The following is a 57,671-nucleotide window of genomic DNA, read 5'->3' as shown; positions in this document are numbered from 1 at the left end:
CGAGGGCCGCCATCGCCGTCGACGAGAGGATCGCCGCTGCAGCGCGCCGGCTCGTCGAGTTCCCGGAAAGCGGAAGGCCCGGCCGCGTCGCGGGCACGCGCGAACTCGTGATCTCCGGCACGCCCTATATCGCGGCCTACGCGGTGACCGAGAGCACGATCCGCATCCTGCGTGTCCTTCACGGCGCGCAAATCTGGCCAGAGGATTTCACCGGGAGCTGATACCGGATCCCCGTCTTTGCAGCGCCGGCGCGCCGTGAAGGGAGCCCGGCCGCAGCGTCGAGCCAGGCCGTCTTTCTCTCAATGACCGCCCATCATACCGGCAGTCGGGCCGCGTCAAGGACGCGCGGTGCCCCCAATTTTGACGCCGCTGCGCGACGACAAAATCGGCTCCCCCACGCGCCGGCGCTGCCGGTCGCTGCGCGATCCCTGACCCGTCCCTCCAACGCCCGGCCGGCTGCCTCCGTCATCAAGACAAAGGAGGTTCACATGACACAGCTTCTCGACATTCACGCCGAAATCACCGAGCTGCGCGCCGAGCTTGCGCACTGCATCCTCACCCGCAAGGAGCGGCGGGACGGGCTCCGGCGCCTCGAAGAACTGCTCGCGGAAGCCGAGCGTCGGGGTCGCGAAGCGGAGGGGGCGTAAGCCCCTTTTTTTGTCAGCGACGGCGTCCCCGGCTGCTTATCCTCGCATGGCGTCCGGGAGAAGGCGCTGGAAGCGGTCTTCGCAAATACGGCGAAGGGCCTGTGGTCAGGCGCCGCGCGGGGGTGGCAGGCGCCCGATCCGTTTCAGGTGATCGTGAAGAATGCGATCGATCACGCGCAGCGGATGGGTCCGCTCTTCAGCTGCGATCTGCCGGACGACGAGGTCGATGGCGTCGGGAAGACGCAGCGCATAAGGGCGTGACGACGAGCGCTCGCCATAGGCATCGAAGGGGTTGCGCGAGATCTCCGGCTTCACCTTTGCCCTGGGCAACGGCCTCGATGCAGCGACGGTCGCCGGCTCTCCCTGGCTGGCGCCGGCTGTCGAGGCCGGCGCGTGCACGTGGTCTTCGTATTCCGGCGTCACGATAACCGGCTTGGAGGCCGGCTCGGCGGTTCCCACGGGGACGAGGCGCTGCGCGCGAAACGCGTCGCGAGGGAGGGCAGGGCGATCAGGGTGCGGGTCTTTTACCGGATCGCTCATGCCGCACTGTCGTCCTGCGTGACGCCCTGGCTAGCGGCGAGCAATTCGCGCACGACCTGATCGGCATTGTAGCGCGCCTTGCGGATCGACTCGTCCTTGTCGCTCATCTGGTAGAGCGTGCCATGTCCGCTCGTCATGGTGCGATAGGTGATGCGGCGGTAGAGCGCGTTGGCGCAGACGGGGACGTTCTCGGCATTGAGATAGGCGAGGACCTCGCGCAGCGGGCGGGTGTTGCGGTCGAGGCTGTCATACTCGTTGAAGAGGACGCGGTGCTGGCTCATCGGCAGCTTCGCCTCGTCGGCGTGCTGCTGGAGATTGCGGATGGTCCGAACGACCTGCGAAGCATCGAAGGTGTGGACCTTGCAGGGCAGAACGACGAGGTCGGCGCGGAGCGCTGATTGAACCAGTACGCTGCCGTAGTAGCCGGGGGTGTCCACGACGACGACGTCATAGCTGTCGAGACGCTCGATCGCCTGCGTCAATGCCTTCTCGTCGGGCGCACGCACCAGATCGACCCCTTCCGGGCTCAGACCGCGCGCGACCGACGAGGCGTGCCATTGATAGGAGGACCCCTGCGGGTCGGCGTCGACGATGGCGGTGGAGTAGCCATGCCTGGCGAATTCGCCGGCGAGGATGATGGCGACGGTGGTCTTGCCGCTGCCGCCTTTGGGGTTGGCGATGGCGAAGATGCTGGGCATGCGTCCCTCGGGTCGATGCGGCAGTGCCGCAATGGCTCACTCCGTTAATGACAACATACAATAAAATAGACAAACGACAACGCTGCAATGATGTCTTGTCGCTCTGTTGGATTCCGTCATTCTGGTGATGCGGCAATAACCGGAGACAGCAATGCGGCCTTGCCGAGGCGGGGCAATGCGGGATTACCGCATTCCATCACCCAGACAATAACGTATTCGCGAAATGCGGCATTGTCTCAAATAGATAGAACGGCAATGGGTGAATGCGTTATGCCCTGGCCTGCCCTGCAGAGCGCTTTGCGGCGTCGAGTGATCCACAAGGGGGGCGCTTCGCGCCATGCGGCCGGTGGATTCATACGGACTGCTCCTGCGGGCGTTGCCGCCCTTTATGCGCAGACTTCTAACATTCAGTGTATTAGATATTGATTGACAAGATACCGGTTTGTGGGCCAAACCCGGGGAGGCTGCTGAACGCAGCCATTGCGCTGACGCGCGCATGCTGCCGATCCTGGTCGGATCGGCAGGAGTTCGGCTCTCGGGTTGCACCCGTGAGCCGGTTCGCCGTGAAGGGAAGGGGAAGCTGGCCTTGGCCCATTCCGCCGCAATGCCAAGACGCAAGCCCCGGCTCCGGACGGAGTTGTCCGATGCGGATGAGGCGCGCCTCATCGAGGCGGTCGCGCTGTTCGGGCTGCCGAAGGCCGAGGTGGTGCGGCGGCTGATCCGGGCTTCGATCCAGGCGGGACCGGCGCTCTCGGCCGAGAACACCAAGGCGGTCGTCGCGCTCGCCAGCCAGGTCCGCATGGTCGGCCGCAACCTGTCGCAGGTTCTGAAGGCGATCCATCGCGGCCAGGCCGTGCGCATCGAGGACACCGAGCCAGTCTGGCGTGGGCTTCACGAGGTGGTCGCCGCGATCAATGACGAGCTCACCGAGATGACGGTGGCCTATGGCTCAAAGCTGCGGCGCGAGGCGAAGCTCGCACTGCCGGAGGAGATCAAATCATGAGCCGCACCGCGCAGATCGAGTGGTGGCTGGAGCAGGTGGAAGCCGCGCGCCGCACGCTCGATGCAGGGCGCGATGAGCGGCGCCGGCCGCGTCGGTCGGGCGCACTCGACGATGAGCTCCGGCCGAAGGCTGCGCGGGCAGCGCCCGCGCCGGGCGCGACGCCGGCGCATGTGATCATTCGCGGCGCGACGCTATCGGGCGGACTGGACGAGGAGCGGCGTCGCAGGCTGCCGGCGCCGTCCGGCGGCGGAGCAGGGCGACAGGCTGCTTCCCCGAGGTCCGGCTCGGCCGCTACACCCATCGAGGGCGGTCTTTCCGGCGGGGGTGGCGGGCAGGGCGGCGGCGGATCGCTCGCCCGCGCCCGGCAGCTCGCGTCGGGCTATCAGCCCGCCGTGGTCAAGGTGCTGTCCTATGCGACCGGCGTCACCCGGGCGACGAAGACTGCCCAGTACGCCCAGCGCGAGGATGTCCCGGTCGAAACCCATGACGGCCGGATCCTGTCGGATCACGAAGCCGTCGCCGATGAGATCAAGGACTGGTCGAAGGATTTCGATAAGCGCAAGCCCAGCCATGATGTCGTCACCGTCCGCCTCAAGCTTCATGGTGTGCCTGACACGGCCGAGGGGCGTGAGAGCTACGCGAAGGCCATCGCCGCCGGATTCGAAGGTCATCGTCATGCCTCCCGTATCGACCGGCTGCCGTCCGGCGAGCTCGATGCCCATATCGTCACCGCCGCGGCGGGAGGACCGAAGGAGCGTTTCCGTGTTCGCGTTGAGCGGATCGGCACGGCGGAGAACGGCTTCGACCAGAAGCGGTTCGATTACCGATCCGAGGCGGTGATGAAGGCGCGCATCCATGCCGCCGCGGGTATTCCGGAGCATGCCATCTCCCTCGGTCCGGGAAAGCCACAGCATGGACGCGAGGGTGTGACCTGGCAGTTGAACAGGTTGGTCGAGCGCCGGGGGCCGCTGGTCGACGATAGCGGCAGGGCCATCGGCGACGTCGCCGCCGCCCGCAATGCCGCCAAGGAGTGGGGCCGGTCGCTGCGTTCGCAGTCGCCCCGCGACACGATGCACCTGATGCTGTCGTCGAAGGCGGGCCCCGACCCGGAGGCGCTGCGTCGTGCCGCTCGGGCCTTCCTGCACGATCGGTTCGCGGACCATCGCTTCCTGTTCGGCGTGCATGTCGACCGGGAGAGCGACGGGCACATCCACATCCATGCCGTCATCACGATGAAGAACGAATCCGGGCAGAAGATCCACCCGGGGCCGAGCGAGTTCCGCGGCTGGCGCGAGAGCTACGCGCAGCATGCGCAGGCGGAGGGCCTCAAGATCGTCGCGACCTCGGCGATGGAGCGGGCGTCGGCGCAAAGCTACGGCGCGCGCGACAAGGCGATTGTCGATGTCGCCGAGCGTCCGCGTCCGGCACGCGAAGCGCGGGATCGCGCCTATGCCGGGGACCCGGCCAACCAACGTCTCATCGACAACGCCCGGCAGCGGATCGCCGCGGCGCGGACCAATCCGATCAGGCTGCCCACCTCCGAGCCCGAGCGGCGTGTGGTCAATGAGAGCCTCAATGCCTGGAGCATGGTGGCGCGCGAGCAGCCCGACAATACTGTGGCGAAGCACATGCTCGAGCGGCTGACGATGGCGGAGACGGTCGGCACTATTCTTCACACCATCGGAAAGCGGGTGGATCATCTCACCAAGGAGGACCAGCACATGGCGATCACGTCGGAGCAGATGGCGAAGGATCTTCGCCTCATGAACGAGGCGGTGTCGCGCACCGGCGACCTCCTCGATGGCGAGACGAAGCAGCAGTTCCGGGAGACGTCGGCGCGTTATCTCGAGACGCTGGCCAATCGCGTCGACCTGCAGCGCGCCCAGGAAAGTGGTGCACGGCAGCTCTCGCGATCCGAGGTCGAGGCGATCGCCGGGCCCAATGCGGATCGGCTGATCGCCCACGCCCAGCAGGTTCGCATAAAAGAAGATCGAGAAGCGGCCTCGGCCGAAAGGCTGGCCGATCGCGCGATCGAAGCCGAGCGGCGCCAGGAAGGCCGGGGCGGGCTCGACCCGCAGTCGCAGCGCGAGCTGACGGCCGAGAGGGCAATCGTCCGAGGCTCACAACAAGCCGCAGCCCGCGAGGCGCGCGAGGCCGCCGCTGCCGTTGAAGCCGCGCGTGTTCTCGCCGAGCATCCCGCGCAGCCTTTGCCGCAGACGCTGATCCAGACGGACGCGCTGGCGCAGCTACGGGCCGAGCAAGAGAAGATCGTGCGGGAGATCGAGGCGGAGCGTGCCGAGGCCCAATCCATCAAAGGGCAGCGGACTACCTGAACATCACACACTCTGCTTTTGATTAGCGGAGTAATTTGCTGCGAAGCGCCATCGCAATTGCGTGAGGCTTATTGACCGCGCCGAGCTTCTCGCGGGCGGAGACAATGTGTTTGGTCACGGTTGACCGCGAAATCCCGAGGATGACGGAAATCTCCCAGTCGGTCTTGCCCTCGGATGCCCACAGGAGGCAGTCGAACTCTCTTGGCGTAACCTTGCCAATGAGACGCTTTCGGCTCTCCTTGTAGTGCAGGAGATTGCCGACAGCGTAGTTTGCGACGAAGCTCAAGGCGGCGCGGCCTTCTGCACCAATGTCGGCATGGCACCCGCCGAATGAAACGGCAGCGACGCGCCCGTCAAGCATCGTCACGGGGACGACATATCCGACCCGGAGGCCAAATTCAGATGCCTCCCCTTGGATCAGCGCGACATCCTTTGGAAAATCGCAGGAGGTGTATGCCTCTTGCCAATCAAAAGGGTTTCGATCGTGCTGCAGCCGATGAACGATGGGATCGCGAAAGACGTAGCCTCGGTCGTTGTAGCGTCCAGCCCATTCCAAGGGAAACCGCTGGAACAGGATCCGCGACTTGATCTCCTCTGGTGACACGCGGGCAGAGGGTACTACCCCACCGAATAGCGTGCTGAACCCATAGTCGGACGCAATCTCCATCAAGCACTGCTCGACTTGGCCCGCTTCGGTCGAGCGTTCGACACGTTCAATGAACTGCCAGGTCTGGTCGCGTGCCTCGTTCAATTGCCATTGCCCTCTGCAGATAGAACTGAAATCTGCGTTGGTGGTGTTCGATCGATGCCATCTCGGCCCAACGCGCCGCGCCGCTGTCTGGTCATGGCGTCTGTCCGCTTGGACGGTGTCCCGAGACTTGCAGGTGTCGATCAGTTCTCGTTGTCCAGACGAGCAGCATCCTTCGCGGTAAGAGGCTGGAACGTGGGACGGTGCCGTTTGAAGCGTGACCGCACGGGTGAGCCGTGCATGACTAAGAACCGACTATCCCGACTCAGACTTTGACCCGTGTTAAAGAACGCCGTCCAAGAAGCGCCCGGCAACAAGGTCTGTGGCTTGGGGGCGCGCCACGCGCCGCGCACTGCCAGCGGTTCGCCGCCATATTGTCTGACGAGATGGCGCGCTTCGCGCTTCCGGCCTCTCGATAGTTGAAGCGCACTGGAACGCCCCCGATCCTGACGGGCCGAAGATCGCCTGTCGATCTGCGCAAGCGGGATCGGGCATGGCGCGTGTAGAACGCCATGCCCGATCGTCGTCCCATTGATGTCCGAAAAGCCCGGACGGAAATCGGTGTTCAGCGTCTTCTGGCTATTCCCGTGCCAGACTGATGCGGCCATCAAGCTCGTATCGAGCAGGCGGGAGCTTGCGGCCTCAGGCCGCCTCAGCCCTCTCTGGCACGGCCAGGCCGAGCCAGTCCTTGTAGAAGGTGTCGATGTCGGGCTCGAAGTCGCGGATCACCGGATACCAGGGCGTCGGCGCCTCGACGTCATGGAGCGTGCCGCATTCCGGGCAATAATATTCGCGCAGCACCTGCCAGGTCGAGGTCTGCGCCATCAGGCGCGGATAGATTTCCTCGAGCTTCTGCTGCGTATCGCGAACATGGACCTTCGCGAAGAGCTTCCAGTTCTGGCGCCAGTCGCAGAAATCATGCCCGCATTCGGAGCGGATTTTCCATTGCTTGTTGTCCTTGCGCTGCACGATGAAGAGCTTTGGTCCGAGCGGCAGCACGATCCTGTCGTCCCACGGCACGCGATCCTGCAGGATCTCCATGTAGGTGACGAAGCGCTCGGGATCCTTGAGGAACCAGGGTGAAGTCGTGGCGCGTCTCGACGATCGCGAGTTTGCCGCAACGTCGGCGTTGGAGCGTGGGTCGAAACGTCGCCGCCCAGGCCGAGCGAGGATGTTTGCCGGTTGCTTAGTGGGATCAGACTCCCGAATGGAGAATTGTGCAGATATCACGACACCCGCCAGAGCAATCACGTATGGCAGGAGCGCAGTTCCAGCGTGCGCCTCAAACCTTATCCGCCAATTGATGGAGTGGCTCAGCAGCGTTGCGTTGATCAGAACCGCTACCCAAGGTCATCGACGTCGCTAAATGACCGCTCGGCGCTGGAACAAGTCCCCTTGATGCAGACGACTGTGATTATCATGTGTGAGCTTGAGAAGCAGTTCGCACGATAGACAACAGTACCGTTGCTGTCCGACAGCGTTTCGACCTTCGCGGTCGGACAGCCGGCCTTAAGCAAGACAGACTGGAAGTCGCCATCTTTCGCGATCCCGTCGGTCGGGATTCCAATAGACACCGTAATGGCGAGGATAATAGCTCCAACGAATTGTCCCAGGGGCCGCCGGAAGTTCAGTACCTCAATCATCTCAGGAACGATTGGTTTCGAATTTCCGTGATCCTGAATCGGCCATCGATGCGCGTGACGATGCTCCCGAGCGGTTCGCAGGTTCTGATCGTCTTGTTCATCGCCCGATTTGCCACCTTTGAGACAGTGGCCACCTGATAAACTTGTGCTGCCGGTGAAGTAATCCATGATCTGCCCTTAATCCAGAGAGGTGCGGCGCGGCCGGAGTGCGTTGGCCATGACGCTGACAGATGACAGCGCCATGGCCATGGCCGGTCAGCTTCGTGATGCGAATGATTGCCTGCCGCACGCCCGGACCGCCGGGGGAGCCGCCACCTTGATCCGAACGGCGATGGCGAGAGGTCCGTCCGCTTTTCCGTCGATCGCTACGAAGATCGCCGTCGCACCCTGCACCCGTAGCCGCTCGACTTCGACGGCCAAGGCCGACAGCTCGACTTCCGCTTCCGCCATGATGCGATGACTGCCAGGGGCGAGCTTCCTGCCTTCGACCGACCCGCCGACGCCCTTGCCGACCGAACTGCCGAAATCCCGCGCTTCGCCGAACCGGTTGCCGCGTTCCTTTGGCGCATCCACGATCGCGGAGGCAAGTCGATGGTTTGTCGCCGAGGTCGGTTGTTCTCGGATACCCGTCGTGGAGGGCAGATGATTGGCATGTTGCTGCATGACACTCTCCCCATTCACGCGTCGTAACTGACGAACGACATCATGCCGGTCGCCATGTGGTAGAGATGGTGGCAGTGGAGCGGCCAGCGGCCGGGGTTGTCCGCGTCGAATGCCACGGTCACGCGCGCCATCGGCGGCAGCAGGACGGTGTCGCGCAGCGCGCCGCCAAACGTCTTGCCGTTGATGCCGACCACCTGGAATGCGTGCCCGTGCAGGTGCATCGGGTGGGCCATCATGGACATGTTCGCCAATGCGACCTCAACGCGCTCTCCCCGCTTGATCTGCAGCGCGTCGCCCCCTCCGATACCCCAGCTATAGTCCGCCATGTTGCCGGTGAGGGTGAGCGCGAAGCGGCGGTCGGCGGCGCGCTGCGCCAGCGGTTCGATTGCGCGCAGCCTCTGCTCGAGGTCGAGCCCGAGCACCGGTCCCTTGGCCTGTCCGAGCACGGGAATCTTGGCGATGGCTGCGCCGGCGGATGCGAGGATGATCCCCGCTCGTTCTGCGCTGCCCTCGCGAAGGGCGAGGATTGGGTACGAACCGCCCGCCATCGGCAGGGCCAGCCGGATATCCAGTCGCTGGCCCATGGAAATCGGGAAGGACCGGCCGGCGATCGGCTGGACCGCTTGACCGTCGACTGCGATCAGTTCCCCATCCAGCCTTCCAGTATCGATGGTGAAGGCGGTCGCCGTTGCGCCGTTGATGATGCGCAGGCGCACCCGGCCGCCCTTGTCGACCGTCACGACCTCAGGGTCACCCAGCGTGCGGTCATTGGCGAGATAGGCGTCATAGTCGATGTCGTTGAGGTCCATCGCCATGCCCGGCATGCCTTGCATCTGGCCCGTCGCGCCGGAGGCCGTCATGCCGGCCATGCCCTTCATCGCATCGCTCCGGCCCATCGCGCCGTGATCCATCGACATGCCGCCGGCGGCAGGGCTTCCTTTGAGCTTCGCGAGCAGTTCTTCCGCAGGCGTGAACGAAAAGTCGTGCAGCAGGATCACCACCTCCTGCTCGTCCCGCTGCCGGTCGGCGGCGGTCCGGACGATCAGCGGCGCCGCCAGCAGGTTCTGCTCCTGCAGCGTATGGGCGTGCATCCAGTGTGTGCCTCCGGCGCCGGCCGGGAACGTGTAGCGGCGAGTTTCGGAGGGTCCCAGGAGCGCGGCGGGATTGTCCGGCACGCCGTCCATCGGCCAAGGCGGTGTCAGGCCGTGCCAATGGATCAGCGTCGGCTCGCCGATCCGGTTGGAGAGGGCGACGTCGAAGCTGCTCCCGGCATCCAGCGTCAGGCCCGGCGTGCCATCGGGTTGGGCAAGCCCGAACACGCGCGCGGCCTTGCCATTGACCTCGATGGTCCGACTGACCACGCCAAGCGGGCGCGGCGTAGCGTTTGACGCGGGCGGCGGAGCATCGGGCACGGCCTGCGCCCAGGCGTTGATTGGATGGAAGGCGGCTGATGTGCCGAATGCGGCCGCTCCGGCCATCATCCGGTTCAGAAAGTGACGACGATTCATGGTGTGGGTCCTTGTTCCCTTGCCGGTAGCAGGCCGGCTGACTGATCATGCGAATGCGCATAGAGCGACCCGATGCCAGTGCAGCATCGGGTCAGGTCTGATCAGGCACGGGTTCGAGGAGGACCGAGGGTGGGTGGAAAAGCTAGGCCGCGGACGATCTCATCACGCTGTGCGTAACGCGCAGTGAGCACGATGCGCTGCGGGACTGTCGTACCCGGTGCAGCGAGCGCTACGACACAGGATGCGCAGGCACTGCTGCAACAGAGCGTATGGTCGACAGCGTGAGAATGACCTTGGAGCCCATCGCCGCTGATGGCAGCCTGAAACTCGCCGCTTACCATCATGGTTGCTTGCTCGTGGCGGACAAGGTCGTGACACGGCATAGCCTGCGCGCTGACGACAGGCGCAACCAGCAGCGCGATCGCGACCAGAAAGGCCAGCAACGCTCTCATCTGTCCTATCGTTTGCAACCTGACGCTCATGCCCGACCCCTGCCTCCTCAAGAAGGCACCCTCCGCACAATTCCACCTTGACCCACATCAATGGCCTCTCTGAGGCGTTCTCTCGTCACGAGAACTTGTCCCTTTGCGAGGCCCTTGGGCCGGGACAGCCGATCCGGCCTTGGCTCACGTCTCATTCGGCGGCGAGCCGGCCGGCGACGGACTTCGAGCTCGCGGAGTCGGACGCCGCAGCAGTCGACGACAGCCCCCACCCCTTGACCAGGCCATAGATGGCCGGGATCACGATCAGTGTCAGCAGGGTCGAGGAGACCATGCCGCCAATCATCGGGACGGCGATCCGCTGCATGATTTCCGAACCCGCTCCCGTGCTCCAAAGGATCGGGATCAGTCCGGCCATGATGGCGACCACGGTCATCATCTTGGGCCGCACGCGCTCGACGGCCCCTTCCATGATGGCATGCTGGAGATCGGCCCGCGTCAGACTTCGGCGCGCCGCCTCAGCGACCGCACGCTGTTCGCTCCAAGCGTGGTCGAGGTAGATCAGCATGATCACACCCGTTTCCGCGGCCACGCCGGCGAGCGCGATGAAGCCGACAGCGACCGCAACCGACATGTTGAAGCCGAGCCACCACATCAGCCAGAGGCCGCCGACCAGCGCGAACGGCAGCGACAACATCACGATCAGCGTCTCGGTAATCCGGCGGAAGTTCAGATAGAGCAGCAGGAAGATGATCAGCAGCGTGACCGGGACGACGATCTTCAGCCGGGCCTCCGCGCGCTCCAGATATTCGAACTGACCGCTCCACGAGACATAGGTCCCGGCCGGGAACGCGATCTGCGTCGCGACGGCGCGCTGCGCTTCGGCGACATATCCGCCGAGATCGCGGCCGGCGATGTCGACATAGATGTAGATGGCGAGCTGGCCGTTCTCCGTGCGGATCGAGGTCGCCCCGCGGGTGAGCTGCACCTTGGCGACCTCGCCGAGCGGCACGGTCCCGCCGTTCGGCAACGGCACCAGCACATTGCCGGCGATCGAGGACGGGTCGCTGCGGAAGTCGCGCGGATAGCGGATGTTGACGCTGTAGCGCTCGCGCCCCTCTACCGCTGTAGTGACCGCATCGCCGCCGAGCGCCGTTGCGATCACATCCTGCACGTCGCCGATCATGAGCCCGTAGCGCGCGAGTGAACTCCGATCCGGGATGATATCGAGATAATAGCCGCCGATCACCCGCTCGGCATAAGCGCTCGACGTGCCGGGAACCTTCTTGACCACGGTCTCGATCTGCCGCGCCGCGGTCTCCATCTGCGTCAGGTCCGTGCCGAATACCTTGATGCCGACGGGCGTGCGGATCCCTGTCGAGAGCATGTCGATACGGGCCCGGATCGGCATGGTCCAGGCATTGGAGACACCGGGGAACTGGAGCGCGGCGTCCATCTCGGCCTTCAGGCTGTCGATGGTGACGCCCGGCCGCCATTGATCCTTCGGCTTCAGGTTGATGATGGTCTCGAACATCTCGGTCGGCGCCGGATCGGTCGCCGTCAGTGCGCGTCCCGCCTTGCCGTAGACCGTTTCGACCTCGGGGAAGGACTTGATGATGCGGTCCTGGGTCTGGAGAAGCTCCGCGGCCTTGGTGACCGAGATGCCCGGCAATGTCGTGGGCATGTACATTAGCGTGCCCTCGTTCAGATTCGGCATGAACTCGGAGCCGAGCTGCGTGGCGGGCCACCAGGAGGCGCCGAGTGCCGCGAGCGCGACGAGGATCGTCAGCATCTTGGCCTTGAGCACGCCGCGAATGACCGGCCGGTAGATAAAGATCAGGAAGCGGTTGATCGGATTCTTGTGCTCCGGGACGATCCGCCCCCGGACGAAGATCACCATCAGCGCCGGCACCAGCGTCAACGAGAGCAGCGCGGCCGCCGCCATCGAGAAGGTCTTGGTGAAGGCGAGCGGCCCGAACAGGCGGCCCTCCTGCGATTCCAGCGTGAAGATCGGCAGGAACGAGACGGTGATGATCAAAAGGCTGAAAAACAGCGCCGGGCCGACTTCCCTGGCCGCTTCTATCAGAACCTCGACGCGGGGCTTGTCGGGCGGCGCCCGCTCAAGATGCTTGTGAGCGTTTTCGATCATCACGATGGCGGCGTCGATCATGGCGCCGACGGCGATGGCGATGCCGCCAAGGCTCATGATGTTGGAACCGAGGCCGAGCAGTTTCATCGCCACGAAGGCCATCAGCACGCCGACCGGCAACATCAGAATGGCAACCAGCGCGCTTCGGACATGCAGGAGGAACACGATCGACACCAGCGCGACGATGACGCTCTCCTCAATGAGCGTTCCCTTCAGTGTTTCGATGGCCGCGTCGATGAGTTGCGAGCGGTCATAGACCGGGACGATCTCCGTGCCCTTGGGCAGGCTCGGCATGATCTCCGCAAGGCGCGTCTTGACGTTGTCGATGACGTCGAGCGCGTTCGCCCCGAAGCGCTGCAGGACGATGCCGCTCGCGACCTCGCCTTCGCCGTTGAGCTCGGTGATGCCGCGCCGCTCGTCGGGGCCGAGCTCGACATAAGCGACGTCGCGCAGGAGGACAGGCGTGCCGCCGTCATTCTTGAGGACGATCTGCTCGAGATCGCCGACGCCCCTGAGGTAGCCGCGGCCGCGGACCATGAACTCGAACTCGGACAATTCGACGGATCTGCCGCCGGTGTCCATATTGCTCGCCCGGACGGCCTCGCGGATCTTCTGGAGCGGGATGCCGAAGGCGCGCAGGCGCTGCGGGTCGACCACGATATTGTACTGCTTGACGAAGCCGCCGACGCTGGCGACCTCGGCGACGCCTTCCGCCTTGGCGACCCCGTAGCGGATGGTCCAGTCCTGAAGCGAGCGCAGTTCGGCCAGCGTGCGCTCCTTGGCGATGACGGCATATTGGTAGACCCAGCCGACGCCCGTCGCATCCGGGCCGAGGCTGGGCGTCACGCCCTGCGGCAGGCGTTGCGCCGCGGCATTCAAGAATTCCAGGACACGACTGCGCGCCCAATAGGGATCGGTGCCGTCCTGGAAGATCACATAGACGAAGGAGACGCCGAAGAAGGAGAAGCCGCGCACGACTTTCGACTTCGGGACCGTCAGCATCGCCGTCGTCAGCGGATAGGTGACCTGGTCCTCGACGACCTGCGGCCCCTGGCCAGGATATTCGGTATAGACGATGACCTGCACGTCGGAGAGGTCGGGAATGGCGTCGAGCGGCGAGGTCCGAATGGCGTAGACGCCGGCCGAGACGGCGAAGACCGTACCGATCAGGACAAGCATCACATTGCGCGCCGACCAGGCGATGAGGCGACCGATCATTTGGGAACCCCGCCGTTGAGGCCACTCAGTGCCGCCTTGAGGTTGCTTTCGGCATCGATGAGGAAGTTCGCCGCGACGACGACCTTGTCGCCCGCCGTGACGCCGTCCCGGATCTCGACGTAGTCCGCGTCCCGGCGGCCGAGCTTGACCGGGCGAGGCTCGAAGCGGCCCTCGCCCTTGTCGATGATCACGACTTGGCGCATGCCGCTGTCGATCACGGCGCTCGCTGGCACGGTGACGACCGAGGCCGCGGCGCCGGTGGCGATGTCGGCATCGACATACATGTCGGGGCGCAGGATCCCGTCGGGATTGGCGAGTTCGACGCGCACGCGGGTGGTGCGCGTCTCCTTGTTGACCTGCGGATAGATCATCGCGACCTTGCCCGCGAACACCCGGTCGACGAAGCCGCGAGCGCGCACCGAGACGGGCTGCCCGAGCGCGATCATCGGCAGATCGCGCTCGGCGACATCGACCAGCGCCCAGACGATGGAGACATCCGCAAGCCGGAACAGGACGTCTCCGGGAGCGGCCTTCATGCCCTCGACGGCATTGCGCTCAAGCACGACACCGTCGCGCGGAGCAGTCCAGGTGACCAAGCGGGGAACCTTGCGCTGGCGTTCTATCTCGGCGATCGCGTCCGCCGGAACACCGAGGTTCTCAAGGCGCAGGCGCGCGCCGCCGGCGAGGGCGTCGCGCCCGGCGCCGTTGAGATCGGTCAGATAGAGCGCACCGGCGGCGGTGACCTCCGGCGAATAGAGGCGCAGGAGGGCCTGGCCTTTTTTCACCCGGTCGCCCGTCGTCACTTCGGACACGTTCTCCACGAAGGCGTCGGAGCGCACAGCGACGACGACGATCCGCCGTTCATCGAGCTGGATCGTTCCGGAGCCGCGGATGGGGACCGAAAGGACGCGCTGCTGCGCGGGCTCGGAGCGCACACCGGTGCGTTGCAGACGACCTGGACTGACCCTGACGGTGCTCCCGTCATCGTCCTCGCCCGCATAGACCGGGATGTAGTCCATCCCCATGGAATCTTTCTTCGGCACCGGCGAGGTGTCGGGCAGGCCCATCGGGTTGCGGTAATAGAGGACGCGCTTGGTTCCTGCCGCTCCCGAGACTGCGGACACGTCTTCCAGCGCATCCTCGAAGCTGACATCCTCGCTGGCATGGACCGGCCGAAAGGCACGCCCATCCGCCGTCTTGCGGGGCTCGGCGGCGTAGAACGGTCTGCCATCGGGGTCGCGATAATAGATCACTGGTCCCGACACCACCTGCGCGGCTCGGGCGGATGGAAGCGGAAACGCCCCGAGTTCCGGCAATCGGAGCTCATGGCGGCCGGCGTAGTATCCCCCGGCCCCCGCCGCCGTCAGGGCGGCGAGGGTGAGGACCACCGAAGCGATCCGGGGTCTCATGGGATGGCCTTGAGAACCAGCTTGCTCTCGACCGTATCGGCCTCGCCCTGCACCTTGGCGCCGAGCGAAAGCTGCCATCCGCCGGCCATGCTGAGATTGGCCTTGAACTGGTAGGTCCCCGGCTCCGCGCCGGGCATCGGCGTCACCTTGGTCGCCATCTCCTGCATGCCCTCGGGGGCCATATCGAGCCGAGTGGCAAAGATGACGGCGTCCGGCACGGGCTTGCCGATCTTCTTGTTGATCAGGCGGACCGCAATGAGGGCGTCGCCCTTCTTGATATCCGTCTGGACGAGCTGGAATTCGTAGTCGCTCGCGGCAGCGAAGGCGGACGTCAGAGGCATGGCCAATGACAGGCCGAGAAGCGCCGCGCCAAGGGCGCGCGCGGAATTGAACGTGGTCATGTGTCGTTCCTGGAGTCTCAGAATGTCAGATCCACCGGAAAGGCGGAGTGGCGCGCGGCAGCACATGGCTGCGCGCAAGACCGCCGGCAGCACCCAGGCTGCCCGACGATCCGCCGGCCCCAAAAAGCCGGCGCTGAGACCTAGATTCGCGGAGGTCGCATCAGCGGCGGAGGCGCCAGGCTGGCGAGCCGGGTGTCGGCCTTCAGGCCGAACAGTTTGCCCGCGTGCATCGGCAACGACCGCACGACGGCTGCCAGTGGTCCGCTTGAGAAGCACTTGGCAAAGCAGAGCGCCATCGACGGGCAGGTCGCCTTGCCGCAATCGGGTGTCTGTTGCTGCTGTTGGGAGGGGCAGCACGGCATGTCGTCGGACATCGCCGCATCCGACATGTCCATGTCCGACATCGCCATATCCGACGGCTCGACCATCGACACAGCCGCCATCATGCCGGCACCCGCAGGTGCAACGACGGGAGCAGCGACCATACCCACGATCGCCAGGATCGAGAGAAGTCGAAAGAGCCGGGACCGGATCATCGCATCCTAAATCTCACAATGGCTTGAGCGGCGAAAGAGCATTGCGTTCACGTTCTCGGCAGATACCGCAGCAATGACGGCCATCGTCAGGTCAAAGTCGCGTGGATAATTGTTTCGTCATCCTGAGCCGTCTAACACGTCGTACTCACGGCTTGGCGTTCAACAGCGGAAGCCTTGCAAGGAATTTTCGTGTGACTGCCGAGCACCAGCGTCGGAGCTTTTTCACATGACGCCAAAATGGTCCTTGCCATTCACGGCGTCACCTGTATTTTGCGATGCGATATGATGCACTCGCTTCGCTCATTCGTGATTCTTCTGACCGTGCTCGCCTTTTCGGTGACAAGCACGGGTTGGGGCATTGCGAGCAGCTTGATGGTATCGAGCGGCGGGAAAGGGCACCACGCGCCGATCGAAGCCAGCCATTCCAGCGGATCGCATGAGCACGGCGACAGCGACTTGGCCCAGAATTCCGCTTGTCTGGAAGCAGACGGCTCGGCCTGCGCTGCCAAGCATCAGCACGGCGATGAATCCAACTCCTGCTGTGCCATGGCCTGCCACACTGCAATTCCCGCCAGCGGATGCGCTATGGCGATCATCGCTTTTGTGCGGACCATCGATCATCCGTCGCTTGAGGCGGGTGTAAAGGGATCGTCCGCGACGCGCCTCGAGCGCCCGCCGAGATTCGCCGACGTCTGATCGTCGGCCGACTCCCTTCACGACCTCTGATCGCTGACGGACAAGATCCGTCTCCGTTTCCGTCTTCGGGTTTCTGCCGACGGCCTTCGCCGCTGCGTCTCCGCAGCCGCTGAAGATCGCTGTTCGATGCCGCGCGGCCATGCCGCTCAGGCCGACTGGGCCGATTCCGAGGATCTCCATGAAACCTGTCTTGATGACGGCCTTCGCCGTCGTTCTGTCCGCATGTTCCGGACCGCCCGCGATCGAGGTGGGGCCGAGCCCATCCGATGCGAGTTCGAGCGTGAAGCCCTTGCGCTACGCGCCCGTCACCGCGGGAACGGTTGATTACCGTCCGGTCGATCCGAAACCCTGGATCGAGCGCAATGAGCGCGTCGCTCCCAAGACGGGGGGCGAATGATGGCGCTCACAATCGATAGCCAGGCGAAGCCTCTTCCTGCGCCGCCTTGGAAGCGGCTTGTCGCGATCGGCGCCGTCGCCACGACACTGGGTGGCTGCGTAACCTTCACGCCGGACGGCGGCATGAGCCCGGTGTCGGCGGAGGTCTCGGCCGCGATCGGCAAGGACACCGTGAAGATCGCGTCCTCCGCCGAGGCGTCCGCGGTCCAGAGCCGCGTCAAGGCGCTCCTGGCCAAACCCCTGACCGCAGACGGCGCTGTCCAGCTTGCGCTCATCAACAATCGCGGTCTTCAGGCCGAGTACAATGCGCTCGGCATTTCCGAGGCCGCCTTCGTCGAGGCCAGCCTGCCGCCAAATCCGGTCATCGGGGTCGAGCGGCTTTCCACCGGTGCTTCGCTGGATATCGAACGTCGCGTGGTCGCCAACATCCTGGCGCTCCTGACACTTCCGGCCCGCAGCGACATCGCCAGGACGCAGTTCGAAGCCGCCCGGCAGAAGGCAATCGAGGCAACCTTCCGCACTGCGGCGGAGACCCGCCGCGCCTACTACCGCGCTGTGGCGTCGCGGCAGACCGCGTCCTTCCTCGAGCAGGCACGGGTCTCGGCTGATGCAGCCGCCGACCTCACGCGCAAGCTCGGAGAGACAGGCGCCGCGAAGAAGCTCGACCAGGCGCGAGCGAGTTCCTTCTACGCAGAGGTGTCCAACGAGCTTGCCCAGGCTCGATTGAAGGTCGGGACGGACCGCGAGGCCCTGACCCGCATCCTGGGCCTGTGGGGGCCCGACGTCGACTACAGATTGCCGGGTCAGCTCCCGGGCATGCCCCGCATCCAGACCGCACAGCAGGTCGAAGTCGATGCCATTCGAAAGCGCGTCGATCTCATCGCGGCGCGCCTCGAGCTCGATGCCATGGCCAAGACCCTCGGGCTGACCGAGGCGACGCGGTTCATCTCCATGCTCGATGGTGGCTGGCGCGGCAACTACGAGCGATCGACCGTGGACGGCGTACGGGAGAGCTCGTCGCCGCGCGGCTTCGAGCTCGAAATCCAGATCCCGATCTTCGACGGCGGCGAAGTCAACGTGCGCCGATCGCGGGAGACTTACATGCAGGCGGTCAACCGCCTGATGGAAAAAGCCGTGAACGTGCGCTCGGAAGCGCGCGCGGCCTATCTCACCTATCGCGGCAGCTACGACATCGCCCGCCAGTATCAGAACAGCATTCTGCCGCTACGCCGGACGATCAACGAGCAGGCCCTGCTCGAATACAACGGCATGCTGATCGACGTCTTCGAGCTTCTGACGACGGCGCGGGAAAGCATCGCCACCAACGTCGCGGCGATCTCCGCCAAGCGCGACTTCTTCATCGCCACCGTGGACTTCGAGACCGCGATCATCGGCGGAGGCAGTTCAGCCGGCTCGGCTGGCGAAGGCTCCGTCATGGCAGCGGCCGCCGAAGGCGGCGTGAACTGACCCGAGAAAGGAGACCATCATGACGATCTCACGTCGAAATTTCCTCGGCGCCTCCGGTGGCATGGCACTGATCAGCGCAAGCGCCGTCTCAGGCCGCGCCCAGGCGGCCGCGATCCCCGAAGCCGCCACCATGAAAGAGGCGGTCATGCAGCCACCGCTCGTTCCGACGAGCGGTCCGGACTACCAGCCCGTCGTCACGCTCAATGGCTGGACCCTGCCCTGGCGGATGAACGGCGACTGGAAGGAATTCCATCTCGTCGCCGAACCGGTCGTGCGCGAGTTCTCGCCGGGCATGGTCGGCCATCTGTGGGGCTATAACGGCCAGTCGCCCGGACCGACGATCGAGGCGGTCGAGGGCGACAAGGTCCGCATCTTCGTCACCAACAAGCTGCCGGAACACACCACCATCCACTGGCATGGCCAGTTACTGCCGAGCGGCATGGATGGGGTCGGTGGGCTGACCCAACCGCATATCAAGCCGGGCAAGACCTTCGTCTACGAGTTTCAGCTCCAGAAGAGCGGGACCTTCATGTACCACCCTCATGCCGACGAGATGGTCCAGATGGCCATGGGCATGATGGGCTTCTTCGTGGTGCATCCGAAGGATCCCGCATTTCGCCGCGTTGACCGGGACTTCGTGTTCCTGATGGCGGCCTACGACATCGATCCCGGCACCTATGTGCCGAAGGTCGCCGAGATGACCAACTTCAATATGTGGACCTGGAACAGCCGGGTCTTCCCCGGCATCGACCACATCGTTGCCGGCAAGGGCGATAAGGTCCGCATCCGGTTCGGCAATCTCACCATGACGAACCACCCCATCCACATGCACGGCTACGACTTCAAGGTGTCGTGCACTGATGGCGGCTGGGTTCCCGAGGGCGCTGCTTGGCCCGAGGTCACCATCGACTGCGCGGTCGGGCAGATGCGGGCCTTCGATTTCGTCGCCGACAAGCCCGGCGATTGGGCGATCCACTGCCACAAGTCGCATCACACCATGAACGCCATGGGCCACGACGTGCGCAACTTCATCGGCGTCGACAAGAAGGAGTTCGCCAAGAAGGTCCGCAAGCTCGTCCCCGACTACATGCCGATGGGCACGGCCGGCATGGCGGACATGGGCGAGATGGAGATGCCGCTGCCCGACAACACCCTGCCGATGATGACGGGCTTCGCCCAGTTCGGGGCGGTCGAGATGGGCGGCATGTTCTCGGTCGTCAAGGTGCGCGAGGGGCTCGCATCCGGCGATTACAAAGATCCGGGATGGTTCAAGCACCCGGAAGGTACGGTCGCCTTTGAGTGGAAGGGCGAACCGAAAAGAGCCGAACGCGAGCCTCCTGCCGCGTTCGACAAGTCGAGGACCGCCGAGTTCAACGTCGTGAAACCCGGCAAAAAATCCCCCCATGGCAATCATTGAGAAGGATTCCTACGTGCAACCACGATTCCTGATCGCCGCGCTTGCGGCCCTTACCCTGTCGACCGCAGCGCTGGCCGACGCTGGCCATTCCCATGGGGATGACCGCGCGTATGGCGAGCCTGGAGATCCCAAGAAAGCGGCGCGCACCATCCAGATCACCATGCGTGAATCGGACGGGAAGATGGTGTTCATCCCGAACAAGATCGACATCCGCAAGGGAGAGCAGGTCAAGTTCGCCATCCGTAACAATGGTGAGCTCGATCACGAGATCGTCGTCGGCACGCTCGACGAAAACCTCAAGCACATGGCCGAGATGATGAAGAACCCGGACATGGAGCATGACGATCCCAACGCCAAGCGCCTAGCACCGAAGAAGACCGGCGAAATTGTCTGGAAGTTCACCAAGGCCGGGGAGTTCGACTTCTCCTGCCTCATCCCCGGTCACCGGGAATCCGGCATGACCGGCACCATCATCGTCAAGTAGTTGCACTCAACAAAGGAGCATAATTATGCGTAAGCTTATAATGGCAGCGGCGATCTCCGCGTTTTCGACCGCTGCCTTGGCGCAGGCGGCTCCGGTCGATGGACAGATCACCAAGATCGACCAGGCCCAGGGCAAGGTCACGCTCAAGCATGGGCCGATCAAGAACCTCGACATGGACGGCATGACGATGGTGTTCGCCGTCGCCGACCCGGCCATGCTGAAAGCGGTCAAGGTCGGCGACAAGGTGAAGTTCGAGGCGGATCGGGTGAGCGGCCGTCTGACGGTCACCAAGATCGCCAAGGCGAACTAACATCTCGCTATCCCGGGGAGCGCTGCGGCGCTCCCCGTCCACTGGAGGACCACCCGATGAACATGGACCGCAGACGCGTGCTCCTGCTCGCAGGCGCGACGCTGCTCGCGCCAGCGGCTGCCAGTGCCGCCAGCCAACCTTTGGTCACGGTCTACAAGGACCCGTCCTGCAATTGCTGCGGCGCCTGGGCCGAGCACATTGCGAAGGCCGGCTTTTCCACGAAGATCGTCGAGGAGCCAAGGATTAACGCAATCAAAGTTCGCTTTGGGATTCCCTCGGCGCTCTGGTCCTGCCACACGGCCGAGGTCGAAAACTACCTTCTCGAAGGCCATGTTCCAGCCACGGCTTTGATCCGGCTCCTGGCTGCGCGTCCGTCCGTACGCGGCATCGCCGTTGCCGGCATGCCGGTGGGATCGCAAGGCATGGACGTCGCGGGGATGGAACCGGAGACCTACGACGTGATGGCTTTCGGTTCCGAAACGCCAAACCTGTTCATGCGCTTCCGTGGCGCCAGCCCGATTCCGAGCTGAGAGCACAACCATGGACGAACGATCGGTGAGCATTCGGAAGGCAAGCCGGCTAACCAGAACGCTCCTGGTCGCACGCCCTGCAGCAGGCTATTCCGTGGTCCAGCGGCTCTTGCATTGGGGCGTGGTCCTGCTGTGCCTGACCCAGATTCCCACGTCATGGGCCATTGCCCGCACCCACATGACGCATGCCTTCATGCAGCCGGCTCCATTCGACCTCTTCCTGCACCGCGTCCACGCCTGGGGCGGCTGGCTTATTCTGGCCTTCGCAGTAGTCCGTATCGGCCTCAGATATCTTCATGGTGTCCCGCCGCTGCCAGCGGCCTCCTCGCAGATCACGCGTTGGGGGACAGCGGTTAGTCACGCGCTACTGTACGGCCTGCTCTTCGCGCTGCCCATTACCGGCACCGGCGCCATGTATGTGAACAGCGCTGCCTTTGCCCCAATCCATCGGGTTCTCACATGGTCGCTGCTCGCCGTCGCGGTCGTTCACGCCGCCGCGGCACTCTGGCACCATCTCATCCGACGCGACGAGGTTCTTCGTCGAATGATCACCGGGGTTCGAACCGCGAAATGACCACGAATGGGTCAGACGCGGTCCTGACTGGCGTCTTCTAAATCAGGACCGCTCAATACACAGGCCAGCCCCCATGGAGTCGACAATGACACGCGAGTGGAAAATCGGAACAGGCGCAATTCTACTTTCCGCTTGTTTGACACCAGCGTTCGCCGCCGATGATGACAGTCTCGTGCGAATTCTTGCGAAAGCGGATATTGCTCACAATTTTGTGGTGTATTGCGCTCAATATGATCCATCGATCATTGAAAGGACAAGAGGCAGTGTCGGCGATGCGCAACAGCTCATGCTGCACGTTCGAAGTGACGTGATCTCTGGCTTGCCTCAAGCTGAGGCGTTGGAAGTTGTGGTCCGTTCGGCGAATGCAGCGCGCATCGGTGTGTTGCTCGCTATCAGAGAGCGCTACGGACCGACGCAAAGCGAAGAAAGCGCGCGACTTGCTAACTGGTGTGAAAGATCAGCAGCGCCTTCGGTAAAAGAATTCGTCAGTAGTCACGACGATCATCATGATGCGTTTGATGCGGAAATTGCGAGGGCAAAGGAGGACCTGCAGCTCCCTAACAAACATCCTTCCTTCAAGTGAGCCAAATGAATGTAGCCGAAACGCCAGACGTGAAATTTCTCACATCGGCGGCCGCGACTCCTCACTAACGTTTAGCTTTCTGGGTGAGTGCCTCAAAGGAGATCATCGTGAGAATCTACAAACTCTTCGCCTTTGGCGCTTTCGCAATCGTTGCCACAACACCTGTCATGGCGGATTCCTATTCGCCGACGTTGGCAGGAAGGGAACGCGCGCGCCACGAGTTCCGGGATGTCCAGCGTGGGGCTTATCCGAGGGGTCCTGCGCCACAGCTGACCGCACCGGCCCAGCGAAACGTCGTGCCGGCGCCGCTGAAGAGGTTGCTCAGTTCACCGGCCGAAGGCAAGTCCAATATGTGAAAGGCCGATCTCCCTTAGAACGATGTTAAGCCGCACCCATTTCCAGGGCGCGGCTTAACTGCTCCCGATCAATCGCCGGAAAGCTGATCGCCTCTAATTACGAGGCCACGGCCACTTCGGACAATGAAGCCAGACCGCATGAGCTTGGTGAGTTCTTTTGTGACTGCCTCGCGCTGAGAGGAAATACGCAAAGCCAGTTCCTCATGCGTTGGCAGGCAGTCTATCATCAAGGTGCCGTCCGCTCCCGATTTCGCCAACCGCACCAACTCAATCTTCAAGCGGCTGTGCATCGGCAGCGTGACGGTATCGGCGAGGCGCCGGTTCACACGGCACAGCCGCCGGCACATGACGCGCATAACCGCCGTTGAAAAAGCCCCGTGCTCCACAATTGCCCGAAAAAAGCTCGCCCGATCGATGACGAACGTGTTCGAGGTCTCGGATGCCTCGACAACAAGGGGCACAATATTATCCGCAAAAGCGGCTGATTCTCCGATCAGTTCACCGCGCTCAACGTCAGTCACAAAGACGTCGATACCCTGCAGCGTTGGTATCGAAACCCGCAAGCGTCCATCCGCGACGACGTATATCACTGACGCGGTATTGGCCGAGATCTCGAAGCGTTGTGCCTTCGGAATGGTCCGCCTGTGCGCACCGAGCTGAAGGCGGGCGTCGTCCAGAAAGTCGAGGAGGGTGGTGTGACCCGGTGATTCCGAACAAGTGGGGGCTGCAAGAGAAAAGACATTCATGACACTGGCCTTGCAGGCGCGCGCGTCGACAGCGTTTCGCTCCATGCAAGCGAATGCCAGGAGGCGCGGACGCGTTCGCCCAGAGAGTTCGACAGGAGGAGATTTGGAGCGGCCAGTGCTTGTCGCACGGACCGCGTCCGTCGCACCGAAAGACGAATCGACGCTGCGGATGCATCCGCCACGCCAACGGCCCTCAGTGCCGGCTATCAGGTCAGCCGAGGCGGCCGATCCAGCGGGCTAAGCTGGGAACCGTGAACAGAGCTGTGCCCGAGACGGAACGTCAGCCGACGCACGTTCCGCACTGCGGAGATCAGATCCCTGCTAGGCCACAGCACAGCACAGCTCGTGGCGGAACAATCCGAAGGCATCAGCCCAGGATTCATCGCGGAGCCGCACGCTCCATTCTCATCTGGGCACGACAGCGCGTATTCGCGGGACAGTTCCTGTGTGGGGCTCGCGAAAACGCCGGCTCCAACGCCACTATCAAAGGCGCCATGAAACATCCCCGCAGACATTACAAGGACGGCGGTAAGCAACAAAGCAAGGTATCGACGCACTGGTAACGACATCATCAAGGCCGCCCAAGGCAGAAAAAGCCGATCGATTCGACGAAAGGCATAGAAGCCGCTAATCGAGGCGACCGTGTGTCTCTTGTCTGGCAGACCAATCGAGCGTGAACGTGGCAACGACTCGAAGCGGCCGAACCGCCGCTACTTGTCCAGGTTTCTCCTTCCGCGTCGGAATCCCTGGACCAAACAGGTCGGAACTATCAACGCGGATGGACCGCATCGCGCGAGACGACGCGGGTGCCCCCCTCCTCCCGAAGATGAACCCAGATCGATAGAATCTGCCGGCGCGTCCCGCAGAGTGACAAACGCATTTCTCGGGAAGTAAGTATACGTATGTGCATAGGGCGCGAGTATATTTACTGATGATCTCGTATGCTTGCATGTTCCGCGAACATATTCTACAATATACGAAGATTTAACCATCAATTATATTTTCACTTACACCATTTTGTGAAGCCGAATGTGAAATCCTTCACATCGCATCTGCGTCTCTTCCCGCAGTTTCCGGGCATCGCGACAGTGCTTTGAAAAAAGGAAGTTGATATGGCCCTGAGGAAGATCCTGTTCGGTGGCATGGTGGCGCTACTGTCTGCAGCACCTGCTTTCGCTGACTATTATCCGTCTACGCTTTCCCAAAAGGAGCGTGAACGTCACGAGTTTCTCGACGTCCAGAAGGAGGATTTCCCGAGCGGACAGGCGCCCGCGTATATGTCATCCATGCCGCCCGGCGATCCGCAAATGCCGACGATGACGGGTGAGGCCACGATCCCCTCCAAGCCGAGGCTCTAGCAGGCCCCGCATCGCACCACTCGGAAATCGAGCCGCGCCCTTTGTTGGCGCGGCTCAGCACTCCCGCAAAACCTATGAGTGTCGTCCTGGAGCGACGCCGCGGTCGTGTTGCGGCACCTTCGTGCGCTTATCAAAGGATCCTCACGTCACTCTGAATCTTGCTTCCAGCAGATCGACTTCCCTGACCAGCTTGCGCGCCGCCTCGTCTGTGAGGCGCCGGCTGCGAACAATGCGATAGATCTCGTCGCGTTCGGCACGCAAGCCCGCCAGGCGCAGCCTGCGTTCGATCTCGTCGATCTTCCGGGCGAGTTCGCGCTCCTCGCCAGTCTTGGAACGGCCATCGATGCGCTGGCGGTAAAGCTCCATGATCCGCGCTCCGGCATCCACGTAAAGATCGGCGTCGCTGCGTCCCTCGCCCATATCATGCTGGACCCGCTCGACGGCCCGGATCGCCGCCTCCGACGCGGCGATCCGGGCGCGGTCTTCGTCTTCCTGATGCGAAGGCTCCGGCGGCAGTTCCAGCCCCTTGAGAAGATGCGGTAGGCCGATGCTGGCGGCGACGAGCGACAGGATGATCACGCCGGCGGCCAGGAAGATGGCGAGGTCACGCGCCGGAAACGCTGTCCCGTCGGCCATCACCAGCGGCAAGGTCAGAACGCCGGCGAGCGTGATCGTTCCGCGCACGCCTGCAAGCGACATGGCGGCGATCAGACGCCAACTCGGCGTGACAAGGGCTTCACCCCGGCGCGCAGCCCGGAACAAGGTGAAACGCAGCGAGGTCCAAACCCAAAGAAGCCGCAATGCCGCAAGCGCCAGGTTGATGGAGACGACGTAGACGAGGAGCCAGGCCGGCTCGTGATGCCCGGTCTCGTGCACGACCTGCGCCGCCCCGGCCAGGATCTGAGGGAGCTGCTCGCCCAGCAGAACGAAAATGATTCCGTTGGCGGTGAACTGGACCGTGTCCCAGACGGCGCTGCGACGGACACGGGTGACGGCGAGCGCTTGTCCGGTCTGCTCCACATAACTCATGGTGATGCCGGCCGCGACCGCGGCGAGAATCCCCGAACAATGAAGACGCTCGGCCAGAAGATAGGCGGCGAAGGGGATCAGCAGACTGATCAGGATCTGCGAGCCGGTTTCTTCCCCGAATTTGCGCGAGATCCAGTTCTTCGCCTTGGTCGCCGACCAGGTCACTCCCGTGCCGATCGCGATGCCGCCGATCGCAACCCAGAGGAATGTGCCGGCGGCCTCGGCGAGGGAGAATGTACCGGTCAGGGTCGCGGCAACCGCGAAGCGCATGCAGACCAGGCCCGACGCATCGTTGAGCAGCGACTCGCCTTCGAGGATGTGCATCAGCCGCTTGGGAATGGGCACTCTGGCAGCAATGGCCGACACCGCGATCGGATCGGTGGGCGAGACGATGGCCGCCAGCGCGAAAGCAACCGCCAGCGGCATGGCCGGGATCATCCAGTTCACCAGGAAGCCGACGCCGACCACGGTGAACACGACCAGGCCGAAGGCAAGCTCCAGGATCGTGCCCTTGTCCCGGAACACACCCTCCTTGGGGATGCGCCAGCCGTCCAGGAACAGGAGCGGCGGCAGGAACAGCAGGAAGAAAATCTCCGGTTCCAGTTCGAAGCCGAGATTGGCCACCGACGCGATGACCACGCCGAGCGCGATCTGAAAAAGGGGAAGCGGTAGGGCGATCGGCGACATGCGCGCGAGCGCACCGCTGATCACAACGGCTAGCAGAAGGATCAAGGCAACTGAGATCGTCTCCACGTCTGCTCCAGTCCCGGTTGCATGGGCGCGGCCTGTCGATAGCCGGCTTCATCCCGCGCTCGGGACCGGACCCATCTCGCCTCCCACGTCGATCGGCCGCGTATGCAGGAGCCCTATGGTGAAGGTTCATGGCGGCCGTAGTGCGGATTCCGGTCGAGCGAACTCAGCCAGGGGAGGATGAAGCGCAGGTTTGTCGCACAAATGATGGTAGCGTGTCGGCGACATTTTTTCCGGCACTGGAGTTTTGGAACGGCGGCAAATGCAAGCGGTTCTGAGGTCCGGGATGCTCAAGCTGGCGCACGCCGGGTAGCTCGGCGACTCTCCGTCCGTGGGTCGGGGTTACCGTCTCGACAATCGTCTGCCGCCCGAGCCTCGCACGATCCGACACGGCAGGCCGCTACCGCTCGACCGTCGGAGTACGGCACCGAGATTGAGCTTCACCTATGACCTTTTGGCCCATCGGCGAACTTAACCTCGATCAAAGACGTGCCGTGGGGAACCGGCGACCAAGCAGGCTCGGCACGAAATGGCGCTCACGTCGCTGGCGCGCGGGCCGAACCTCGTCGAGCATTCCATAAGCACCATGGTCTCCCAAAGGCCGTAGCAAACAGCAGGATCTCGTAGAATGACCTCTGACCGGCCACATGCCCACGATCACAATGGTCATGCCGATCACGCTGGCGGCAGGCGCCAAGACGATCGTCACACCGATCCCAAGATCGTGGCAGCGGCCGGTTCCAGTCATTCCGAGCATGCCGGGCACGATCATGGTGCGATGGTCGCCGACTTCCGCCGAAGGTTCTGGGTCACACTCCTTCTCACGCCGCCGGTCCTGCTTCTGTCGCCGATGATCCAGCACTGGCTTGGCGTTGCCGAGACGCTGGCCTTTGCGGGAGATGGACTGGTTCTCTTCGCTCTTTCAACGATCGTCTATGTTTATGGGGGTTGGCCGTTTCTCACCGGCTTCCTGTCCGAGCTGCGCAAGGGGCAGCCCGGAATGATGACTCTGATCGCGCTGGCGATCTCGGCCGCCTACTTCTTCTCGGCCGCCACCACCTTTGGCTTTCCGGGAGAGCCATTCTATTGGGAGCTCGTGACTTTGGTCGCGATCATGCTTCTCGGCCACTGGGTCGAGATGCGCTCCGTGATGGGTGCATCGCGCGCGCTCGAGGAACTGGTCCGGCTGCTGCCTGACAGCGCTACGAAGATCGGCGCCGACGGCTCGATGCAAGAGGTCCCCATCTCCGCATTGCAGCCGGGCGATCGGGTTCTCGTCCGCCCGGGCGCCAAGGTGCCCGTCGACGGGAAGATCATCGAGGGGTCGTCCGGCTTCAACGAGGCGATGCTGACCGGCGAATCCCGCCCGGTTTCCAAGACCGTCGGTGCCACCGCCATCGGCGGCGCGATCAACGGCGCCAACGCCGTGACCATCGAGGTGACCGCCACGGGCGATGCCACCTATCTCGCACAGGTCATCGATCTCGTGAAGAAGGCGCAGGCGACGCGCTCCAGGACGCAGGACATCGCCAACCGTGCTGCCTCGTGGCTCACTTACATCGCCCTTACCGTAGGCTTCGGGACGCTCTTCGTCTGGTGGCTCGTTCTCGGCGCGTCGCTTGAATTCGCGCTCGAGCGCATGGTGACGGTGATGGTCGTCGCCTGCCCGCATGCGCTCGGGCTTGCCGTTCCGCTCGTCGTCGCCGTCAGCACCTCGCTCAGCGCCGGAAACGGACTTCTGATCCGTGACCGCGCGGCCTTTGAACGCGCGCGCAATCTAAATGCGGTGGTCTTTGACAAGACCGGAACGCTGACCGAGGGCCGGTTTGGCGTGAGCGACATCGTGCTGCTCGCCGGCGGTGACGAGAACGAAGAACTCGCCTTGGCGGCAGCGGCCGAGAGCCAGTCCGAGCATCCGATCGCCCACGGCATCGTCGCCGAGGCCAGGGATCGCAACTTGACCGTCCCGAAGGCAAGCGAGGTCAGCAACATCACCGGAGAGGGCATCGTCGCAAAGGTTGACGGCGCCGACATCCGTATCGTCAGCCCCGGCCACCTCGCAAGGCAGGGCAAGGCGATCGGCCACGAGCGGCTCAAGCAATTGGAGGCCCAGGGCAAGACAGTGGTCGTGCTCGTCCGCGACGGCGAGCCGCGCGCGCTGTTCGCGCTGGCCGATATCGTCCGGCAGGAATCGAAGGAGGCCATCGCCGAACTGAAGGCGCTCGGGATCAACTCCGTGATGCTCACTGGCGATGCCAAGGGGGTCGCGCAAGCGGTGTCGGACGAACTGGGCATAGCTGAATATTTCGCCGAGGTGCTGCCGGATCAGAAGTCCGAGAAGATCAAGGAATTGCAGGCGCGCGGACTGCAGGTTGCCATGGTTGGCGACGGCGTGAATGACGCGCCGGCGCTGGTCGTGGCCGATCTCGGGATCGCCATCGGCGCTGGCACTGACGTTGCCGTGGAATCGGCCGACGTCGTCCTGGTCAGAAGCGATCCGCGCGATGTGGCCGCGATCCTCGGCCTGTCACGCGCCACCTACCGCAAGATGGTACAGAACCTGATCTGGGCGACCGGATACAACGCAATTGCCATCCCGATGGCGGCCGGCATCACCTTCGGAACGGGTTTCCTGATGACCCCAGCCGTCGCCGCCGTTTTCATGTCGGCCAGCACCGTCATCGTCGCCATCAACGCGCAGTTTCTGCGGTTCTACCGGAAGAAATGAGGAACATGATCCATGCGCCTGATCCTTCCCTTGCCCGGAAACGAAATCTTCGCCCGACATCTTGCCGAGTCCGGGGGATGGGAACTGGGTGCGATCGAGACGCGCCGCTTTCCCGACGGCGAGACCTACGTTCGGATTCTCTCCAATATTGCGAACCGTCCCGTCGATCTCGTCTGCACCCTGGCGCCGCCGGATGACGGGTTCCTGCGTCTCGTTTTCGCGGCCGATGCGGCCCGGTCGCTCGGTGCGCGCGAGGTCACGCTCGTTGCGCCCTATCTCGCCTATATGCGGCAAGACCGTCGCTTTCTGCCCGGCGAAGCGGTGACCTCGAAGACCTTTGCCCGCCTCGTGTCCTCGACCTTCGACCGGTTGGTGACCGTCGACCCGCACCTTCATCGCTATGCCGCTCTTTCCGCACTCTACACGATCCCGACAGAGACGCTTCATGCCGCGCCGCTTCTCGCCGACTGGATCGCGGCTGAGGTGCAGAAGCCTCTCATCATCGGGCCGGACGAGGAAAGCGAGCAGTGGGTCTCGGCCATTGCCGCGCGCATCGGCGCACCCCATGCCGTTCTAAGCAAAACCAGGCACGGCGACCGCAGCGTCGACGTCGAGCTCCCCGACCTCTCGCAATGGAGCGGCCTCCGGCCGGTCCTCGTCGACGACATCGCGTCGTCCGGCGACACGCTCTTTGAAGCCGCATGCAAGCTTCCGCTCCAGGGGTTCGCGCGGCCCGTCTGCGCCGTCATCCATGGCCTCTTCGCCGAGGATTCCTACCAGCGCTTATTGGCCGTCGCCGACAGAATCGTTTCGAGCGATTCTGTCCTGCATGCGAGCAACGCCATCCGTCTCGCACCCCTGATAGCCGCCGCCATCTCGGCCGCCCGGAATGTCCCGCGGGATATTGTCCGCCACAGGCGGCCGGCCGAACCGCTCGATGAAGTCGAACGCGCCGGCATCGACTCCTTTCCGGCCAGCGATCCTCCGCCATGGACAAGCGGCGTCAGTCGAACGCGGACGCCGGTCCCACGACAAGGAAAAGGTGATAGCGCAACATGAGTGAAATGACATCGGACGCATTCGCGATCTGGCATAAGGGCTACGGGCCCATCGAGCACAGCGCCGAGACGGTCGAGCGTGTTGCAGCACTCGCAGCCTCGGGACACATGGCGCCCGACAGGCTCTACCGGCTGCTCGCCGCTGCCGACCGTCTGGCCTGCGCGGCGATGTGGACCGTCGTCCACATGACCTATGCCAGCCGGGTCAATCTCTCCGGCGCGCCGCTGCCGGCCGATGCGTTCAAGCCGACGCCTGAAGGCCATACCGGTGGCTCGCTCAACATGGTTCCTGCTTTTGTCGGCTATCTCACCGCCAACACGATCACCGCCAAGACCCGCTCATGGCTGATGGGGCAAGGCCATTGCGTCGCAGCGATCGAGGCCGTCAATGCGCTGACTGGCGACGTCTCGCCGACGCAGAAAGGCCGCTACGACCGGACCGAGAAGGGGCTCTCTCAGCTCGCGGCCGACTTCTATTCCTATGCGATCGATGCGGAGGGTCGCGCCGCGGTCCCGCTGGGCAGCCATGCTGGTCCCAACACCGCCGGGGCGATCTCGGAGGGAGGCTATCTTGGTTTCGCGGAGGTGCAATATGTGCACATGCCGCTTCCCGGAGAGAGTCTCATCGCCTTCCTGAGTGACGGTGCCTTCGAGGAGCAGCGCGGCTCCGACTGGACACCCCGCTGGTGGCGCGCCGAGGATTCCGGCCTCGCGATCCCCATCATGATCCTCAACGGACGCCGCATCGAGGAGCGCGCTCAGATTGACCAGCAGGGCGGGGCCGACTGGCTCGCGGCCCATCTTCGCCATAACGGCTTCGATCCCTTCGCGATCGACGGCCGCGACCCGGCCGCGTTCGCCTGGGCGATCCTCACGGCCGAGGAGCGGCTCGGACGTTTCGCCGCCGATGCCGATCACGTCTATCCCGCGCCCATCCCCTATGTGATCGCCAAGACGATCAAGGGGTTCGGCTTTCCGGGCGCCGGCACCAATGCGGCGCACAACCTTCCGATCGACGGCAACCCGTCGCGCGATGACGCGGCACGAAACGCCTTCAACGAAGCTGCAGCAGCGCTCTTCGTTCCGCTGCAAGAGATTGACCGCGCGGTCGGCGCGCTTGCCATCCACGACCCGCAGAACCGGCCGCTCGAAAGCCGCCATCCCCTCGCACTGCGAAGCCCGCCGTCACCCCAGCTCCCCGAACCCGAATGGATCCGCGTGGGCGATGCTCCGGACTGCGCCATGCATGCGCTAGACCGCTGGTTCGTGCGCGCCGTCGATGCCAATCCGGATTTACGGCCGCGGCTCGGCAATCCCGACGAGTTGCGCTCCAACCATATGGGCGCCGCGCTCGATCGTCTGCGGCATCGCGTCAACGTCGCCGAGCCCGGGGTAGCCGAAGCCGTTGATGGCGCCGTCATCACCGCGCTCAACGAGGAAGCAGTTGCAGGTGCGGCGCTCGCCAACAAAGGCGGGCTCAACCTGATCGTCAGCTATGAGGCCTTCGCCATGAAGATGCTGGGCGGCCTCCGTCAGGAGATCGTCTTCGCCCGGCGTCGTCGCGAGGTCGGTCAGGAGTCCGGCTGGATCTCGGTGCCCCTCGTCGTCACCTCCCACACCTGGGAGAACTCCAAGAATGAGCAATCGCACCAGGACCCGACGATTGGCGAGGCACTGCTCGGCGAGATGTCGGACACAGCCCGGGTGCTCTTTCCAGTCGACGCGAACAGCGCAATGGCCGCGCTGCGATCGGTCTATGACGGACGCGGCCAGGTAGCCTGCCTGATCGTATCGAAGCGCGACATGCCGCACCGGCTCGACGGCGAGGCGGCTGGCCGGTTCGTGTCCGAGGGCGCGGCCCATATCGATGGCAATCCCGGCGAAGCCGACCTGCAACTGGTGGCGATCGGGGCCTATCAGCTCGAGGAGGCGCTCAAGGCGTCACGACGCCTCTCGGCCCGTGGCCTCAAAGCCGTCGTGACGGCATTGGCGGAACCGGGTCGCTTCCGTGCGCCGCGCGACCCGATCGAGGCCGCCTTCACCGCGAGCGACGAGGATCTCGCCGCACTATTTCCCCCGCAGCTTCCCCGCGTCATCGTCACTCATACGCGGCCCGAGCCGATGCTTGGTCTGTTGAGGCGGCTGGACGGGGGACCGCTGAGAACCGCCGCGCGCGGCTATATCAGCCGGGGCGGCACGCTCGATGTCGACGGCATGCTGTTCGCCAATCGCTGCTCCTGGGCTCACCTGATCGATGCGGCGACCCCGCTTGCCGGTTGGTCACGCGACGATTTGCTCACGCCCGCCGAACGCGCCGCCGTCGACAGTAGGGGTAACCCCGCCGATCTTTTCCAACCCGCGATCTGAAGGCCACCATGCTTACGCTGACCTCGCTGGGCGGTGCCGGCACCGTCACTGGCTCGAAACATCTCCTGACTCATGATGGAAAGCGCATCCTGATCGACTGTGGCTTGTTCCAGGGCCTCAAGAACTTGCGCGAGCTGAATTGGGAGCCCTTGCCGGTCGAGCCCTCCAGCATCGACGCCGTCGTGTTGACCCATGCCCATCTCGACCATTCCGGCTATCTGCCGAAGCTGGTGCGCGACGGCTTTCGCGGCCGCATCTTCGCAACCGAGGCCACGCGCGATGTGGCCGAGCTGATCCTTAAAGACAGCGGCTATCTGCAGGAGAAGGATGCCGAATACGCCAACCGCAAGGGATTCTCGAAGCACAAGCCCGCCTTGCCGCTCTACGGCATTCGCGATGCGGAACGTGCGCTTGAGTTCTTCTCGCCCGTCCCCTTCGGTGAGACCGTTCAGCTTCCGGGCGACGCGACGCTGACATTCCGTCATGCGGGGCACATCCTGGGCGCCGCAACCGCGGACATCGGCTGGGCCGGCCGTCGCGTTGCCTTCTCCGGCGATCTCGGACGCTACGGCGATCCGGTCATGCCGGATCCCGAGCCAGTCTCGGAAGCCGACTTCATTGTCATCGAATCCACCTACGGCGATCGCATTCATAAACCGGGCGACATCACCGAGGTTCTCGGCGCGGTGATCGAGCGCACAGTCCAACGCGGCGGCACCGTCGTGATCCCGGCCTTCGCGGTCGGCCGCGCACAGTCGCTGCTCTATCATCTGTGGAAGCTGAAGACCGCCAGCAGGCTGTCGAACATTCCGATCTATCTTGACAGCCCTATGGCGATCGACGCGACCGATTTGCTTCATGCGCACCGTGCTGATCATCGCCTCACACCGGAGGTCTGCGGCGCGATCTGCGGAATTGCGACGTATACGAGAGATGTCGAAGGGTCCAAGGCGATCACGGCGAGCCCCTATCCCAAGGTGGTGATCTCGGCGAGCGGCATGGCGACCGGCGGTCGCGTGCTCCATCATCTGAAGGCTTTCGCGCCCGAACAGAAGAACACCATCCTGTTCTCCGGCTTCCAGGCCGCCGGAACGCGCGGACGTGCCATGTTGCAGGGTGCAAGCGAGATCAAGATCCACGGCCAATGGATTCCCGTTCGCGCAGAGGTCGACGATCTGACGATGCTCTCGGCTCACGCCGACGCCAACGACCTGATGCACTGGCTCTCGGGTTTCCGTCACAGCCCCTCGCGTGTCTTCATCGTGCATGGCGAGCCCGAAGCCGCTGAGGCGCTGCGCGTACGCATCGACAGGGATCTCGGATGGAGCGCGAGCGTTCCCCGTCAGGATCAGGTGTTCGATCTATGACCGCAGCCCTCGAACGGACCGACGCCCTTGCACAGCCGATGCTCCGCGCCAAGCGTCTTGGCCTGCACACCCAGCATCAGGCCGTGGTCATCATGCGCACAGACTGCCATGTCTGCCGTTCGGAGGGCCTTGCCGCACGCTCGCAGGTTCTTGTTTCGACAGGCAATCGGGAGGTGCAGGCAACGCTCTTTCAGATAGAGGGCGGCGAATTGATCGCGCTCGACGAGGTCGCTCTTTCTGAGACCGCCTGGACGATCCTCGGCATTGCGGACGGCGAAGCCGTTAAAGTCACACATGCGCCGGCGATCGAATCGTTGGCAAGCGTGCGCCGGCGCATCTACGGCAACCGCCTCGACGCATCCGCCTTCGCGGCGATTGTCAAAGACATTGTCGCCGGACGATACACCGACGTGCATCTTGCCGCATTCCTGACGGCGGGCGCCGCCTTGCCTCTGGACGAGCAGGAGACCGCCGATCTGACCGGCGCGATGGTCGAGGTTGGCGAGCGTATGCGCTGGGATGCCCCGATCGTCGTCGACAAGCACTGCATCGGCGGCCTGCCGGGCAATCGCACCACGCCGATCATTGTCGCGATCGTCGCAGCGCAGGGCCTCATCATGCCCAAAACCTCTTCACGCGCGATAACCTCGCCGGCAGGCACGGCCGATACGATGGAGACGCTCGCTCCAGTCGACCTCGACATTGCGACGCTCCGGCGCGTGGTGGAGGCTGAAGGCGGCTGCATCGCCTGGGGTGGCGCGGTGCATCTCAGTCCCGCCGACGACATCTTCGTGCGCGTCGAGCGTGAGCTCGATGTCGATACCGAAGGCCAGCTCATCGCGTCCGTGCTGTCGAAGAAAATTTCCGCGGGCTCGACCCATGTGGTGATCGATATTCCTGTCGGCCCGACCGCCAAGGTCCGCAGCGAGGAACTCGCCGGTCACCTCGCCGAACGCATGGGGGCGGTCGCCGCGCGTTTCGGCCTGACCGCGATATGTCTCCAGACCGATGGTTCACAGCCGGTCGGCCGGGGGATCGGGCCGGCGCTCGAGGCTCTCGATGTCCTGGCTGTCCTTCAAAATGCCGGCGATGCGCCGGACGATCTCAGGAGGCGCGCCGCGACGCTTGCGGGTGCAGCGCTCGAAATCGGCGGAAAAGTGGCAACGGGTGAAGGGACTCGGCTGGCGCTCGAAACGCTCTCCGACGGGCGCGCCTGGGCGAAGTTCGAAGCCATCTGTGAGGCGCAGGGCGGGATGCGGACACCTCCGACTGCGTCCAACGTCCATCCGCTTGTGGCCCCGCATGCAGGACGCATCGTCCATATCGACAATCGAAAGCTCGCCCGGCTTGCAAAACTCGCTGGAGCGCCCGAGGCCAAGGCCGCCGGCGTTCGCATGGACGTGCGGCTGGGCAACGAGATCGACAAGGGCCAGCCAATGCTTCATGTCCATGCCGAGACGCGTGCCGAACTCGCCTATGCCCTGGAATACGCCGCCCGGTCCGGCGATATCGTCAAGGTCGAGGCATGAGGCGGCAATTGGTTCTCGCCGGCGTCGTGGCAGCGCTTTGGGATCAATTCTATCGGTGCGACAAGGTGCTGCTCAGACGAACAGGCGACCGTCATGATCAGCTGCGCTGATGACGTGACTTATCCATCACGGGCCACGCCATGGACTTCTTGATCCTGCAGCTCGGTCTGGCACTTGCCATTGGCTTGCTCGTCGGCCTGGAGCGTGGGTGGCGCGAGCGCGACACGCCGGATGGCGGCCGCGCGGCGGGCATCCGAACATACGGCATCTCCGGACTGCTCGGCGGCGTGGTGGCGGCTCTCAGCGCCAGCCTTGATGCTCCCTCCATTCTGATCGCCGGCTTCCTCGCCTTCACCGCGGTCTTCGCCTGGTACAAGGCACGCGAGTCCCTCCACGATGAGGATTACAGCGTGACCGGCATCATCGCCGCGCTGGGCGTGTTCGCCTTGGGGGCGCTTGCCGTCGTCGGGGATCAGCGCGCCGCCGCCGCCGGTGGGGCCGCGCTCGCCGCGGTTCTCGCCAGTCGCGAGCTTCTGCACGGGCTTCTCAGGCGAATTTCCTGGATCGAGCTTCGTTCGGCTCTGGTGCTCGCGGTGATGACGGCGATCATCCTGCCGCTGCTGCCCGATCGAGCCGTCGATCCCTGGGGCGGCTTCAATCCCCGGCAGGTGTGGCTCTTCACCGTGCTGACGGCGGCGATCTCCTTCCTCGGCTACATCGCGGTCCGGGCTCTCGGCACGACCCGGGGTATTCTGGTCAGCGGTCTTGCCGGAGCCGTCATCTCGTCCACCGCCGTAACTCTGTCGCTGGCGCGGATCGCCAAGACCGGAACGAATCCCTGGCCGCTGGCAGGTGCCGCGATCCTCGCGGCGGGCGTATCCGTGATACGGGTCACGGCAATCGTCGCCATCGTCGCGCCGTCGGTGCTGGGCGTCGCGGGTCTGGCCATCCTGGCCGCAATCGGCGGCTTTGCGACCTGCGGCATTCTCCTCCTGCTGTCGCGCCACACCATTTCGGGCGAAGGTACGCAACCGCCGCGCAACCCCTTCGAGGTGGGGCCGCTGATGTTGTTCGCGGCGCTCTTCGCGGTCGTCTCCACCGTGAGCGCCGCTCTTTCGGTCGGAAGCAGCAGCGGGATGGTGGCGACCTCCGCCATCTCGGGAATATTCGATGTCGACGTGGCAGTGCTCAGCGCGTTGCGGCTGCTCGGACAGCCGGCAACCATGGAGGCGGTCGGACACGCCGTGCTTCTGGCGCTCGCTACGAATGCCATTGGCCGCCTGGCCGTCGCCGCCGTTGCGGGACCGGTTCGCTTCTGGCTCCCGCTGGCGGCCGCTACGGTGGTGGCCATTGCGCTCGGCTACGCTGCCTTTGCGACGCTGCCGCATTTCGAGTGGCCGGGACCGTCAGCCGTGATCGGCTCTTGAATGGACGAGGCGCGGGCATATACCGTCGTCCCGCACCCGGACCGCAGATTTGCCGAGGACGGAGCTCCGTGCCTGAAGTCGCGTCAGAACTCCCACCGTCTGCTCGATCTCATGTTGTTCGGACGGCATGATCTGAGAGCACAGTTCGGTGATCTCGGCGTCGTTGATCTCGGCTTCACGGCGCATCGGGATGGCTCCGGAATGGTGGACGGCTCCCAGCGTTTCCGCACCGAACAACGCACTACAGCGCCGGTCCGCTCCAGGCCAGCGGACCAGCGCCTGTCCTTGCCCCGAGAGAAAGGCGCGTCAGCCGGGCTGAACCTCTGCGGGATAGCCTGCCGACTTGAGCACCGCGCTGATTTGTTCGACGTCTGCCTTGCTCTCCAGCTTTACGGTCTTCAGCGCCGTGTCGACGTCAATCCTGGCGTCGACGTCGATGCTCTTGAGAGCTTTGGTGACGGTCGCAGCACAACCGCCGCAGTTCATGTTGGGGATTTTCAGATAGACCATGGCTTTTTTCCTCAATTTGGCACTCCGTGAGTGAAGGTGGTGCTTCCAACAATGGGAAGGTCAATAGGTCTGCCCGCCGAAAAAATGCACCAGTCGGCGTTGACCTTCCCATTGTTGGAAGCACCATGTTCGCGGTCAGCTGTGATTCAAGGAGCTGACGACATGCCGACCTCAACCGCATTCGCCTCTCCATCCGCAACGTTGCGGCTACGCATCGAAGGCATGACCTGCGCTTCGTGCGTGGGGAGGGTCGAGAAGGCCTTGAAGGCACTGCCAGGGGTGACGCGCGTGTCGGTCAATCTCGCGACGGAGCGCGCCGAGGTCGATTTTTCCGCACAACCCGACCCGGTTGCCGTGGTCGGCGCGGTCGAGACCGCCGGCTACGAGGTCGGTAGCGAGACGGCGGAACTCGTCGTCGAAGGAATGAGCTGTGCGTCCTGTGTCGGACGCGTTGAGAAGGTCTTGAAGGCGCTTCCCGGCGTTCTTGATGCATCGGTCAACCTCGCCACGGAGAAGGCGCGGATCCGGTATCTCGACAATTCTGTTTCCGCCTCGGATATGATTGCTGCGGTAGTAAGCGCCGGCTACGGCTCGCGTCTGGTGACGAATGGGGCGGTTGCCGAGGATCGGGAGGCCGCTCGGCGCGAGCGGGACATGCGGTCGCTGCGCAATGCGCTGCTGCTCGCGGCGGTCCTTACCGTGCCGGTCGTGGTTCTCGAAATGGGCAGCCACTTGGTTCCGGCAATCCATATTTGGGTGATGGAGACCATCGGGCAGCAGGGGAACTGGTATCTGCAGTTCGCTCTGACGACGCTGGTATTGTTCGTCCCCGGTCTGCGTTTCTTCATCAAGGGCGTCCCGGCGCTGCTGCGCGGCCGCCCTGACATGAACACGCTGGTCAGCCTCGGCACCGGAGCGGCCTGGGCCTATTCCGTGGTCGCGACCTTCGCGCCTCACCTGCTGCCGGAAGGCACCCACAACGTCTATTACGAAGCGGCGGCTGTGATCGTCGCGCTGATCCTGCTCGGCCGTTGGCTCGAGGCGCGTGCAAAAGGGCGCACGAGCGAAGCGATCAGACAGCTGATGGACCTGCAGGCAAAAACGGCGCAGGTCCTTCGCGACGGGAAAGCGGTACAGGTTGCCCTGTCCGAGGTCGTTGCCGGCGACATTGTGCAGGTGCGTCCCGGCGAGCGGGTGCCGGTCGATGGCGACGTGCTCGATGGTTCTTCCTTCGTGGACGAGTCCATGATCACGGGCGAGCCGATCCCGGTTCAGAAGGGCGCGGGCGCGGCAGTCGTCGGCGGCACGATCAACAAGACGGGCAGCATCACCTTCCGCGCCACCAAGGTCGGCGGCGACACCGTGCTGGCGCAGATCATCCGCATGGTCGAAGCCGCGCAGGGCTCCAAGCTACCTATCCAGGCGCTGGTCGACCGCGTGACCGGCGTCTTCGTGCCAATCGTCATAGGAATCGCGGCACTGACCTTCGCAATCTGGCTGGTGTTCGGTCCCGATCCGGCGCTCGCCTTCGCGCTGGTCAACGGCGTCGCTGTCCTGATCATCGCCTGCCCCTGCGCCATGGGTCTCGCTACGCCGACGTCGATCATGGTTGGCACGGGACGCGCCGCGAGGATGGGCATCCTGTTCCGCAAGGGCGAAGCGCTCCAGACGCTGAGGAGCGCGAAGGCCATCGCGCTCGACAAGACGGGCACGCTGACGAAGGGGCGGCCGGAGCTGACCGACCTTTCGCTGATCAACGGGTTCGGGGAGTCCGACGTCCTGTCTCTCGTCGCCGCCGTCGAGGAACGCTCCGAGCATCCGATTGCCGAGGCCATCGTCGCCGCCGCGAAGCTGCGCGCTCTCACCTTTGGGACCGTCCAGAACTTCGAGGCGGTTCCGGGTTTCGGCGTCGCTGCGACCGTCGATGGCCGTCAAGTCGAGATTGGCGCGGATCGCTACATGAAGAAGCTCGGTTACGACCTCGCGGAGGTCGAGCCGGTCGGCCAGAGTCTGGCGAGCCAGGGCAAGAGCCCGCTCTATGCCGCGATCGACGGCCGGCTCGCGGCAGCGATTGCCGTCGCCGATCCGATCAAGCCGACGACACGCGATTCCATCGCAGCGCTGCATCGGCTGGGGATCAAGGTAGCGATGATCACCGGCGACAACGCCAGAACCGCCACCGCCATCGCCAGGCAACTCGGTATCGACGAGGTGATGGCGGAGGTTCTGCCGGACGGCAAGGTCAAGGCGATCAAGGCGCTGCGCCAGCGCTTCGGAACCGTGGCCTTTGTCGGCGACGGCATCAACGACGCTCCGGCGCTCGCCGAGGCCGATGTGGGCGTCGCGATCGGGACCGGCACGGATGTGGCGATCGAAGCGGCCGATGTTGTGCTGATGTCAGGCGATCTGCGCGGCGTGGTCAACGCCATCGCGCTCAGCAAGGCGACGATCCGCAACATCAAGCAGAACCTGTTCTGGGCATTCGCCTACAACGCCAGCCTGATCCCGGTGGCGGCCGGCATCCTCTATCCGTTTAACGGAACGCTGCTCTCGCCGATCTTCGCGGCAGGCGCCATGGCGGCATCGAGCGTCTTCGTGCTCGGCAATGCGCTCCGTCTGAAGCGCTTCCGACCGCCGATGACCGTGGACTCCACTCCCGCGAGGCGGGCGCATCGGCCGGCGCTTGTTCCGGCCGAGTGACCCCAGCCGAGCCGCAGTAGGAGAGTTTGGAACATGAACATCGGTGAGGCAGCGAAGCGTTCGGGCGTCAACTCCAAGATGATCCGATACTATGAATCCATCGGACTTACGGAAACGGCAACCCGACAGGAATCGGGGTATCGTGACTATTCGGACAATGACGTTCATGCGCTCCGCTTTATCCGTCGGGCTCGGGACCTCGGCTTCTCTGTCAAACAGATCGGCGATCTTCTCGCGCTTTGGCGCGACCGGGATCGCAGCAGCGCCGATGTGAAGGCAATCTCCCTCCAGCACGTGCGGGACCTGCAGGACAAAAGGCAGGCCATAGAGGACATGATCGCGACGCTCAGCAACCTCGCTCAGCATTGCCATGGCGACGGACGACCAGACTGCCCGATCATCGCCAATCTCGCCGATGCGGACGTCGAACTGCGTGAGCCACAGGCCGAGAGCCGTCCGAGCAAAGCTCCCATCGCTCCCCTCGAAAGGGGCCACCTCGGACGGACGTCCACTCGTAAGGCCTGACCTTGGAAAAGCGAAGAACAAGCTTCCCGTCCTGCAGTGTCATCATCGATGGAAATAGATCGAATTGCGCCTGTGGGCGATGCCGGTCTCTTCGCCAGCTCCTTCCAGCTCGCTGCTTCATCAGCATTTCCGCAGCCGCCCTGCGCCTCGTGGAGTCTTCCCAATCGAGCGATGGCGCTAGGTCTCCGCAAGCGACTTGGCAGTGCCGGTCTGGGGGCTTGTCAGACAGTCCCCATAGCCGAACCGGTTCGCGGCTTACGCAATGTCATCGCGACAAGATAAAGCGACATGAGCGCTCCGCCGAAGCAGAAGACGGAGATATAGGCATAGGCAAAGAATGTGTATGTCACCACAAGAACACCCAGGACCAGCAAGCCAAAGACCTTTACGGCACGGTCACGCGACAACAGGAATGGAACGGTGACGAGCGCAGCGTAGATGCCATAGGTTGTTTCGCGCGTCACCACGAAGTCGAGAAGATTGACATCCTGATAGCGGACTGCCCTTTCGAGGAACGTTGTCGTCAGCCAGCCTTCATGCGCGAAATACGGCACATATTGCAGTGCGCCTAGCATGCCCCCGGCGATAGCGAAGAACAAATAGAGGCTCCGGCGCCGCCCGTGCTCGATGAAGTAGGTCGAGACCGGCGCGCCGACCGGCCAGGCGAGCCAAGTGAAGAACATGTAGGCCAGCGAATAGCGCGTCACGAGGTCCTGATCGCCCCACTGTCCGGCAGTCCATACGAGCCCTTCCGTCGCTTGCTGGAGACCGAACAGGAATGGCAGGGCAGCGATCGCGAGGTATCGCCGATCGGTCTGCCAGGCGCGATAGGTGCTCAATACTCCGGCAGGCATCAGAATCGCGGCGGCCGTGAAGCTCGCTTCTGCGGACAGGCACATCTCAGATCATAGCCTTACAGGACCTTTTTTCGAGATACTGAGATCATCCTTGAACCCTGGTCCGGCAACACCTTCAACGATCATGCGAATCGCATCATGCTCGTCTTGGGACCGAATATCACCTGCGACATGCACGATCCCGCCCTCGACGGCGACGACCGGCTGGGCTGATAGAACCGAAGCGGCTTCGGCGAGGCGTGCGACAATGGCGCGCCGCACAGCCTCGTCGCCTCGGATCTCGGCATCCGGCTTGCCGGTCGCAATGACCTTCAAGAGATCAGCCCGGCTGACGATGCCAACCAGTCGCTCCTTGCGCATGACCGGCAGGCGCTTGATGTCATGCTGGTCGATCAGCTTGGCGATCTCGTGCACAGCGGCGTTCTCGTCGATCGTGATGACATTCTTCGTCATGACATCGCCGACCTTCCAGCTCCGACTCTTCACATAGGCCCTCGCAACCGCATCGGCGTCTTGCGAGGGATTGGGGAACGCCTCTGCGGTTCCGAGCTCCGTGCGCCGCAGGAGGTCGCCCTCGGTCACAATGCCGGCAAGCAGGCCATCATCGGCAAGTACGGGGACCCCGCTCACATGTTCAGACAGCATGATCTGAGTCGCGTGCCATACACTGTGCTCTGGACTCACGGTCGTCGGCACCTCTGTCATCAGATCCTTTGCGTTCATCGTTCAGCCCACGTCCCTCTGCATTGCAGAACCCTGCGTTGATCGATCTCGGCACCTGGCCCCGCGTTCTCTACCCGGAATCGGTACAAGCAATCGTGGCCTTTTCACCGCTCGAGTCGAACCAGCGTCGGCCGCTGTGGTCAGCGCATATAGGCTTCCGTCGCATAGCGGCGCATCATGCGCTGGCTGTTGAAGGTCGCGCCGATCTTGCTGATCGACTGCTTCATCATCCAGATCCAGCGCGCCCTGTCATTGTAATAGAGCGGAAGAACGACGGACTGCAGCTTGTCGAAAAGCGCCGAGGCGTCTCCTGCTCCCGGCGGATGTCCTTCGATCGCCCATCCGGTAACTCCCTCGACCCAACCCTCGATCCACCAGCCGTCAAGGACGCTGAAGTTCAACACGCCGTTCAACGCCGCCTTCATGCCGCTGGTGCCAGAAGCCTCCAGAGGTGGAAGTGGCGTATTCAGCCATATGTCGCTGCCCGAAACCATCGCAGCGCCAAGTTTCATGTCGTAGCCGGGCAGGAATACCACGGGCACGACACCGGCAAGCCGCTCGATGTGCCGGTGAAAGCTCTCGATCAACCGGTGCCCGGGTTCATCGCGCGGGTGAGCAAGACCGGCCAGGACGACCTGGAACGGCTGGTCCTGGGCAATTGTCATCAATCGCTCGAGGTCGCTGAAAAGCAAATCCGGTCGCTTATAGGCCGTCATCCGCCGCGCAAGCCCGATAAGCGGAACATCCGCATGCATCAGCGTGCCAGTTGCATTCCTGACGTGTTCGACAAGTTCCGATTTTGCCACCTGGTGGGCGTTCCACACATCCTCATCAGCCAATTGGTCCGCAAAGGCCAGGATCTCGGGCTCGTGAGCCCAGTGCGGGAACCGCGCCACATGGAGTTCCGCCAGTGCCCGATGCGTCCACGTGTGGGCATGAACACCATTGGTGATCGAGCGTATTTGATAGCCCGGAAACATCTTCCGGGTGGTCTCTGCATGCCGCCGCGCCACGCCGTTGACATAGCCGCTCAGATTCAGGGCGAGTTGCGTCATATTGAGCCGATCCTGGCCGGCTAGCTGTTTCAACTCGTCGACTTCCAGGTAGTCGCCCAGTACGCGGTCGATGAGAGCGTAGTCGAACTTGTCAAACCCTGCCTCGACCGGAGTATGGGTCGTAAATACGCATTTTTCTCGCACCACGCCGCGATCATAGAGACTTCCGCCAGGAGCGAGATCGTCGGTCGGTCGGCGTGTTTCCCGAAGCAACTGCAGCGCAAGAAGCGCCGCATGTCCCTCGTTCAAATGGTAGGTGCGGATCGAGAAGCCGAGCGCGCGCAACGCGAGCAGGCCTCCGATCCCGAGCACGATGTCCTGCTTCAGCCGATAGGCATCGTCGCCGCCGTAGAGGCGGTCGGTTATTTTCCTGTCCTCAGCAGCGTTCTGGTCGAGGTCGGTGTCCAGCAGCAACACCGGAACGGCGTGCCCGATCGGGCATGCCAGGCGGTAGAGCCTCGGCTGGATCCAGACGCTCCGCCCCTCGATGGAAATGGCCACCATGGCGGGAAGCGGATGTGTCGAGTCCGTCGGCGTCCATGGATTCGGCTTATCGATCTGCGCGCCACCGGCGCTCAGCTCCTGGCGAACATAGCCTTCTCGACTGAGTAAGGTTACGAAGACCATCGGGAGATTCAGATCAGCCGCTGAGCGGGCCGTGTCGCCCGCCAGGACGCCAAGCCCGCCGCTATAGGTGTGAATGTCTGGACGGAGCGCGATCTCCATCGAAAAGTACGCGACAGTCGTGTGATAGAGGAAGGGTTCGAGGGCTTTCATGAAGGTCCCCTATTCCCATTCCAGCCAGACTGGCCGGATATCGCGGCAGCCCGGCATCGCACAAAGGCTCGATCGCGTCCAAACCTGCCGCCTACCATCGCCGGCCAAAGCCAGAGCACACCAAGATCACTTTTCAGTACGCACTGCCATGGACGCCCGAAGCAGCCGATGAACACTATGAGGCCTTCTTCGCAGCTGCGGCGCTTTTCAAAGCGAGTTTGCTCTCGGGTTCTGCCGATGTGACCTCGGCTTCGGCTCGCAGCCAATGCTCCAGATCGCAGCCATTCGGACTGCCTTCGCCCACCCAGATTTCATATGCGCGGTGCTCGATCTTCAGCTTGAGAGGGCTGTCGGCCGGACTTTCCTGCTCTGTGCTCATCGTCTCGTCTCTCCTTTTCCGCGCGACATCACGCCCGCCCAATACAGGTCTCCTGCGTTCCGCCGCATGTCATTGATGCAGGTTAAAGATGGCCTCGGGCTCAGCCAGCCCGATGGCCTGCCAAGCCCGACGCCGGATGCGAGGTACAGCTTCGATGCCACCCACGCCGGCGCGATCGGTGAGCCGATGCTGACGCCATGGGCTGCGTTCGAGGAACGTCGCCGGATCGGCGAACAGCGATTTCTGTACGCGTTAAATTACTCAATGCCGCCGTCGGATCCCGGCACATAGCAGCTTGCCAAGAACTGGCAGAGCGCGACGAGATCGGCGTAGCCGGCCGCATCGATCCACTTCCGGCGCACCACGAGTTCGTCGCGGAAATAGCCGAGATCGGCGATCGGCCCGGCGAAGGAGGTGAGGCCCAGCTTGAGGAAAGCGTGGAACACTTCGGGCGGCGTGCCCCAGTCCCGCCTGTCCGCCTGCGGACGATCATCAGGAATGCTCATCGGTGCCTCCGGCCGGGATTGGCCGCAGCGCCCTGAGCGCGTTTAGGATGACGGCGACGTCGATCAGTTCCTGCGTCAGCGCGCCCTGCACCGGCGGAAGGAACCCGAGGGAGGCAACAGCCATCGCCATGACCGACAGACCGATCCCGGCGATGACGCTCTGCAGCGCGATCCGCTTCGTGCGATGAGCCAGGAAAAGCGCGTCGGCCAGCCGGTCGAGCCGGTCGACAAGGAGAACGATGTCGGCCGCTTCCGAGGACGCTGCCGAACCCCGGGCGCCCATCGCGACGCCGACATCAGCCGCGGCGAGCGCAGGCGCGTCATTGACCCCGTCGCCGACCATCATCACCGCGGCGGCGGCTCGTTCGCGCAGGACGACCTCCACCTTGGCGGCCGGGTCCAGCTCACCCTGCGCGGCGTCCAGTTGCAGCCGGTGTCCGACATCCGCCACGACATCGTCGCGATCGCCGGAGGCAAGGACGATGCGGCGGATGCCGGCCTTGCGGAACGCGGCGAGCACGCCTGCGGCATCGGGGCGGATGGGGTCGGCGAGCGTGATGATGCCCGCCACGGTGCCATCCACGGCCACGGCGACCACCACGGTTCCCTGAGCGAGCCCGGTCCCCAATGCACGCGGATTGCCCGCGGCACTGCGGGAGCGGACGAAGTCGCTGCCGCCGACCACGACACGCCGGCCCTCGACGATGCCTTCGATGCCGGTGCCTGCCGTCTCCTGAGCCTCGGAAGGGCTCGACAGAACAAGCCCGCGCTCATGCGCCGCCGTCACCAGCGCCTCTGCCGTGACATGGGCCGAGGCCTGATCGAGCGAGGCAGCGAGCCGCAGGATCTCGTCCTGGTCCCAGCCTTCCACGGTCCGGATTCCGGTGACGGCGGCCCGGCCGAAAGTCAGCGTTCCGGTCTTGTCGAGAATGACCGTGCGTATCCTGGCCAGCGCTTCGAGCGCCCCGCCGTTCTTGACGAGGACGCCGCGCGCGGCCGCGCGCGACATGCCCGATATGATCGCCACGGGCACGGCCAGGATGAGCGGACAGGGGGTGGCAACGACCAGAACCGCCAAGGCGCGCAGGCGATCGCCGCTCAGCCCCCATGCCGCGCCAGCGAGAACGACCGTGAACAGCAGGAACCAGATCGCATAGCGGTCCGCCATGCGTACCATCGGCGCCTTGCTCTTCTGCGCCGTCTCGACCAGACGGACGATGTTGGCGTAGGTGCTTTCCGCCGCCTCGCGGGCCACGACGAGATCGAACGCGTCACCCACGCAGGTGGAACCACTCAGGATCTCCTCGTCGGCGAGCCTGCGTTCTGGCAACGCCTCCCCAGTGAGCGCCGCCTCGTTGAGCAGCGCTTCACCCGCCGCGACCTTCCCGTCAGCCGGGATCACCTCGCCACGGCGCACCAGAATGCGATCGCCGGGGCGAAGGCTTTCGATCGTCACCTCCTCGAGTAGATTGCCGGCATAGCGCATGGCGGTCCGCGAGACGCGCCCGAGCAGCGCCGTCATTTCTCGCCGCGCCCGGCCCTCGGCGAAACTCTCCAGTTGTTGGCCGCCAGCATACATCAACGCCACGACGTTGCCGGCGAGCGGTTCGCCGAAGGCGAGCGCCGTCGACATGGACAAGCCGGCAACGATGTCGAGCCCGATCTGGCCGCGTCGGAGGGCAGAGAAGATCTCGATGATGAGCGCCGCCAGAACGGGGAGCGTCCCTGCAGACCAGAGGCGTTCAGCCCAAGCGCCATTGTCCGTCAGAAAGGCGATCCCGCCGCCCGCCAGCCCAATAATGCGATGACGACCAGCAACAGTCTGGCGCGGGCCGTGGCCAGGCCGGTGAACAGACCCACGTCGAACCTCTGGATGGCTGGTCGCCGACTGCCACGGCGGGCGAATGCCCTTCCTTATAATCATTCTAATTAATACGCCATTCAAAAGTCGCGAACAACAGAGCCAGCAATACCGTTGATCAACAGGCTCACGATTCCCCTTTTTCATCTTCAAAACAGCCCGCCCCGAGAAAGTGTTTCAGTCCGCTGTTCGTACAACGTCCAAACGGTCGAATGCCGCGATCAGTAGATTCTTTGATATCGATTAAGGTTTCCGGTGTTCCCCCCGGCCAGTGTTTGCGCTGGCAATGCAAGGGGATTTCGACATCGTGTCCGGAACGACAGATCGCAATATCGCCGCCCCTTCAGAGCAAGGTTCGAGGTCCCAGTCTGGCCGCGCGCCTCAGGAGCCATCTTGGCTCCGCTCGCATTGGGGCCTGCTTACGGGTCTTGCGGCGCTTATCATCGTCATCATGCTCCCGACCCCGGAGGGGCTGCCCGTCGCGGGCCAGCGCATGCTGGCGGTGCTGGCCTTCGCCGTGATCGTGTGGATGACGGAAGCGGTCGATTACGCCGTCTCGGCCCTGATCATCGCTGCCCTGATGGCGTTCCTGCTGGGGCTGTCCCCCTCTCAGACGAATCCTGACGTGCTGATGGGCACCAGCAGAGGGCTCGGCCTGGCCTTTGGCGGCTTCGCCAATACTGCGCTCGTTCTGGTCGCGGCGGCGCTGTTCCTCGCCGCCGCGATGACGATCACCGGGCTCGACAAGCGCATTGCCCTCGTCATCCTCTCGCGCACCGGCACCCGGAGCCGCGACGTCGTCATCGGCGCGATCATCGTGGGCATCGTCATGGCTTTTCTCGTGCCATCCACCACGGCCCGCGTGGCCAGCATCGTTCCCATCATGCTCGGCATCATCGCGGCGTTCGGCGTGAACAAGAACGGCGCCTTCGCCGGCATGCTGATGATCACCACGGTGAACACCGCCAGCATTTGGAATATCGGCATCAAAACGGCAGCCGCCCAAAACATGGTGGCCGTCGGCTTCATCGAGCGAACCCTGAACTACACCGTTACCTGGCTGGAATGGTTCGTCGCCGCTGCGCCCTTCGCCGTTATCATGACGGTGGTGCTTTATTTCGTCATGACGCGGATGATGAAGCCAGAGGTCGATGAAGTCCCGGGCGGACGGGCGGCGATCCGCAAATCGCTCGCCGAGCTCGGCCCCATGAAGACGGCAGAAAAGAAGCTGCTCACCCTGTCGCTCACCCTGCTCGCCTTCTGGTCGACGGAAGGGGTCCTGCATCCGTTCGACACCTCGTCGACGACGGTCGCCGCGGTAGCGCTGATGTTTGTGCCCGGCATCGGCATCATGACGTGGAAAGAGGCGCAGCCGCGGATCCCGTGGGGCACGGTCATCCTGTTCGGTATCGGCATCAGCCTCGGCACCGCGCTTCTCCAGACGGGCGGCGCGGTCTGGCTCGCCGGCATCGTGGTGGAGCGGTTCGGGCTCGCCGGCGGAACCTCTCTCTTCATCCTCGCCGTGCTCAGCCTGTTCCTTATCGTGATCCATCTCGGCTTCGCCAGCGCGACGGCACTCGCCTCTGCGATGATCCCCATCGTCATCGCCGTGCTGCAGAGCGTATCGACCCCCGGCATCAACATCATCGGCATGACCATACTGCTGCAGTTCGTCGTCAGCTTCGGCTTCATCCTCGTGGTGAACGCGCCGCAGAACATGGTGGCATACGGAACCGAGACCTTCGAGGCGAAGGACTTCGTGCGCACCGGCCTCGTGCTCACAGTGATCGCCTTCGCGCTCGTCATGCTGCTTGGCGCAACTTACTGGAAATGGATCGGATATGTCTAAGATCCGGCAGCACCCTGCTCCCAGTCTTGGCGGCAGACCTTTGACGTCGCGCGTGAAGGCACCCCGGATGCAGGAGATGATGAGATGAAACTGACGGACATTTCCGCACCTGACTATTTTCACAAAGTCGTGGACTGTCAGTGGGCCTGTCCGGCGCATACGCCGGTTCCCGAGTACATCCGTCTGATCGCGCAGGGCCGCTATACCGACGCATACATGATCAACTGGAGATCGAACGTCTTTCCGGGAATCCTCGGGCGCACCTGCGACCGGCCCTGCGAGCCGGCCTGCCGGCGCGGCCGGGTCGAGGAGGCGCCGGTGGCGATCTGCCGGCTCAAGCGGGTCGCGGCCGATTTCAAGGACGACATCCGCGACCGCCTCCCCGGGCCGACTGCCCACACGAACGGCAAGCGCGTCGCGCTGGTGGGCGCAGGTCCCGCCTCGCTGACGGTCGCGCGCGATCTTGCGCCGCTCGGATATGACTGCACCGTGTTCGACGGCAACCCCAAGGCCGGCGGCATGATACGCAGCCAGATCCCGAAATTCCGGCTGCCTGATTCCGTGATCGACGAGGAATGCGGCTATATCCTCGATCTCGGCGTCACCTTTCATTCCGGCAAGCGCATCGACAGCCTTAAGGCGCTGCTTTCGGAGGGTTATGATGCCGTGTTCATCGGCTCCGGCGCCCCCCGCGCCCGAGACCTTGACATCCCCGGCCGGAAAGAAGCGGCAGGCAGCGTCCACATCGGACTCGACTGGCTGGCGTCAGTGTCGTTCGGGCATGTGACAAGCACAGGCCGGCGTGTCGTCGTGATCGGCGGCGGCAACACCGCCATGGATTGCGGCCGCTCTGCCCGGCGCCTCGGCGGCGAGGAGGTCAGCGTCATCGTCCGCGAGGGCTTCGACGACATGCCGGCGGCAAGCTGGGAGAAGGAAGCGCTCCTCCACGAGGGGATCACCATCTCGGCCGATCTCGCGCCCAAAGCCTTCATCGTCGAGGGCGGTCGCCTGACGGGCCTGCTGGTCGAACCAGTCACGACCGTCACCGAAAACGGCCGCTCCACGTTCGTACCGACGGGCGAGCCGCCGCGGCAGATCGACTGCGACGAGGTCGTAATCGCAATCGGTCAGCAGAACGCCTTTCCATGGATCGAACGCGATATCGGAATCGACTTCGACAAATGGGACATGCCGGTCGTGGCGGAAACGACCTTCGCCTCGACCCACCCCAAGGTGTTCTTCGGGGGCGACGCGGCGCGGGGCCCGAAAAACATCATCAGCGCCGTCGCCCACGGCCACGACGCAGCGCTGTCGATCCACCGCCTGCTGTCAGGCGAGGACATCGGCGAACGCCTGTTACCCCATGTGCAGATCGAGAGCGAAAAGCTGGGCATCCACGAGTGGGCCTATGACAGCGAGGTCACGCTCGACCACCGCTTTCCGGTGCCCTCGCGCGATAACAAGACCGCGCTGAAGGACATCCGCACGGAGGTGGAACTCGGCTATGACCCGGCCCTGGCGCTCGCCGAGGCAGATCGCTGCCTCAACTGCGATGTCGAAACGGTGTTCAGCGGGCCGTCCTGCATCGAATGCGATTCCTGCGTCGACATCTGCCCGATGGACTGCATCACCTTCACCGAGAACGGCGAGGAGCAGGAGCTGCGCCTGCGGCTACGGGTGCCCGCGCTGAACCCGCTCCAGGATCTCTATGTCGCGGACGGGTTGAAGACCGGACGCGTCATGGTGAAGGACGAGGACCTTTGCCTGCATTGCGGATTGTGCGCCGAGCGCTGCCCGACCGGCGCCTGGAGCATGCAGAAATACTTCATCGACATGACCCATGCAGGTGACACATGCCCGACACGCTCGCGATAAGCCGCGTCAACGACTTCGTCGTCCGCTTTGCCAACACCAATGGATCGGGGTCCGCAAGCGCCAACGAGCTGTTCGCGCGGGCGGTGCTGCGAATGGGCGTGCCGGTCGCGGCGCGCAACATATTCCCATCGAACATCCAGGGCCTTCCGACCTGGTACGAGGTCCGCGTCTGCGAGGCCGGCTATCTGGGCGCACGCGGCGGAACCGATCTCGTGGTGGCGATGAACCCCCAGACCTTCGCCAAGGACCAGGCCGGGCTCGAACCGGGTGGATACCTGATCTACGATTCGACGCGTCCCGTTCAGAAATCCCAGTTCCGCGAGGATATAACCGTCCTCGGCGCTCCGCTGGGCGCAATCTGCAACAAGGAATACAACGACCCGCGGGAACGGCAGCTCTTCAAGAACATCATGTATATTGGTGTTCTCGCCGCGGTGCTCGAGATGGACACCGGTGAGATCGACACGCTTATCGGCCGGCAATTCGCGGGCAAGGAGCGCCTCATCGAGGCCAACGTCCGGGCCTTCCATCTCGGCCGTGACTGGGCGATCGAAAATCTCCCCTGTCCGATCGGCCTGCGCGTTCGGCGCGCGGACGCCGTCGGCGGGCGCATCTTCATCGACGGCAATTCCGCGACGGCGCTCGGCGCGGTGTTCGGCGGCGCTACGGTCTGCGCGTGGTATCCGATCACGCCCTCGACCTCGATCGCCGACGCCTTCTCCGCCTATTGCGCGCGCTTCCGGATCGATCCCGAGACCGGAAAGAAGCGCTACGCCATCATCCAGACAGAGGACGAGCTCGCTTCCAGTGGCATGGTGATCGGCGCCGCCTGGAACGGCGCGCGGGCCTTCGCGCCGACCTCCGGACCCGGCATCTCGCTGATGCAGGAGTTTCTCGGGCTAGCCTATTTCGCCGAGATCCCGGCCGTGATCATGGATGTGCAGCGCGGCGGCCCCTCGACGGGCATGCCGACGCGCACGCAGCAGTCCGACATCCTGCTCGCGGCTTATGCCTCGCACGGCGACACCAAGCATGTCCTGCTCTTCCCGGAGGGGCCGGCAGAGGCTTTCGAGTTCAGCGCCCTCTCCTTCGATCTCGCCGACCGGCTGCAGACGCCGGTCCTGCTCATGCTCGATCTCGACATCGGCATGAACCATCGGCTCTGTGCGCCGCTGCGCTGGGACGACGACCGGGTCTACGACCGCGGCAAGGTGATGACCGCAGCCGATCTCGACGCCGGCAAGGACTTCGGCCGTTATCTCGACGTCGACGGCGACGGCATTCCCTATCGTACCTACCCTGGCACCCATCCGCGCAAGGGCTCCTTCTTTACCCGCGGCACGACCCGGGACCGCTATGCACGCTATACTGAAGAGGGCGGCCCCTATGTCGACAACATGGAACGGCTGCTAAAGAAGTTCGAGACAGCAAAGGATCTCGTTCCCGGCCCCGTCATCACCCTGGCCAGCACCCCTTCGCGCTACGGGGTGATCTATTTCGGCTCGACATCTCCTGCCATGGACGAGGCAGTCGATCTGTTGGTGGCTGATGGCCATGCTCTCGACCGGATGCGGGTCAGGGCGTTTCCCTTCAACCGCGATGTCGACGCTTTCCTGCGCACACATGAGGCGGTGTTCGTGGTCGAGCAGAACCGCGACGCCCAGCTTCGCACGCTGATCATCACGGAATGCGGCGTCAATCCTGCGAAGCTGACGCCGGTGCTGCATTTCGACGGAACGCCGATCACCGCCCGATTCATCGCGGCCGCCATCGCCGCCCGTCTCGGCGAAGCCGCGAAGCAGAGCGAAAGGGCAGTCGCATGAGTTATCTCGCCAAGCCAAAATTCCATCACCCCGCACTGCCGGAAAACACGCTCGGCTATACGCGACGCGACTATGAGGGGGCGATTTCCACGCTGTGCGCGGGATGCGGCCACGATTCCATCACTGCTGCGATCGTCGAGGCATGCTTCGAGCTATCGATCGCACCGCACCGAGTGGCCAAGATCTCGGGCATCGGCTGCTCCTCGAAGACGCCGACCTATTTTCTGGGAAATTCCCACGGCTTCAACTCCGTGCACGGGCGCATGCCGTCGGTCCTGACCGGGGCCAGCCTTGCCAATCGCGACCTCATCTATCTCGGCGTGTCAGGCGATGGAGACAGCGCCTCGATCGGCCTTGGCCAGTTCGCGCATGCGCTGCGCCGCGGCGTCAACATGGTCTATATCGTCGAGAACAACGGCGTCTATGGCCTGACCAAGGGCCAGTTCTCCGCAACCGCCGATGATGGATCGACGTCCAAGCAGGGTGTCGTCAACATCGACAAGCCCATCGATCTTACCGCCCTGGCACTCCAGCTCGGCGCAAGCTACGTCGCCCGCTCGTTCTCCGGCGACAAGGCGCAGCTCGTCTCGCTCATCAAGGGCGCGATCGAGCACGAAGGCGCGGCCTTTGTCGACGTCATCTCGCCCTGCGTCGCCTTCAACAACCACGAGGGCTCCACCAAGAGTTATGACTATGTCCGCGAGCACAACATTGCGGTCAATCGGATAGACGTGATCGTCGGGCGCACGCCGATCACGGTCGACTACGAGCCCGGCAAGCTCGAATTGGTTCAACAGCACGACGGGTCCTGGCTCCGGCTGAGAAAGCTGAACGCCGAATACAGCGTGCACGATCGCCGCGCCGCAATAGACTTTCTGCTCGAACACGAGGCCAAGTCCGAGATCGTGACGGGCCTGCTCTATGTTGCAAGCGACAAGGATGAATTGCACGCCGATCTCAACACGACAGATACGCCCCTCAATGCGCTGTCGCAAAAGGAACTGTGCCCAGGCATGGCACGATTGGAGGAAATCAATGCAAGCCTTGGCTGAATGTCGCCTCTCGACGATGTTTCTGAGTTTATCGTAACTGAAACGGCGCCATGGCACTGGCGATGGGCGGGCGAGGAAGTATCAATGGACGACCGCGAGCGCCACGCTCCGCGGATTGCGCGAACAGTTGCCGGCTATTCGGTGGAAGAGGCAGGTCTCGACCACTCACGAACAGCACCTTACGACTGTCGTACGAGCATCGACCTGAATCGTGAGAGAGCGGCGGCAAGGAACACCGCCCCCAATGCGGTCATGACCATCAAATCCTTCCAGACGACATCGAGTCCCGCACCTCGATACAAGATCGACTGCGCAAATCTCACAAAGTGCGTCGAGGGCACCGCATACATGATGTCCTGCAGGATCGGAGGCATGCTCTCAAACGGCGTGAACGTGCCTGACAGCAGGAACATGACGACGAACACCGGGATCGCCAGCAGCGCGAACTGCGGCATCGAGTTCGCGATCGTCGCGAGCAAAATACCGAGCGACGTCACCGCGAAGAGATAGATGGCGGTTCCAGCCAGGAAAAGCTCGACAGAGCCGATGATCGGTATCTGCAGCACGAACTCTATGACAACGTGCAAAGAAAAGCCGGCTGCCAGGAGAATGATCAGACCGTTCGCCCAGATCTTCGCTGCGGCAATCTCACTCGGCCGGACCGGCATCACCAGCAAATGTTCAATGGTGCCGTGTTCTCGTTCGCGCATGACGGCTGCCCCGACGAGAATGATCCCGAGCATCGTTACGTTCATGATGATGTCCATGCTCGCATTGAAGCGGATCGCCTCAAGGTTCTGGTTGAACAAGGCGCGGATGACCGGCTCGATGGGAACGACTTCGCTCGTGCCGTGCTGATGCAGAAAGTTTGCCGCCTCGCGGGCGATGATTTCCTGGATATAGGCCGTTCCCACAGCGGCTTGGCTCACGGCCGTCGCGTCGACGTTGATTTGAATCGAGGGGCCACGATTTGCGAGGAGGTCCGCTTCGAGGCGGGGGGGTATCTCCAGGACAAACGTATATGACCCTTTGTCCAACAGCTCGTCGACTTCGGAACGGTCGATGTCGCGCGCTGGGCTGAAGTAAGGCGGCTGCAGCGCATCCTTGATGCGAGACGACAGTGTCGAACGGTCGGCGTCGACGACAGCGACGCTGGCATTGTTCACTTCGGTCTTGAGACCAGTGGCCATAGAATAAACGGCAACTGTAAAAACGTAGATGATCAGCCCGACCATCGCCACGTCACGCAGGACGCTCGCGATCTCTTTGAAACCCAGATAAAGTACGTTGAGGATCCATTGGCGCATCGCTACGAACCTTGCTTGCGGACGGCGAGGCGCGCCAGCAGGAGAAAGACGACCCCGAAGCCGAACAGCACGGCGATTTCGCGCACGAACGCATCGGCATCGAGCCCTTTCGCGAAGACGCCTAGGCTCACGGTCTGAAACCAGAATGCCGGAAAGCCGACCCCCATCGCGCGCGCCAAGCCTTCCAACGTCGAGGCCGGATAGAGGAACCCCGAATAGTGCGCCGTGGGGATTACGGTTAGAACGGCCGTCGCGAAGATCGCCGCGACTTGCGTCGAGACGAACGCGGATATCAGTAGTCCAAAGGCCGTTGCCGCGAACACGTACATGAGCGCTGCGAGAGAAAGGCCGATGAGAGACCCTTTGGCCACAACTCCAAAGAGCGCGCCGGCCAAGAGCACGAGACTGGCGAAGCTGACAAACCCAATCGCAATATAGGGCAATTGCTTGCCGATAAGATATTCGCCCACGGTCGCGGGCGAGGCATACACATTGGTGATGGACCCCATCTCCTTTTCACGCACGACACCAACGGCTGTCAGCATCGCGGGGATGAGGATCAGGAGAAGCATGATCGCGCCGGGCGTGATCGCGAAAACGCTGCGGAAATCCTGATTGTAGCGAAACCGGGGTTCCACATTGATCGGGAGGACCTGTGGAGCGCGGCCGTGCAGCTGGCGGTAGCGATCCGCGGCATAGGTTAGAACAGCGCCCTGGATATAGGCCCGTGCCGTCTCTGCAGGGAACGTCGCGCCACCGTCGAGCCAGAAGCTCACTTGCGGCTGGCGATCCTGCAGAAGGTCGCGACCGAAGCCGGGCGGAATATCGACGGCAAACCGCAGCTCGCCGGATCGGAGACGCCGATCAATCTCAAATTCGTCGTCCAGCCGCGTTTGTTCGACAAAATAACGGGATTGCGAAAACTGCTCCAGGAATAGCCGGCTCTCGTAGGACTGATCGCGATCAAGAACCGCATAATGGAGATTCTCGATGTCGAACGAAATGCCGTAGCCGAACCCGACCATAAGTACGAGCGGGCCGAGGAGCGCAAAGGCGAGCCGAATGCGATCCCGGAGGACTTCCACAGCCTCTCGCCGGGCAAAGGCCCAGACTCGGCGCAAAGAAGCCGACGACGACCTATGCGATGATTGGGATACCGACGATGTTCCCTTTTGGACATTATCCGGGGCACCGATCGGCTTTGGGGCAGCCGCCAATGAAGGCGCTTCCTTCATCACTTTGGACGCAGGCGGCGCTGACGCCTCCTCCAGATAGGCAACGAAAGCGCCCTCGAGAGTCGTGGTGCCACGAGCGACGCGAAGCTCCTCCGGGCTGCCGACGGACAAGACACGGCCCGCATGCATCAAGGATACGCGGTCGCACCGCTCGGCCTCGTTCATGAAGTGGGTCGATATGAAGATCGTTACACCGTCGCGGCGCGACATCTCGACGAGGAGGCGCCAGAACCTGTCGCGCGCTGCCGGATCGACGCCGGATGTGGGCTCGTCAAGGATCAATATTTCAGGCCGATGCAAACAGGCGGCGGCAAGCTGGAGCCGCTGACGCATCCCGAGCGGGAGCGACGCCGGCGAGGCGTCGGCAACGGCGTCGAGGTCGAAACGGGTAAGCGCCGCGGCGACGCGCAGCCTGAGTTCGCCCGAGGGAATGCGGAAGAGACGTCCGTGCAGCTCCAGATTCGCGCGGACGGAGATCTCTTCATAGAGCGAGAACGCTTGCGACATGTAGCCGATGCGCATTCTTGTTGCGATATCACGGGCGTCGATCGGTTTCCCCAGCAGCTCAGCTCGCCCTTCGCTCGCCGGCAGCAGTCCAGTGAGCATCTTCATCGTCGTCGTCTTGCCGCAGCCGTTCGACCCGAGAAACCCAAAAATCTCGCCGCGCCGGATGCGGAAACTGACATGATCGACGGCGGTGAAATCGCCGAAGCGCATGGTCAGGGCCTCTGCGACGATCGCCGGAGGCCCGCCGCTCTCCAGCAGCGGCGGGATTGCCAATGCCGCCTGATCGCCGCGCCGTTCGGGGCGCTGTAGCGCGACATAGGCCTCCTCCAGCGTACGCGTCGCGGTCCGATCAAGTAGCCCCGCCATGTCGCCGGCGGCGATGACCTTGCCCTCGTCGATCGCTATGATGTGGTCGAAACGCGCGGCCTCCTCCATATAGGCGGTCGCCACCAGAAGTGTCATGCCGGGGCGCTCAGCACGGATCCGTTCGATCAACTCCCAGAACTGACGCCGTGACAGGGGATCGACGCCGGTCGTCGGCTCGTCGAGGATCAAGAGGTCCGGATCGTGGATCAGCGCGCAGCACAGGCCGAGCTTCTGCTTCATCCCGCCCGAGAGCTTGCCGGCGAGGCGGTCCGGGAATGGGTCGAGCCCCGTGGCGGTCAGCAGGCCCGCGATGCGTGAGCGACGTTCGTTCTCGCTCTGGCCATAGAGGCGCCCGAAGAAATCGATGTTCTCGACCACCGAGAGCGTCGGATAGAGGTTGCGGCCGAGGCCTTGCGGCATATAGGCGATGCGCGGCGCGACGATGTCACGGTGAGAGCTCGATGCCATGTTGCCGGAGAGGGCCGTCACGGTTCCGGACTGGATGCGCTTGACGCCGGCGATCAGGCCAAGGAGAGTCGACTTTCCGACGCCATCGGGGCCGATGAAGGCCGCCGTCGATCCGGAGGCGATCGATAGGCTGACGCCGTCAATCGCAACGGTGTCACCGTAGCGGTGATGGACCGAATCGACTCGAA

Annotated in this window: 49 protein-coding genes and 1 pseudogene (2 of these 50 running past the window's edge); 27 read left to right on the top strand and 23 right to left on the bottom strand. The window is 63.6% G+C overall.

From position 1 onward, the window contains the following. Together V5G24_RS25250 and V5G24_RS25245 are read left to right on the top strand one after the other, a co-directional pair. Nucleotides 1-221 carry the 3' portion of a type II toxin-antitoxin system RelE/ParE family toxin gene (locus tag V5G24_RS25250; protein ID WP_298310031.1) on the top strand. It extends 73 nt beyond the left edge of the window, so 221 of the gene's 294 nt are visible here — the last part of the coding sequence; its start codon lies off the left edge, out of view; the stop codon is at nt 219-221. A gap of 267 nt (nt 222-488) precedes the next feature. Beyond that, complete coding sequence (locus V5G24_RS25245; RefSeq protein WP_298310033.1) at nt 489-647, top strand: hypothetical protein; 159 nt, start codon at nt 489-491, stop codon at nt 645-647. A 105-nt stretch (nt 648-752) separates the two neighbouring features. Here the strand turns inward: V5G24_RS25245 and V5G24_RS25240 are convergent, their stop codons facing one another. Beyond that, entirely contained in the window at nt 753-1,187 is a 435-nt protein-coding gene (locus tag V5G24_RS25240; RefSeq protein ID WP_298310035.1) for a hypothetical protein, read from the bottom strand. After that, on the bottom strand, nt 1,184-1,885 hold the full coding sequence (locus V5G24_RS25235; RefSeq protein WP_126280900.1) for a ParA family protein: 702 nt from the start codon (nt 1,883-1,885) through the stop codon (nt 1,184-1,186). Before V5G24_RS25235 ends, V5G24_RS25240 begins: the two co-directional genes overlap by 4 nt. Nucleotides 1,886-2,381: 496 nt before the next feature. Between V5G24_RS25235 and V5G24_RS25230 the strand changes: the two genes are divergently transcribed. Next, nucleotides 2,382-2,888, top strand: coding sequence for a hypothetical protein (locus V5G24_RS25230; protein WP_298310040.1), 507 nt, complete (start codon nt 2,382-2,384; stop codon nt 2,886-2,888). Next, nucleotides 2,885-5,221: a relaxase/mobilization nuclease domain-containing protein gene (locus V5G24_RS25225; protein ID WP_298310042.1), complete on the top strand. Its 2,337-nt coding sequence runs from the start codon at nt 2,885-2,887 to the stop codon at nt 5,219-5,221. Before V5G24_RS25230 ends, V5G24_RS25225 begins: the two co-directional genes overlap by 4 nt. 22 nt (nt 5,222-5,243) lie before the next feature. On the opposite strand, the gene V5G24_RS25220 is transcribed toward V5G24_RS25225, so the two are convergent. The 9 genes from V5G24_RS25220 to V5G24_RS25180 form a co-directional block, all read right to left on the bottom strand. Continuing rightward, on the bottom strand, nt 5,244-5,972 hold the full coding sequence (locus V5G24_RS25220; protein ID WP_298310043.1) for a helix-turn-helix transcriptional regulator: 729 nt from the start codon (nt 5,970-5,972) through the stop codon (nt 5,244-5,246). Between the two features lie 639 nt (nt 5,973-6,611). Continuing rightward, the gene (locus V5G24_RS25215) at nt 6,612-7,199 is read right to left on the bottom strand and encodes an acetone carboxylase subunit gamma (protein WP_394085314.1); all 588 of its coding nucleotides are present in this window, start codon (nt 7,197-7,199) and stop codon (nt 6,612-6,614) included. Between the two features lie 110 nt (nt 7,200-7,309). Beyond that, nucleotides 7,310-7,780: a hypothetical protein gene (locus V5G24_RS25210; protein WP_298310047.1), complete on the bottom strand. Its 471-nt coding sequence runs from the start codon at nt 7,778-7,780 to the stop codon at nt 7,310-7,312. 87 nt (nt 7,781-7,867) lie between these two features. Beyond that, complete coding sequence (locus V5G24_RS25205; RefSeq protein ID WP_298310049.1) at nt 7,868-8,275, bottom strand: hypothetical protein; 408 nt, start codon at nt 8,273-8,275, stop codon at nt 7,868-7,870. Between the two features lie 14 nt (nt 8,276-8,289). Further along, nucleotides 8,290-9,783, bottom strand: coding sequence for a multicopper oxidase family protein (locus tag V5G24_RS25200; protein ID WP_394085315.1), 1,494 nt, complete (start codon nt 9,781-9,783; stop codon nt 8,290-8,292). 633 nt (nt 9,784-10,416) lie between these two features. Further along, nucleotides 10,417-13,590 (bottom strand): efflux RND transporter permease subunit, encoded by a 3,174-nt coding sequence (locus V5G24_RS25195; RefSeq protein ID WP_394015550.1) that lies wholly within the window; start codon nt 13,588-13,590, stop codon nt 10,417-10,419. After that, nucleotides 13,587-14,999, bottom strand: coding sequence for an efflux RND transporter periplasmic adaptor subunit (locus tag V5G24_RS25190; RefSeq protein ID WP_298317529.1), 1,413 nt, complete (start codon nt 14,997-14,999; stop codon nt 13,587-13,589). Before V5G24_RS25190 ends, V5G24_RS25195 begins: the two co-directional genes overlap by 4 nt. Then, nucleotides 14,996-15,400 (bottom strand): FixH family protein, encoded by a 405-nt coding sequence (locus V5G24_RS25185; protein WP_298317531.1) that lies wholly within the window; start codon nt 15,398-15,400, stop codon nt 14,996-14,998. The genes V5G24_RS25190 and V5G24_RS25185 overlap by 4 nt, the downstream gene beginning before the upstream one ends. A 140-nt stretch (nt 15,401-15,540) precedes the next feature. Beyond that, nucleotides 15,541-15,936 (bottom strand): hypothetical protein, encoded by a 396-nt coding sequence (locus V5G24_RS25180; protein ID WP_298317534.1) that lies wholly within the window; start codon nt 15,934-15,936, stop codon nt 15,541-15,543. Between the two features lie 237 nt (nt 15,937-16,173). Here V5G24_RS25180 and V5G24_RS25175 point away from each other — a divergent pair, with 237 nt between their 5' ends. From V5G24_RS25175 to V5G24_RS25130, 10 genes are all read left to right on the top strand, one after another. Next, nucleotides 16,174-16,632, top strand: coding sequence for a hypothetical protein (locus V5G24_RS25175; RefSeq protein ID WP_394085316.1), 459 nt, complete (start codon nt 16,174-16,176; stop codon nt 16,630-16,632). A 178-nt stretch (nt 16,633-16,810) separates the two neighbouring features. Continuing rightward, entirely contained in the window at nt 16,811-17,029 is a 219-nt protein-coding gene (locus V5G24_RS25170) for a hypothetical protein (protein WP_213375423.1), read from the top strand. Beyond that, nucleotides 17,029-18,495: a TolC family protein gene (locus V5G24_RS25165; protein ID WP_213375421.1), complete on the top strand. Its 1,467-nt coding sequence runs from the start codon at nt 17,029-17,031 to the stop codon at nt 18,493-18,495. The genes V5G24_RS25170 and V5G24_RS25165 overlap by 1 nt, the downstream gene beginning before the upstream one ends. Nucleotides 18,496-18,514: 19 nt before the next feature. Further along, nucleotides 18,515-19,912, top strand: coding sequence for a multicopper oxidase family protein (locus V5G24_RS25160; RefSeq protein WP_394015552.1), 1,398 nt, complete (start codon nt 18,515-18,517; stop codon nt 19,910-19,912). Beyond that, nucleotides 19,899-20,396 carry a cupredoxin domain-containing protein gene (locus tag V5G24_RS25155; protein WP_394015553.1) on the top strand — a complete coding sequence of 166 codons (498 nt, stop codon included), beginning with the start codon at nt 19,899-19,901 and terminating at the stop codon, nt 20,394-20,396. Before V5G24_RS25160 ends, V5G24_RS25155 begins: the two co-directional genes overlap by 14 nt. Before the next feature lie 25 nt (nt 20,397-20,421). After that, nucleotides 20,422-20,706: a copper-binding protein gene (locus V5G24_RS25150; protein ID WP_213375418.1), complete on the top strand. Its 285-nt coding sequence runs from the start codon at nt 20,422-20,424 to the stop codon at nt 20,704-20,706. A gap of 56 nt (nt 20,707-20,762) precedes the next feature. Beyond that, nucleotides 20,763-21,236 carry a DUF411 domain-containing protein gene (locus tag V5G24_RS25145; RefSeq protein ID WP_394085317.1) on the top strand — a complete coding sequence of 158 codons (474 nt, stop codon included), beginning with the start codon at nt 20,763-20,765 and terminating at the stop codon, nt 21,234-21,236. 10 nt (nt 21,237-21,246) lie between these two features. Next, nucleotides 21,247-21,810 carry a cytochrome b gene (locus V5G24_RS25140; RefSeq protein ID WP_394015555.1) on the top strand — a complete coding sequence of 188 codons (564 nt, stop codon included), beginning with the start codon at nt 21,247-21,249 and terminating at the stop codon, nt 21,808-21,810. An 85-nt stretch (nt 21,811-21,895) separates the two neighbouring features. Beyond that, on the top strand, nt 21,896-22,393 hold the full coding sequence (locus V5G24_RS25135; protein WP_394085318.1) for a hypothetical protein: 498 nt from the start codon (nt 21,896-21,898) through the stop codon (nt 22,391-22,393). A 107-nt stretch (nt 22,394-22,500) separates the two neighbouring features. Then, complete coding sequence (locus V5G24_RS25130; RefSeq protein ID WP_394015557.1) at nt 22,501-22,749, top strand: hypothetical protein; 249 nt, start codon at nt 22,501-22,503, stop codon at nt 22,747-22,749. Nucleotides 22,750-22,817: 68 nt separating this feature from the next. Here the strand turns inward: V5G24_RS25130 and V5G24_RS25125 are convergent, their stop codons facing one another. Beyond that, nucleotides 22,818-23,495: a Crp/Fnr family transcriptional regulator gene (locus V5G24_RS25125; RefSeq protein WP_298314269.1), complete on the bottom strand. Its 678-nt coding sequence runs from the start codon at nt 23,493-23,495 to the stop codon at nt 22,818-22,820. Between the two features lie 1,112 nt (nt 23,496-24,607). Here V5G24_RS25125 and V5G24_RS25120 point away from each other — a divergent pair. Beyond that, entirely contained in the window at nt 24,608-24,853 is a 246-nt protein-coding gene (locus tag V5G24_RS25120) for a hypothetical protein (protein ID WP_298314267.1), read from the top strand. Nucleotides 24,854-24,994: 141 nt separating this feature from the next. Here the strand turns inward: V5G24_RS25120 and V5G24_RS25115 are convergent, their stop codons facing one another. Then, nucleotides 24,995-26,635, bottom strand: a complete 1,641-nt coding sequence (locus V5G24_RS25115) for a Na+/H+ antiporter (RefSeq protein ID WP_394085319.1) — start codon at nt 26,633-26,635, stop codon at nt 24,995-24,997. A 625-nt stretch (nt 26,636-27,260) separates the two neighbouring features. Between V5G24_RS25115 and V5G24_RS25110 the strand changes: the two genes are divergently transcribed. From V5G24_RS25110 to V5G24_RS25085, 6 genes are all read left to right on the top strand, one after another. Then, on the top strand, nt 27,261-29,360 hold the full coding sequence (locus V5G24_RS25110) for a heavy metal translocating P-type ATPase (protein WP_298314263.1): 2,100 nt from the start codon (nt 27,261-27,263) through the stop codon (nt 29,358-29,360). Between the two features lie 12 nt (nt 29,361-29,372). Beyond that, nucleotides 29,373-30,419, top strand: coding sequence for a ribose-phosphate pyrophosphokinase (locus tag V5G24_RS25105; protein ID WP_298314261.1), 1,047 nt, complete (start codon nt 29,373-29,375; stop codon nt 30,417-30,419). Continuing rightward, nucleotides 30,416-32,785 carry a phosphoketolase family protein gene (locus V5G24_RS25100; protein ID WP_298314259.1) on the top strand — a complete coding sequence of 790 codons (2,370 nt, stop codon included), beginning with the start codon at nt 30,416-30,418 and terminating at the stop codon, nt 32,783-32,785. The genes V5G24_RS25105 and V5G24_RS25100 overlap by 4 nt, the downstream gene beginning before the upstream one ends. Before the next feature lie 8 nt (nt 32,786-32,793). Continuing rightward, complete coding sequence (locus V5G24_RS25095) at nt 32,794-34,152, top strand: MBL fold metallo-hydrolase RNA specificity domain-containing protein (RefSeq protein WP_394085320.1); 1,359 nt, start codon at nt 32,794-32,796, stop codon at nt 34,150-34,152. Continuing rightward, nucleotides 34,149-35,681, top strand: coding sequence for a thymidine phosphorylase family protein (locus tag V5G24_RS25090; protein ID WP_298314256.1), 1,533 nt, complete (start codon nt 34,149-34,151; stop codon nt 35,679-35,681). Before V5G24_RS25095 ends, V5G24_RS25090 begins: the two co-directional genes overlap by 4 nt. A 140-nt stretch (nt 35,682-35,821) precedes the next feature. Further along, nucleotides 35,822-37,108 carry an MgtC/SapB family protein gene (locus V5G24_RS25085; protein WP_213375403.1) on the top strand — a complete coding sequence of 429 codons (1,287 nt, stop codon included), beginning with the start codon at nt 35,822-35,824 and terminating at the stop codon, nt 37,106-37,108. On the opposite strand, the gene V5G24_RS25080 is transcribed toward V5G24_RS25085, so the two are convergent. Beyond that, complete coding sequence (locus tag V5G24_RS25080; RefSeq protein WP_213375401.1) at nt 37,088-37,294, bottom strand: hypothetical protein; 207 nt, start codon at nt 37,292-37,294, stop codon at nt 37,088-37,090. The genes V5G24_RS25085 and V5G24_RS25080 overlap by 21 nt on opposite strands. A gap of 120 nt (nt 37,295-37,414) precedes the next feature. Next, nucleotides 37,415-37,618 (bottom strand): heavy-metal-associated domain-containing protein, encoded by a 204-nt coding sequence (locus V5G24_RS25075; protein WP_213375400.1) that lies wholly within the window; start codon nt 37,616-37,618, stop codon nt 37,415-37,417. 162 nt (nt 37,619-37,780) lie between these two features. On the opposite strand from V5G24_RS25075, the gene V5G24_RS25070 reads away from it, so the two are divergent. Continuing rightward, on the top strand, nt 37,781-40,318 hold the full coding sequence (locus V5G24_RS25070; RefSeq protein ID WP_298314252.1) for a heavy metal translocating P-type ATPase: 2,538 nt from the start codon (nt 37,781-37,783) through the stop codon (nt 40,316-40,318). A 33-nt stretch (nt 40,319-40,351) separates the two neighbouring features. Continuing rightward, nucleotides 40,352-40,843 (top strand): Cu(I)-responsive transcriptional regulator, encoded by a 492-nt coding sequence (gene cueR, locus V5G24_RS25065; protein ID WP_298314249.1) that lies wholly within the window; start codon nt 40,352-40,354, stop codon nt 40,841-40,843. 221 nt (nt 40,844-41,064) lie between these two features. Here cueR and V5G24_RS25060 read toward each other — a convergent pair whose 3' ends face one another. The 6 genes and pseudogenes from V5G24_RS25060 to V5G24_RS25035 all read right to left on the bottom strand — a co-directional run bounded on the left by V5G24_RS25060 (nt 41,065) and on the right by V5G24_RS25035 (nt 47,064). Then, the gene (locus V5G24_RS25060) at nt 41,065-41,742 is read right to left on the bottom strand and encodes a DUF6629 family protein (RefSeq protein WP_298314247.1); all 678 of its coding nucleotides are present in this window, start codon (nt 41,740-41,742) and stop codon (nt 41,065-41,067) included. A 6-nt stretch (nt 41,743-41,748) separates the two neighbouring features. Next, nucleotides 41,749-42,423 (bottom strand): CBS domain-containing protein, encoded by a 675-nt coding sequence (locus tag V5G24_RS25055; RefSeq protein WP_298314246.1) that lies wholly within the window; start codon nt 42,421-42,423, stop codon nt 41,749-41,751. A gap of 140 nt (nt 42,424-42,563) precedes the next feature. Next, nucleotides 42,564-44,255, bottom strand: a complete 1,692-nt coding sequence (gene glgP, locus V5G24_RS25050) for an alpha-glucan family phosphorylase (protein ID WP_394015561.1) — start codon at nt 44,253-44,255, stop codon at nt 42,564-42,566. 175 nt (nt 44,256-44,430) lie between these two features. After that, the gene (locus V5G24_RS25045) at nt 44,431-44,634 is read right to left on the bottom strand and encodes a DUF2934 domain-containing protein (RefSeq protein WP_298307270.1); all 204 of its coding nucleotides are present in this window, start codon (nt 44,632-44,634) and stop codon (nt 44,431-44,433) included. Nucleotides 44,635-44,933: 299 nt separating this feature from the next. Then, a pseudogene (locus tag V5G24_RS25040) lies at nt 44,934-45,140 on the bottom strand (chromate transporter); the annotation flags it as partial. After that, the gene (locus tag V5G24_RS25035; protein ID WP_394085321.1) at nt 45,127-47,064 is read right to left on the bottom strand and encodes a heavy metal translocating P-type ATPase; all 1,938 of its coding nucleotides are present in this window, start codon (nt 47,062-47,064) and stop codon (nt 45,127-45,129) included. The gene V5G24_RS25035 and the pseudogene V5G24_RS25040, both read right to left, overlap by 14 nt. Before the next feature lie 223 nt (nt 47,065-47,287). Between V5G24_RS25035 and V5G24_RS25030 the strand changes: the two genes are divergently transcribed. From V5G24_RS25030 to V5G24_RS25015, 4 genes are all read left to right on the top strand, one after another. Then, nucleotides 47,288-48,850, top strand: coding sequence for a DASS family sodium-coupled anion symporter (locus tag V5G24_RS25030; RefSeq protein ID WP_509210865.1), 1,563 nt, complete (start codon nt 47,288-47,290; stop codon nt 48,848-48,850). Between the two features lie 84 nt (nt 48,851-48,934). Further along, nucleotides 48,935-50,725, top strand: coding sequence for an FAD-dependent oxidoreductase (locus V5G24_RS25025; protein ID WP_394085322.1), 1,791 nt, complete (start codon nt 48,935-48,937; stop codon nt 50,723-50,725). Then, complete coding sequence (locus V5G24_RS25020; RefSeq protein ID WP_298307265.1) at nt 50,704-52,548, top strand: 2-oxoacid:acceptor oxidoreductase subunit alpha; 1,845 nt, start codon at nt 50,704-50,706, stop codon at nt 52,546-52,548. Before V5G24_RS25025 ends, V5G24_RS25020 begins: the two co-directional genes overlap by 22 nt. Next, the gene (locus tag V5G24_RS25015) at nt 52,545-53,600 is read left to right on the top strand and encodes a 2-oxoacid:ferredoxin oxidoreductase subunit beta (protein WP_298307262.1); all 1,056 of its coding nucleotides are present in this window, start codon (nt 52,545-52,547) and stop codon (nt 53,598-53,600) included. Before V5G24_RS25020 ends, V5G24_RS25015 begins: the two co-directional genes overlap by 4 nt. Nucleotides 53,601-53,779: 179 nt before the next feature. On the opposite strand, the gene V5G24_RS25010 is transcribed toward V5G24_RS25015, so the two are convergent. Both V5G24_RS25010 and rbbA read right to left on the bottom strand, forming a co-directional pair. After that, on the bottom strand, nt 53,780-54,907 hold the full coding sequence (locus V5G24_RS25010) for an ABC transporter permease (protein ID WP_213375327.1): 1,128 nt from the start codon (nt 54,905-54,907) through the stop codon (nt 53,780-53,782). Nucleotides 54,908-54,909: 2 nt separating this feature from the next. Beyond that, nucleotides 54,910-57,671, bottom strand: partial view of a ribosome-associated ATPase/putative transporter RbbA gene (gene rbbA / locus V5G24_RS25005; protein ID WP_394085323.1) — the 3' portion only. Its footprint extends 25 nt past the window's final position; 2,762 of the gene's 2,787 nt are visible here — the last part of the coding sequence; its start codon lies beyond the right edge, outside the window — the gene reads right to left on this strand; its stop codon occupies nt 54,910-54,912.

The organism is Roseixanthobacter finlandensis (assembly GCF_043195105.2).
Taxonomy (GTDB): Bacteria; Pseudomonadota; Alphaproteobacteria; order Rhizobiales; family Xanthobacteraceae; genus NCEH01.
The sequence above is the reverse complement of the archived record's forward strand: the minus strand, read 5'-3'. Positions and strand labels throughout refer to the sequence as shown.

What these genes read in the sequence shown, in the direction of transcription:
- V5G24_RS25205 (WP_298310049.1), bottom strand. Translation starts at nt 8,275, where the DNA reads ATGCAGCAACATGCCAATCATCTGCCCTCCACGACGGGTATCCGAGAA.
- V5G24_RS25125 (WP_298314269.1), bottom strand. Translation starts at nt 23,495, where the DNA reads ATGAATGTCTTTTCTCTTGCAGCCCCCACTTGTTCGGAATCACCGGGT.
- V5G24_RS25075 (WP_213375400.1), bottom strand. Translation starts at nt 37,618, where the DNA reads ATGGTCTATCTGAAAATCCCCAACATGAACTGCGGCGGTTGTGCTGCG.
- V5G24_RS25035 (WP_394085321.1), bottom strand. Translation starts at nt 47,064, where the DNA reads ATGATTATAAGGAAGGGCATTCGCCCGCCGTGGCAGTCGGCGACCAGC.
- V5G24_RS25230 (WP_298310040.1), top strand. Translation starts at nt 2,382, where the DNA reads ATGCTGCCGATCCTGGTCGGATCGGCAGGAGTTCGGCTCTCGGGTTGC.
- V5G24_RS25235 (WP_126280900.1), bottom strand. Translation starts at nt 1,885, where the DNA reads ATGCCCAGCATCTTCGCCATCGCCAACCCCAAAGGCGGCAGCGGCAAG.
- V5G24_RS25085 (WP_213375403.1), top strand. Translation starts at nt 35,822, where the DNA reads ATGGACTTCTTGATCCTGCAGCTCGGTCTGGCACTTGCCATTGGCTTG.
- V5G24_RS25070 (WP_298314252.1), top strand. Translation starts at nt 37,781, where the DNA reads ATGCCGACCTCAACCGCATTCGCCTCTCCATCCGCAACGTTGCGGCTA.
- V5G24_RS25180 (WP_298317534.1), bottom strand. Translation starts at nt 15,936, where the DNA reads ATGATCCGGTCCCGGCTCTTTCGACTTCTCTCGATCCTGGCGATCGTG.
- V5G24_RS25145 (WP_394085317.1), top strand. Translation starts at nt 20,763, where the DNA reads ATGAACATGGACCGCAGACGCGTGCTCCTGCTCGCAGGCGCGACGCTG.
- V5G24_RS25200 (WP_394085315.1), bottom strand. Translation starts at nt 9,783, where the DNA reads ATGAATCGTCGTCACTTTCTGAACCGGATGATGGCCGGAGCGGCCGCA.
- V5G24_RS25190 (WP_298317529.1), bottom strand. Translation starts at nt 14,999, where the DNA reads ATGAGACCCCGGATCGCTTCGGTGGTCCTCACCCTCGCCGCCCTGACG.
- V5G24_RS25170 (WP_213375423.1), top strand. Translation starts at nt 16,811, where the DNA reads ATGAAACCTGTCTTGATGACGGCCTTCGCCGTCGTTCTGTCCGCATGT.
- V5G24_RS25110 (WP_298314263.1), top strand. Translation starts at nt 27,261, where the DNA reads ATGACCTCTGACCGGCCACATGCCCACGATCACAATGGTCATGCCGAT.
- V5G24_RS25140 (WP_394015555.1), top strand. Translation starts at nt 21,247, where the DNA reads ATGGACGAACGATCGGTGAGCATTCGGAAGGCAAGCCGGCTAACCAGA.
- V5G24_RS25095 (WP_394085320.1), top strand. Translation starts at nt 32,794, where the DNA reads ATGCTTACGCTGACCTCGCTGGGCGGTGCCGGCACCGTCACTGGCTCG.
- V5G24_RS25030 (WP_509210865.1), top strand. Translation starts at nt 47,288, where the DNA reads ATGCAAGGGGATTTCGACATCGTGTCCGGAACGACAGATCGCAATATC.
- V5G24_RS25245 (WP_298310033.1), top strand. Translation starts at nt 489, where the DNA reads ATGACACAGCTTCTCGACATTCACGCCGAAATCACCGAGCTGCGCGCC.
- V5G24_RS25175 (WP_394085316.1), top strand. Translation starts at nt 16,174, where the DNA reads ATGGTCCTTGCCATTCACGGCGTCACCTGTATTTTGCGATGCGATATG.
- V5G24_RS25185 (WP_298317531.1), bottom strand. Translation starts at nt 15,400, where the DNA reads ATGACCACGTTCAATTCCGCGCGCGCCCTTGGCGCGGCGCTTCTCGGC.
- V5G24_RS25155 (WP_394015553.1), top strand. Translation starts at nt 19,899, where the DNA reads ATGGCAATCATTGAGAAGGATTCCTACGTGCAACCACGATTCCTGATC.
- V5G24_RS25090 (WP_298314256.1), top strand. Translation starts at nt 34,149, where the DNA reads ATGACCGCAGCCCTCGAACGGACCGACGCCCTTGCACAGCCGATGCTC.
- V5G24_RS25135 (WP_394085318.1), top strand. Translation starts at nt 21,896, where the DNA reads ATGACACGCGAGTGGAAAATCGGAACAGGCGCAATTCTACTTTCCGCT.
- glgP (WP_394015561.1), bottom strand. Translation starts at nt 44,255, where the DNA reads ATGAAAGCCCTCGAACCCTTCCTCTATCACACGACTGTCGCGTACTTT.
- V5G24_RS25105 (WP_298314261.1), top strand. Translation starts at nt 29,373, where the DNA reads ATGCGCCTGATCCTTCCCTTGCCCGGAAACGAAATCTTCGCCCGACAT.
- V5G24_RS25195 (WP_394015550.1), bottom strand. Translation starts at nt 13,590, where the DNA reads ATGATCGGTCGCCTCATCGCCTGGTCGGCGCGCAATGTGATGCTTGTC.
- V5G24_RS25010 (WP_213375327.1), bottom strand. Translation starts at nt 54,907, where the DNA reads ATGCGCCAATGGATCCTCAACGTACTTTATCTGGGTTTCAAAGAGATC.
- V5G24_RS25225 (WP_298310042.1), top strand. Translation starts at nt 2,885, where the DNA reads ATGAGCCGCACCGCGCAGATCGAGTGGTGGCTGGAGCAGGTGGAAGCC.
- V5G24_RS25025 (WP_394085322.1), top strand. Translation starts at nt 48,935, where the DNA reads ATGAAACTGACGGACATTTCCGCACCTGACTATTTTCACAAAGTCGTG.
- V5G24_RS25055 (WP_298314246.1), bottom strand. Translation starts at nt 42,423, where the DNA reads ATGAACGCAAAGGATCTGATGACAGAGGTGCCGACGACCGTGAGTCCA.
- V5G24_RS25045 (WP_298307270.1), bottom strand. Translation starts at nt 44,634, where the DNA reads ATGAGCACAGAGCAGGAAAGTCCGGCCGACAGCCCTCTCAAGCTGAAG.
- V5G24_RS25100 (WP_298314259.1), top strand. Translation starts at nt 30,416, where the DNA reads ATGAGTGAAATGACATCGGACGCATTCGCGATCTGGCATAAGGGCTAC.
- cueR (WP_298314249.1), top strand. Translation starts at nt 40,352, where the DNA reads ATGAACATCGGTGAGGCAGCGAAGCGTTCGGGCGTCAACTCCAAGATG.
- V5G24_RS25210 (WP_298310047.1), bottom strand. Translation starts at nt 7,780, where the DNA reads ATGGATTACTTCACCGGCAGCACAAGTTTATCAGGTGGCCACTGTCTC.
- V5G24_RS25015 (WP_298307262.1), top strand. Translation starts at nt 52,545, where the DNA reads ATGAGTTATCTCGCCAAGCCAAAATTCCATCACCCCGCACTGCCGGAA.
- V5G24_RS25160 (WP_394015552.1), top strand. Translation starts at nt 18,515, where the DNA reads ATGACGATCTCACGTCGAAATTTCCTCGGCGCCTCCGGTGGCATGGCA.
- V5G24_RS25150 (WP_213375418.1), top strand. Translation starts at nt 20,422, where the DNA reads ATGCGTAAGCTTATAATGGCAGCGGCGATCTCCGCGTTTTCGACCGCT.
- V5G24_RS25060 (WP_298314247.1), bottom strand. Translation starts at nt 41,742, where the DNA reads ATGTGCCTGTCCGCAGAAGCGAGCTTCACGGCCGCCGCGATTCTGATG.
- V5G24_RS25165 (WP_213375421.1), top strand. Translation starts at nt 17,029, where the DNA reads ATGGCGCTCACAATCGATAGCCAGGCGAAGCCTCTTCCTGCGCCGCCT.
- V5G24_RS25120 (WP_298314267.1), top strand. Translation starts at nt 24,608, where the DNA reads ATGGCCCTGAGGAAGATCCTGTTCGGTGGCATGGTGGCGCTACTGTCT.
- V5G24_RS25020 (WP_298307265.1), top strand. Translation starts at nt 50,704, where the DNA reads ATGCCCGACACGCTCGCGATAAGCCGCGTCAACGACTTCGTCGTCCGC.
- V5G24_RS25080 (WP_213375401.1), bottom strand. Translation starts at nt 37,294, where the DNA reads ATGCGCCGTGAAGCCGAGATCAACGACGCCGAGATCACCGAACTGTGC.
- V5G24_RS25240 (WP_298310035.1), bottom strand. Translation starts at nt 1,187, where the DNA reads ATGAGCGATCCGGTAAAAGACCCGCACCCTGATCGCCCTGCCCTCCCT.